Consider the following 57,671-nt stretch of genomic DNA (forward strand, 5'->3'; position numbering starts at 1 on the left):
TGCTTATCATCATCGCTATCCTTCAGCTTATTCCGCCGAAAGTGGTCGGGATCATTGTGGATGGCGTGACGACTCAACGCTTCACCACCGAGCGACTGCTGATGTGGGTGGGAACAATTGCCCTGATTGCAGTGGTGGTTTATTTGCTGCGCTATGTCTGGCGCGTGCTGCTGTTTGGCGCATCCTACCAACTAGCGGTTGAGCTGCGGGAAGATTATTACCGTCAGTTGAGTCGCCAGCATCCAGAATTTTATCTGCGTCACCGCACGGGCGATCTGATGGCGCGTGCGACCAACGATGTCGATCGCGTCGTATTTGCCGCCGGAGAAGGCGTGCTGACGCTGGTAGATTCGCTGGTAATGGGATGTGCGGTGCTGATCGTGATGTCAACGCAGATAAGCTGGCAGTTGACGTTAATTGCGCTGCTGCCGATGCCGGTGATGGCGTTGATGATCAAACGTTACGGCGATCGACTGCATAACCGCTTTAAGCTGGCGCAGGCGGCGTTTTCCAGTCTCAACGACCGTACTCAGGAAAGCCTGACCAGTATTCGCATGATCAAGGCCTTCGGTCTGGAGGATCGGCAATCGGCATTATTTGCCGCCGATGCCGAAGATACCGGTAAGAAAAACCTGCGCGTGGCGCGCATTGACGCCCGCTTTGAGCCCACGATTTATATCGCCATTGGCATGGCTAACCTACTGGCGATTGCTGGGGGAAGCTGGATGGTGGTGCACGGCTCGCTGACGCTCGGCCAGCTCACCAGCTTTATGATGTATCTCGGTTTGATGATTTGGCCGATGCTGGCGCTGGCATGGATGTTTAACATCGTCGAACGTGGCAGCGCGGCGTACAGCCGTATTCGCGCCATGCTGTCTGAAGCGCCGGTGGTGGATGACGGCACTGAACCGGTACCGGAAGGGCGTGGAGAGCTGGCGGTGGCGATTCGTGAATTTTGCTACCCGCAAACGGCACATCCGGCGCTGGAAAATGTGAACTTCCAGCTTAAACCTGGGCAGATGTTGGGTATTTGTGGGCCTACCGGCGCGGGGAAAAGTACGGTGCTGTCGCTGATTCAGCGTCATTTTGATATCACCCACGGCGATGTGCGCTTTCATGATATCCCCTTAACGCGATTACAACTGGATAGCTGGCGCAGCCGGCTGGCAGTTGTCAGCCAGACGCCATTCCTGTTTTCGGATACCGTTGGCAATAACATCGCGTTAGGACGCCCTCAGGCCACGCAGGAAGAGATCGAGTATGTGGCACGCCTTGCCAGCGTTCATGAGGATATTTTACGTCTTCCGCAGGGCTACGACACCGAAGTGGGCGAACGTGGGGTGATGCTGTCTGGTGGGCAAAAACAGCGTATTTCTATCGCTCGAGCGCTACTCCTGAACGCTGAAATCCTGATTCTGGATGATGCGCTGTCGGCGGTGGATGGTCGTACCGAGCATCAGATCCTGCATAACCTGCGCCAGTGGGGCGAAGGCAGAACCGTCATTATTAGCGCCCACCGTTTATCGGCCCTGACGGAAGCCAGCGAGATTATCGTGATGCAGCATGGGCATATTGCCCAGCGCGGCGAGCATGATGCGTTAGTGCAGCAGCCTGGCTGGTATCGCGATATGTACCGCTATCAGCAACTGGAAGCGGCGCTGACTGATGCACCAGAGATAAACGAGGAGGCGGCTAATGCGTAGTTTTGGGCAATTATGGCCGACCCTGAAAAGATTGCTGGCGTATGGCTCTCCATGGCGAAAACAGCTGGCTATTGCGGTAGTCATGCTGTGGGTGGCGGCTGCGGCGGAAGTCAGCGGTCCGCTGCTGATTAGCTATTTTATCGATAACATGGTGGCGAAGAATAATCTGCCGCTGGCGATGGTCGCCGGGCTGGTTGCGGCATATATCGGTCTACAACTGCTGGCGGCTGGCCTGCATTACGCGCAGTCATTGCTGTTTAACCAGGCGGCAGTTGGCGTAGTACAACAGTTGCGCACCGACGTAATGGACGCTGCGCTGCGCCAGCCGCTCAGCGCCTTTGATACTCAACCTGTCGGGCAGCTAATCTCCCGCGTGACCAACGACACTGAAGTTATTCGCGACCTGTACGTGACGGTGGTAGCAACGGTCCTGCGCAGCGCGGCATTAATTGGCGCCATGCTGGTAGCGATGTTCAGCCTTGAGTGGCGCATGGCGTTAGTGGCGATGGCCATTTTCCCGGCCGTGCTGGTGGTGATGGTGATTTATCAACGCTACAGCACCCCGATTGTGCGCCGGGTTCGCGCTTATCTGGCGGATATTAACGATGGCTTTAACGAAGTCATCAACGGCATGAGTGTTATCCAGCAGTTCCGCCAGCAGGCGCGATTTGGCGAGAGAATGGGCGAAGCAAGCCGCTCGCACTATATGGCGCGTATGCAGACCCTGCGACTGGATGGTTTTTTGTTGCGCCCGCTGCTTAGCCTTTTCTCTGCGCTGATCCTCTGCGGATTGCTGATGCTGTTCAGTTTTACCTCTGGCAGCGCGATCGAGGTTGGCGTGCTGTACGCGTTTATCAGCTACCTCGGCCGTTTGAACGAACCGCTGATCGAGTTGACTACTCAGCAATCAATGTTGCAGCAGGCGGTTGTCGCCGGTGAACGAGTGTTCGAACTGATGGATGGGCCACGTCAGCGCTATGGTGAAGATGAGCGACCGCTGAAGAGCGGGGACATTGAGGTGGATAACGTTTCATTTGCCTATCGCGACGACAATCTGGTGCTGCAAAATATCAGTTTGTCCGTGCCTTCGCGCAGCTTTGTGGCTTTGGTCGGACACACCGGCAGTGGTAAAAGCACGCTCGCCAGCCTGCTGATGGGTTACTACCCGCTGACGCAGGGGGAAATCTGCCTTGATGGACGGCCGCTATCTTCACTAAGCCACGGTGCGTTACGTCAGGGCATCGCCATGGTGCAGCAGGATCCGGTGGTGATGGCAGATACCTTCCTGGCGAACGTCACGCTGGGCCGCGATATCTCAGAAGAGCGGGTATGGCAGGCGCTGGAGACCGTGCAACTGGCAGAACTGGCGCGAGGTCTGAGCGAGGGGATTCATACCCGGCTGGGCGAGCAGGGCAATAATCTCTCCGTTGGTCAAAAACAGCTGCTGGCGTTGGCGCGGGTGTTGGTTGAAACGCCACAGGTGTTGATCCTCGACGAAGCCACGGCCAGTATTGACTCCGGTACTGAACAGGCCATTCAGCAAGCTCTGGCGGCGGTACGTGAACACACCACGCTGGTGGTGATTGCACATCGGTTATCGACGATTGTCGATGCTGACACCATTCTGGTGCTGCATCGCGGTCAGGCGGTTGAGCGTGGTACGCACCAGCAATTACTGGCGGCGCAAGGCCGTTACTGGCAGATGTATCAGCTGCAGCTGGCGGGTGAAGAGTTAGCCGCCAGCACGCAAGACGATTCTGTTATCGCCTGATGGCGCGGCGCTTATCCGGTCTGGGGCCAGCACGGTCTCGTAGGCCGGATAAGGCGTTTACGCTGCCATCCGGCAATCAACAATCTGGTGCAAAAATGTAACGCACTATGCACCGTTATAGTGCGTTTTTTCTTTTTCTCTCCCGGAAGTACCCTGAGAACCTGAATCATCCCGCCTTTTTCATTTCTGGCACATCCCTTGCAATATTCCTCTCGTGTATCTGCAGCCACTACTGAATTCTGACTGGAGGGGATCTATGAAGCTGGTTACCGTGGTAATCAAACCGTTCAAACTGGAAGACGTCCGTGAAGCATTGTCGTCTATTGGTATTCAGGGGCTGACCGTCACCGAAGTGAAGGGGTTTGGCCGACAGAAAGGTCATGCTGAGCTGTACCGTGGGGCTGAATATAGCGTCAATTTTCTGCCGAAGGTGAAGATTGATGTGGCGATTGCCGACGACCAACTGGATGGCGTGATTGATGTCATCAGTAAGGCGGCATACACCGGAAAAATTGGCGACGGCAAAATCTTCGTCGCCGAGCTGCAACGTGTGATTCGTATTCGTACCGGCGAAGCCGACGAAGCCGCACTGTAACGTCTGGCACACAGTGATAGGAAACCAAAAAATGAAGATAGCAACGATGAAAACAGGTATTGCTTCACTGGCGCTGCTGCCGGGACTGGCGATGGCGGCACCGGCGGTTGCGGATAAAGCGGATAACGCTTTTATGATGATCTGTACCGCGCTGGTGCTGTTTATGACCATCCCTGGCATTGCGCTGTTCTACGGCGGTTTGATTCGCGGTAAGAACGTGCTGTCGATGCTGACTCAGGTTACGGTGACATTTGCTCTGGTTTGTATTTTATGGGTGGTTTATGGCTACTCACTGGCCTTTGGCGAAGGAAATAATTTCTTCGGCAACTTCAACTGGGTATTGCTGAAGAATATTGCGCTGACGGCAGTAACGGGGAGCTTCTACCAGTACATTCACGTTGCTTTTCAGGGCTCGTTCGCCTGCATCACCGTTGGGCTAATCGTCGGTGCGCTGGCTGAACGTATTCGCTTCTCCGCGGTGCTGATTTTTGTGGTGGTATGGTTAACGCTGTCGTACATCCCCATTGCCCATATGGTCTGGGGCGGCGGCTTGCTGGCTTCCCACGGCGCGCTGGATTTTGCCGGCGGAACGGTTGTGCACATCAACGCGGCGATTGCCGGTCTGGTAGGCGCGTATCTGATTGGCAAACGTGTCGGTTTTGGCAAAGAAGCTTTTAAACCGCATAACCTGCCGATGGTCTTCACCGGTACCGCTATTCTCTACATTGGTTGGTTTGGCTTTAACGCTGGTTCAGCGGGTACGGCAAATGAAATCGCCGCACTGGCCTTCGTCAATACCGTGGTCGCCACCGCTGCAGCCATCCTCGGATGGATCTTCGGTGAATGGGCGCTGCGTGGTAAACCGTCTCTGCTGGGCGCCTGCTCTGGTGCCATTGCGGGTCTGGTGGGCGTAACACCTGCATGTGGCTACATCGGTGTCGGCGGCGCGCTGATAATCGGTGTCGTTGCGGGTTTGGCAGGCCTGTGGGGCGTGACCATGCTGAAGCGTTTTCTGCGTGTGGACGATCCGTGTGACGTGTTTGGCGTTCACGGCGTGTGCGGCATTGTCGGCTGTATCCTGACCGGAGTTTTCGCTGCCAGCTCTTTGGGAGGCGTGGGCTTTGCCGAGGGCGTGACCATGGGGCATCAGCTGCTGGTGCAACTGGAAAGCGTGGCGATCACCATCGTCTGGTCTGGCGTGGTGGCTTTCATTGGCTATAAGCTGGCGGATATGACGGTTGGTTTGCGCGTACCGGAAGAGCAGGAGCGCGAAGGTCTGGATGTAAACAGTCACGGCGAGAACGCTTACAACGCCTGATTCTCAATTTGCCGGATGGCAACGCTTTTGCGCCACCATCCGGTAATTCTCAATTGCGATTACGCATTACCCCTTCCTGTACGGTAGAAGCGACCAGCACACCATCCTGGGTATAAAACTCTCCGCGTACAAAGCCCCGGGCACCGGATGCCGAAGTACTCTCGACGTTATACAGCAGCCATTCATTGATATTAAACGGACGGTGGAACCACATGGAATGGTCAATGGTGGCGATCTGAATCCCTTTTTCCAGGAAGCCAATCCCGTACGGTTGCAGCGCAACAGGCAGGAAGTTCAGGTCTGAGGCATAACCCAGCAGATACTGATGGACGCGCAGATCGTCCTGCAGCACGCCGTTAGCTCGGATCCATACCTGGCGCGTCGGAGGTGCGACGTGACCTTTAAGGGGGTTATGAAACTCGACAGGGCGTACTTCCAACGGACGATCGTTGATAAATTTTTCTTTCAACAGCGGCGGCAGCAAATGCGCCACCGAGCGGGCAATTTCCGTTTCTGATTTCAGCTCATCGGGACCCGGCGCATCCGGCATGGTTTTCTGATGTTCAAATCCGTCTTCCGGTGCCTGAAAAGAGGCAGTCATGTAAAAAATGGGTTTACCATTCTGGATCGCGGCAACGCGGCGCGCGCTGAAGCTGTTACCATCACGCAGGACTTCCACATCATAGATGATGGGCTTTTGGCTATCGCCGGGGCGTAAAAAGTAGCTGTGAAAAGAGTGTACCAGACGCTCTTCCGGTACGGTTTCTTTTGCGGCATATAGCGCCTGACCGACAACCTGTCCCCCAAAAACCTGACGTAACCCTAAGTCTTCACTTTGGCCCCGAAAGAGTCCTTCTTCAATTTTTTCTAGATTTAACAATGTCAGCAAATTTTTCAGTGCCAGACTCATACGTGCTCTCCAGGTGATATCGATGTCGCAGCGAGGTAGGCAGAGTATAACGCAATTTTAAAAGTGGTCCGATGGGTGCAATTGTCTGAATTACTGGCCTATTACAGGCAAAAATAGCTGTCTTGTGCCACACTTAGTCACGTTATGTTTTTGTTAACCACTCTTCTGGCGAGGAAAGTTCTCGCTGGTGCATAGATGATAAGGAGAATTTAATGAAACTCGTGCACATGGTAAGTGGTTTAGCGGTTGCAGTCGCTCTGGCGGCCTGTGCCGATAAAAGCGCTGATATTCAGACACCTGCGCCAAGCCCTAATACGTCAATTTCTGACACACAGTCTAAAATTCAGCAGCCAAATGTCTCCGGTACAGTATGGATCCGTCAGAAAGTGGCCTTGCCACCCGATGCGGTGCTAACCGTTACGCTGTCAGATGCTTCACTGGCCGATGCGCCGTCAAAAGTGCTGTCGCAAAAAGCGGTTCGTACTGAAGGTAAACAAGCGCCATTCAGCTTTGTATTACCGTTTAACCCGGCAGATATTCAACCTAACGCCCGTATTCTGCTGAGTGCGGCTATTACGGTAAATGATAAACTGGTCTTTATTACTGATACCGTTCAGACGGTCATCAATCAGGGTGGGACTAAAGCCGACCTGACGTTGGTCCCGGTACAGCAAACAGCAGTACCGGTTCAGGCGAGCGGTGGGGCTACTTCCACGGTTCCGTCTACTTCACCAACCCAGGTGAATCCGTCATCTGCGGTTCCGGCTCCCACGCAGTACTAAGGTCGTTGTAACCCTCTCCGCCTGGAGAGGGTTAGTACACCCAGCGATAGCGCTGTAAATCGATCTGTCCGCTTCCTGAAACCACTATTCCTTCTGCCAGCAACGCCTGACGTTGTCGTTGCAGGTCGGGACCCGTCAGCGAAATGGCTCCGTGGCGATTGACCACCCGATGCCAGGGCAGGGTACTGCCTTCGGGGAGACGCTTAAGCACGCCGCCTACCTGACGCGCAGCGCGCGGCGATCCCGCAAGCCGGGCAACATCGCCATACGTGGTAACGAAACCTTCGGGGATTGAAGCGACGATTTGCCAGACGCGTTGGGGGAAAGAGTCTTGTATATCCATCATTTATTCCTGCGCTAATCCTCCAGCATAATGCCGAATGGCGAAGGAGTGAAGCCGCATTGCACAAGAAAACAGCATCCGATGCTGGATGGGTTGCAATTACAGGGTGCAGCAGTGATAATGCGCCTGCGCGTTGGTTAACAACGCTCTCAATGGGGGCTCTGTTGGTTCTCCCGCAACACTACTCTGTTTACCAGGTCAGGTCCGGAAGGAAGCAGCCAAGGCAGATGACGTGTGTGCCGGGATGTAGCTGGCAGGGCCCCCACCCAATTCTGCCGTTCGGCAATTTCTCTTCTGTTTATCTTCTTTTCTTTGTCATCGGATCGTCATTTTATTGTCATCAAATACTGTCACTGTGTTTCGGGGATGTTATTTGAGCTTTTGCCGCCGCCATTGGGGTGTAATGACATGGTCTTACATCCGGTGTGTTGTGGCTGACCACAAGGATTTTCTACGATGTCGACCGCTGTATTGAATGTCAAAGTTGATGAGGCGCTAAAAGAAAAGCTTCGCCATTATGCTGAAGTGCATAATGAAAATTTGAGTATCGCCACGGAAAAACTGCTACTAATCGCGTTTTCCGCCATTGAAGAGGTGGGAGTCTCCGCTGAGGATATCGATAGCCAGCATACGGAAGAATCCGTAGTTGACGCACTGACTCCTAAAGAAATCAAAGCATTGCGAAGATTACTGAAGAAGAAAAAATGAAACAACAATCGCTCTCAACCGCCTGTAATTATGGCGAAGCCTGTGAAATGCTGCGCTCCGGTTATGTGAAACATGTTCGTCTGAGCTGGAATGTCGGCAGCGATGAGTTCTTCCGTATTGCCTCCGACTGGTGTGATGCCGGGGCAAAAATTAAGAAAGACGGTGAGAATTTCGTGATTTCCCTGAAGGGTTTTCCGGTTCCTCCTCAGCGGTAGTATTGCCAGGACCTCCTCGTCCATCACGGCATTCAAGAGCGAGTCCTTTAACTCGTCGTTTAGATTATTTTACGCATTTTCCCGCTGCTGGCCTGCAAACACAGGCTATCCCAAATGGGTTGCAACACTCTGAAGGCGGCACACGCTGTGTCATCCGGCAACGTGAAGGGCATACGCAAAAATCGGTCGAATGCGCCATCAAGGCCGAACCGCGTACCGGTTCCCAACTGAATGCCTGCACTTTCGGCGCGCGTGGCAAAGAGCGTCGCCAGCGTATCAGGCAGTTCAACCCAGAAAGAGAGTCCTCCTTGTGGCTGGGTAAACTGCCATTCCGGGAAATGTGAGTTCATCAGGCGCGAGCACAGGTCTCGCTGTGATGTGAGTCGGCGTCTTCTGTCAGGAAGAAAGTCCTCGGCGTTATCCAGCAGCCAGCTGGTGGCGAGTTGTTCAAGCACCGGGGAGCCCAAATCGAAGGTGTCGCGGGTTTGGACCAGCGCGGCAATGGTACGCGCCGACGCCCGAATCCAGCCCAGACGTAATCCGCCCCAAAAGCTTTTCCCTGCTGAACCGAGCAGGATGATCGGGGCATCGCGATTGAATGCGGCAAGCGGCGGTGGCGGTGGGGCGTCATACCACAGGTTCACCATGGTCTCATCGACCACCAACGTCGTGCGGGTTCTTTCAGCAATATCCGCCACGACCTGGCGAGTAGCGGTGTCCATACAGCGCCCGGTCGGGTTGTGAAAATCCGGCATCAGATAGGCCATTCTCGGTGCAGTTTGCGCGATGGTGGCGACCAGACCCGCCGTATCCCAACCGTGCTCGGGCAGCGACACGCCGACGGGGCGACATGACGCCCCTTGTATTGCTGCAATGGCCAGCGGATAAGTGGGGTGATCTACCACTACGCGATCGCCGGGGCCGGTGAGTAAACGCAGGATCAACGCCAGACCGCTAACCGCGCCGTTCACGACCATTATTTCGTCGGGCTGCGTCGGGAGACCGCGTTCGCAATAATGCCGGGCGATGGATTCACGCAAAACCGACAGTCCCTGCGGTAGATACCCGGAGCTCAGCAGATGCTGCGGCATTGCGAACAGTGCCTGCTGGTAAGCCTGATGAATTTCAGGACCGGCACTCAGCGCTGCCGTGGACAAATCAAGCGCTGTGCCAGTGCTGGTCCGCGTAGGCACATGGCGAATGTGTTCCGGCAGGATCACCCGTGAACCGCTACCATGTCGGCTTTCCAGATATCCCTCCTCACGCAGTTGCGCCATGGCGCTGGCGACGGTGGTTCGGCTGACTTGCAGAACGGCAGCGAGTTCGCGTTCACCGGGCAAGCGGCTATCCAGCGCCAGTCGCCCATCGAGGATCAGCAAACGTAACGCTTCTGCCAACTGTCGCCAGATGGGCGTTCGCGAGGGACTTTCTTGCCAGTGTCCGAGCAGGCGTTGCAAAGACTGGCTTCCGTAACGGCGAGATGACATAGCAGTCCACTTTTTGAAAACTGGACATTAATCATAGTGCCAATAGCGGTGAAGATGAAAGTTATCTGAGAGTAAGAGGGGAAGAACATGCTGCGTCGTTTACTTCAGCTGTTTATTGGGCTGACGCTGTACGGTGTGTCGACGGCGATGTTTGTCCGTGCCGATTTAGGGGCCGATCCGTGGAACGTGTTTCACCTGGGGGTGGCAAATTTACTGTCGATGAATATCGGCGTGGTGATTATTGCCGTGGGTGTGTTGGTGCTTCTGGCGTGGATACCGCTACGCCAGCGCCCAGGGTTTGGCACGTTGAGCAACGTGATTATGATTGGACTGGCGGCAGATGTCGCGCTGCTGGTGATTCCGGGATTTGAATCCCTGCTGGCGCGCAGCGGGCTGCTGGTGTCAGCGGTGATACTGAATGCGTTAGCAACCGCTCTGTACATTGGTGCCGGTTTTGGCGCGGGCCCGCGTGACGGTCTGATGACTGGAATTCACGCGCGTACCGGCTGGCCAGTACGACGAATTCGAACCGCAATCGAAGTGTCCGTGTTGCTTATTGGTTGGCTGCTGGGGGGAACCGTTGGGTTTGGAACGGTGCTGTATGCACTGGCTATTGGGCCGCTGATTCAAATTTGCCTGCCATGGTTTTGCCATCAGCCGCAGGCGCGTATTCGTATCAGGAATGCGCCTGGGGCACGATCGCCTGCTGGCGACTAAACTTAACCTCGACTGACGCGGCCGGAATCGGCTTGCCGCGCAGTACACTTCGGAGGTTTTTCTCATGAAGTATGTTGATGGCTTTGTGGTTGCCGTACCCGCTGAAAACAAGGAGGCGTACATTGCGATGGCGGCAAAAGCAGCTCCGCTTTTCAAGGAGTTCGGTGCATTGCGCGTGGTGGAGTGCTGGGCAGATGATGTCCCCGACGGCAAACTGACCGATTTTCGCATGGCTGTGAAAGCGCAGGATCATGAAGAAGTGGTATTCAGCTGGATTGAATACCCTTCCAAAGAGGTCCGCGATGCGGCGAATCAGAAGATGATGTCCGATCCCCGTATGAAGGAATTCGGTGAATCTATGCCATTTGATGGCAAGAGAATGATCTACGGTGGATTTGCGCCCATTATGGAAGAGTGATGTGACTGGCTGTGCGGCGTGCCGCCAGCCATCTCACCATCAACAGCCATGCTAAAGCCGTTTTTCTGCCCACAGAATAAATTCCGCTTTCGGCAGCGCTTTACTGTAGAGCCAGCCCTGACCGTACTGCACGCCGTGCTGGCGTAGCCAGGCTTCCTGATTCTCGGTTTCAATACCTTCTGCCACCATCTCCAGCTTCAGCGTTTTCGCGATCTCGATGATATGCGGCGTGACGTTGTTGTACTCCAGCGCATCGACGAACGATTTGTCGATCTTCAAGATATCCACATCCAGATCCTGCAAATAGCTAAGACTTGAATAGCCGGTACCAAAGTCATCAATATAGATCGAATGGCCTGCCTGTCGGTATTTAGCAATAAACGGCGCGCTGTTTTTTGGGTCGACAAATTCGCGTTCGGTCAGTTCCAGCGCGATTTGTGCAGGCTTAAGTTGCCAGTGGTTCACCTTCTGGCTTAACAGAGCAGGAAGTGTTTCGGAGGTCAGATCGGCTGACTCAAGGTTAATGGATATATGCTGGTGGGGATATTGACGCAGCCATTTTCCTAAATCGTCAAATACGCTTTCAATAATCAAACGGGTGAGCGGCTCTGAAAGCCCGGTCTCTTGCGCCAGTGCGACGAAAATCTCAGGCGACAGATAGCTCCCGTCGGCCTGTGGCCAGCGAGCCAGCGCCTCTGCCCCGACCACTTTCCCCGTTTTGAGCGAGATAATCGGTTGGTAGTAGACCTTGATATCCCGATGCTGGATAGCGTCCTGCAACTGGTGATGAGGGGACTGCAAACGGCGCAAAATACGCAGAATAAAGGCTGCGGTGAGTAAGCCGAGAAGGATCCCTGCCGGCAGCCAGATTAGCGCTTGTCGGTGCCAGCTCTTTTGCAAAGGTACAGTGGATGCCCAGGTTACAACCGTAATGCCCAGTTCGGGGAAGGGGCGGGCGTTATAAATACTGCCGTCTTTCTGCAGATGGGTAATCGAATGCTCTAGTTGCACATGTTGTAAAACATCCGGTGGCAGATCGGTGCTACTGGCTACCACCGTGTTACGCGCGGTACCAATGATAGCGACTTCAATCGGCCATGAGCCAAACGGGATGACATCAATAAAAGAACCGGGATCGATCATCACGACGTAATGCTTGCTACCTAATGCCGCCATAAAACGCTTGATGCCCAAATCGTTTTGCATGGTCAACCATGCGTGGTAGCCATCGGGCGTGATTTTCATTGCTGGAGGAAACGCGGCTGCCCGGCTTCTTTTTTCCAGGGATGAGCATTGTGGAACGTTATCTTTGAGGTACAGCACTTCCTGAATATAGCGATAGCTATATGACAAACGACGCATTTCAAGCAGATGCTCTTCACTACAAGGTTCACCCTGAAAAGCTTCAATATGGCGCAACGCTTTTTTGGCCTGTTCACCTACGCGTTCCGTACGTAATGCGACTCGGGTTGAGAACATATCGAGCTCATCGATAAATTTCGTTTCGACCTGACGATGCGCCAGCCACAGGCTTAAACCTACGGGCGCGAGGATGGAAAGAAACAGCACCCCAGTCACCAGGCTTATCAGATGTCGTGTTATCACAGTGATATCCTTATTAACACAGCGTAGGGAAAGTATATCCGAAAGCCGAAAAAGCTATTCGATTGGCATCATATATTTACGGCCACTTATCATCCCGTTTAACTCTTAATCGCGTAAACCAGGTTGTGATTTATACAAGAGTGGTGTATTTTTGTGGTTATGTTATAACGTAACAAATTGAGGTTGCCATGAAGCCGGATATTCATCCTTTTTACCGTACTGTGGTGTTTCACGATACCAGCGCCAATGAATTTTTGAAGGTCGGCTCGACCATTAAAACGGAACGTGAGATTGAGTTTGAGGGGAAAATGTATCCGTACGTGACCCTGGATATCTCTTCCAAATCGCATCCGTACTATACCGGGAAACAAAAAACCTTTGATAACGAAGGCAGTGCAGCACGTTTCCAGAAACGTTTTGGTCATTTTATTGGCACTAAGCGAGGTTAAGATGCAGGTACTCAATTCACTTCGTAGTGCAAAACAGCGTCATCCTGACTGCCAGATAGTGAAACGCAAAGGACGTTTGTACGTAATCTGCAAAACGAATCCGCGCTTTAAAGCTGTTCAGGGTCGTAAAAAAAGACGTTAGTTTCTTTACCAACATTTCAGGGATTAAAGTGCGTTTCCTTCATCGGGACGCACTTTTTTTATCTGCGTTGAGATGTGGTTACTGGCTGGTCTGGGGACGGGTTAGCGTAAAGACATCGTAAAACGAGAGTTCACCCTTACGCGATATCATCTTTTGCAGCTGCGCTTTATGTTCGCTATCGACGGAAGGTGAGTGCAGGATGGTATCGATGAGTGAAGGGGGGACAAAGCGCGTGTTATACCATTCCCCGTTATAGCAAACTCTGAAATCCAGTACGTCGATATCTTCAAAGCGGTATCGCGGCGCAACGTCGAAAAAGAAAAACGCGTTGAGTATGACGAACAGAACCACCAGCAGCCATACTGAATCGACTAACGTTTCTGACTGCAGCATCACCGCCAGCGTGGCAAACCACGCAACATACATGCCGATGAACAGGCCGGGATGTTTGCGAATAAAGCTGATGCTAAAGCGCGGTTTGTTGTCGCGCTTTTCGCGAATATTTAAGTCGTCGATGGTTTCGGTAAGCAGGCGCTGTATTTCTGTCATCTCTTGCCTTTGTAGTGTCTGCGATATTCAGATGCGATCGCCCTATTTTAAAAGGGGATACCTTGTGAAGAAAGTAACAGATTAACCACAATTTAGCATAACAGTTACATTTAAGATCACAGCGTTTTGATAATCCTGGCGGGATTGCCCCCAACCACGCAGTTTGCCTGAACGCTTTTCGTGACCACCGCGCCTGAGGCCACAACCACGTTATCACCCAACGTTACGCCAGGGTTTATCACTGCGCGTCCACCTATCCAGACGTTGTTGCCAATAGTCACGGGTTTGCCGAGCTCCATGCCACTGTTTCGCTCGGTGGCATCCAGCGGGTGGGTGGCTGTATAAATATGGACTCCTGGGGCTAACATGCAGTTGTCGCCAATATGGATCGGGCAGACGTCGAGCATAACGCAGTCGAAGTTGGCGTAAAATTCTTTACCGAGATAAATGTTATAGCCGTAATCACAACGAAAAGAGGGTTCAATGTAAGCCCCTTCGCTCTGGCCCAACAGCTCATGCAGGATAGCTTGTCGCGCATTTTTTTCATCGGGAGCGGTGAGATTGTAGCGATGGGTCAACTGACGAGCGCGTAATCGGTCGTGGCGCAATGTTTCATCCGCCGGGCGATAAAGTTCACCGGCGATCATTTTTTGCTTTTCATTACTCATTACGAATTTCCTGTGTACTGGAGGTCATTTCAACACAGTAAAACGCAATGCAAACAAGGGGAACGTTCCCACTTCTTCGCTGTGATCGTAGTCACGTGATTTGATTTAAATAACCATTGTAAATACAAAAATGGTCAGCCAGACAAATGTACCGCTATACCTGACTTAACCCGTGAGCAATTAGCGAATGAATTTCCAAACAGAAGTTGGAATCTTGTCGTAGAGCTTATTCATGGTCAATTCCGCAAGGCGGTGATCTGCTGCTGAGTAAAATACAGCCAGTTCGTTGTCGGACAATTCATATTTATTTTTTTCAATAACGCGCTCAAGTGTGTCAATTGTCTGACAACGTCGCAGGCGCATCAAATAATCAGTTTTAGTTAATGGTTTATCGGACATAAATCTTACCTATGATTGTAATAATTTTTAACAAGACAAACTAACAGGATTAGCCCTGGTGGCATTGACAAAACAGCGAAACAGTCGATTACCTGACTTCCGCCATTTCTGCAGATCCTGCGTATTAATACCATAACTGCTGAACAACATAAAAGTGTCATCCAGGTATTCATCTATCTGCGCGATCAGCTTATTGTCCTCATTGTACTTAATTTTATAATTAAGTGCGAAGGTTGCAATATGCTCTATCAGTTCATTGAGCTGCAAGCTGGTGGCAGAGGTAGGGTCATTAACCCAGCCATGGTTACTTTGTTCAAGGTTTGCAAGACAGTCATGATACAGGGTTTCGCAGAGAAATTTAAGCTGCGCGATATCATGTCTTTTGGGTGAGTATTCATCCATAACGCATCCCCTTCTTCGTGGCTTAAACTAACCGAACACCTTCGGGATGGATACAACAGACTACCTGGAACTTGCCCGCGACTCCTGATGATTTAACTATAATCTAGTCTAAAAAAGATTTCATCGTCATATCACGAAAAATTACAATTATGCAAACTTATGATGTCAGGTCATTTTTACATTTTAACAGATAAATGCGGTTATTCGGAATCGGACAATTTCTTTATTCTTCGGGCAATCATCGAGTTATCTTGATTAGGTTTAGCAACGAAAGGTAACAATCGACAATGTGAACCGCTTACCAGGAATAATCTTAATATTTATTAAAGTAAATAAGAACTCTCAATGATTTTTAAGAATAGCCTTTAAGGCTACAGGGATTATATCGCTTATTTACCCTGGAGAAAATAAACGAAATAGCAATAAGTGATTTTTATGATTTTTCCAGAAAAAAGGCCGCTTGCGCGGCCTTATCTTTAGAGATCTATCAATGATGGTCTACTGAGTGGCTATGCTCAAGATCTTCACTTTTGCGGCTAAAGCGGCGGCGTACCACCACAAAGAACACCGGAACAAAGAAGATAGCCAACACGGTTGCCGTCACCATCCCGCCCATTACGCCAGTACCAACGGCGTTCTGCGCGCCGGAGCCTGCGCCGGAGCTGATAACCAGCGGCATTACGCCCAGAATAAAGGCCAGCGATGTCATCAGGATCGGACGTAAACGCATGCGGACCGCATCCAGCGTCGCCTCTATCAGACCTTTACCCTCTTTATCCATCAAGTCTTTGGCGAATTCGACGATAAGTATCGCGTTCTTCGCCGACAACCCAATGGTTGTGAGCAGGCCTACCTGGAAGTAAACGTCGTTGGTCAGGCCGCGGAACGTTGCCGCCAGCAATGCACCGATAACACCTAACGGTACCACCAGCATGACGGAGAACGGAATTGACCAGCTCTCGTACAATGCCGCCAGACACAGGAATACGACAATCAGTGAAATGGCATACAGAGCAGGGGCCTGGTTGCCGGACAGTCGTTCCTGGTAGGACATACCGGTCCAGTCATAGCCGATACCGGATGGCAGTTTGCTGGCCAGTTCCTCCATCATTGCCATGGCTTCACCGGTACTTTTACCCGGTGCGGCCTGGCCTAAGATTTCCATGGAAGGCAGACCGTTATAGCGTTCCAGACGCGGTGAACCATATTCCCAACGTGAGGTAGAGAAGGCGGAGAACGGTACCATCTGTCCATCGCTACCGCGGACATACCAGTTTCCAATATCTTCCGGCAACATACGGTATTTCGCTTCAGACATGATGTAAACTTTCTTCACACGACCACGGTCGATGAAGTCATTTACGTAGCTTCCGCCCCATGCTGCACCCAGCGTTGTATTAATATCACTAATGGATACACCCAGAGCCTGCGCTTTTTCCTGATCGATATCGATCTTGAACTGCGGCGTGTCTTCCAGACCGTTAGGACGTACGCCGACTAACAGATCAGGATGTTTCGCAACTTCACCAAACAGCTGGTTACGCGCCTGGGTTAGCTTCTCATGACCTAAACCTGCCTGGTCAATCAGCTGGAAGTCGAAACCGGTCGCGGTCCCTAACTCCACAATCGCTGGCAGGTTAAAAGCAAAGACCATCGCGTCTTTAATCTGCGAGAATGCGCCCATCGCACGTTGAGTAATTGCCTCAACCTTGTTCTCCTCGCCTGGACGTTCACTCCAGTCTTTCAGAGAGACGAACGCGATACCGGTGTTCTGACCACGTCCTGCAAAACCGAAGCCGTTAACGGCAAACACCGATTCAACGTTCGCTTTTTCTTTGGTCAGATAGTAATCCGTCATTTCGTCCAGCACCTTCTGGGTACGCTCTTGCGTTGCACCCGCTGGCAGCTGAGCCATTGAGAGGAATACCCCCTGGTCTTCATCCGGCAGGAACGAACTTGGCAGACGAACAAACAGATAGGCCATACCCACGACGATGATCAGATACAGCGCCAGATAACGACCGGTGCTGCGCAGAATTCCGCCCACGCTGTCGGTGTAATGGTGCGTGCTCTTATCGAACATGCGGTTAAACCAGCCGAAGAAACCTTTTTTGCCTTCTCCGTGATCGCCTTTAGCAACCGGTTTGAGCATGGTCGCACACAGGGCAGGGGTCAGAATCAATGCCACCAGGACTGATAACGCCATCGCCGAAACAATGGTGATGGAGAACTGACGGTAAATTGCACCGGTAGATCCCCCGAAGAAGGCCATCGGAATAAATACCGCTGACAGCACCATAGCGATACCAACCAGTGCGCCCTGAATCTGGCCCATCGATTTACGCGTTGCTTCCTTCGGCGGTAGCCCTTCCTCAGCCATTACACGTTCAACGTTCTCGACCACAACGATGGCGTCATCCACCAACAGGCCGATGGCGAGCACCATCCCGAACATCGTCAGCGTGTTTATTGAGAAGCCGAAAATCGCAAGGACGGCAAACGTACCCAATAGCACCACCGGCACGGCGATAGTCGGAATCAGCGTCGCGCGGAAGTTCTGCAGGAACAGATACATTACCAGGAACACGAGGATGATGGCTTCCGCCAGCGTTTTCACTACTTCGTGAATAGAGATTTTCACGAACGGCGTGGTGTCATACGGGTAAACGATCTTCAGACCTGACGGGAAGAACGGTTCCATCTTCTTCAGTTCATCGCGGATAGCGTTTGCAGTGTCCAGGGCGTTAGCGCCTGTCGCCAGCTTGATACCCAGACCGGATGCCGGTTTACCGTTGAACTTCGCAATGATGTCGTAGTTCTCGCCACCCAGTTCGACTTTCGCTACGTCACGCAGACGCACCTGGGAACCGTCCTGATTCACTTTCAGCAGAATTTTGCTGAACTCATCGGCGGAGGTCAGACGGGTTTGCGCGATAATCGAAGCGTTAAGCTGCTGGCCTTTCACCGGCGGCGTACCGCCTAACTGACCGGCTGCAACCTGGGCGTTCTGCGCTTTGATGGCGCTAATCACATCAACCGGCGTCAGCTGGAAGTTATTCAGTTTGTTCGGATCCATCCAGATGCGCATCGCGTACTGGGAACCGAACAGCTGAACATCACCCACACCTGAAGTACGGCTGATGGCGTCCTTCATGTTGGCGCCCACGTAGTCGGAAATATCCTCCTGCGTCATGGTGCCGTTGGTGTTGATTACGCCGACAACCATCAGGAAGCTACTGGATGATTTCTCAACGCTCACACCCTGTTGTTGTACTTCCTGCGGCAGAAGCGGCATTGCCAGCTGCAGTTTGTTCTGCACCTGTACCTGCGCGATATCCGCATCAGTACCAGACTGAAAGGTAAGCGTGATCTGCACGGTACCCGTGGAGTCACTATTTGAGGACATGTACATCAGGTTATCGATACCGTTCATATTCTGTTCGATAACCTGCGTAACAGTATCCTGTACTGTTTTGGCATCAGCGCCAGGGTAGGTCGCGGAGATCGTCACTGCTGGCGGTGCAATAGTCGGATATTGCGCTACCGGCAATTTGAGGATCGCGAGCCCCCCTGCCAACATGATGATAATGGCGATCACCCACGCAAATATTGGGCGATCGATAAAGAAATTAGGCATGTCTTAACGGCTCCTGTTTAAGTTAAGACTTGGACTGTTCAGGCTGGCTACCGCTTGCAGCTTGCTGGTTGTTTTCAGCGGTGATTTCCTGCGCTTTTACCTGCGCGCCAGGACGTACTTTTTGCAGCCCAGTGACAATCACGCGGTCGCCCGGTTTAAGTCCATCAGTGACTAACCATTTGTCGCCAATCGCTTGTGCGGCGACAATTTGACGGGTTTCAACTTTGTTGTCTGCACCGATAACCAATGCACTGGCATCGCCACGCGGCGTGCGGGTAACGCCTTGCTGTGGAACCAGTAATGCAGTTGGGTTAGTCCCTTCTTCCAGACGAGCACGGACGAACATACCCGGCAGTAAGGTGTGATCCGGGTTAGGGAAGATTGCGCGTAACGTAATCGACCCGGTGGTTTGATCTACCGTGACATCAGAAAATTCCAGTGTACCGGACTGCGGGAATTTAATGCCGTCATTGGTCACCAGTTCGACTTTCGCTTTACCGTTTTCTTGCTTCAGCGTGCCGTTGGCCAACTCTTGTTTCAGGCGCAGGAAATCGTTGCTTGACTGCGTCACGTCCACATAGATGGGATCCAACTGCTGAACGGTTGCCAGTGCGGTTGCCTGACCGTTTTGCACCAGAGCGCCTTCAGTAACGGATGATTTACCAATGCGGCCGCTGATCGGCGACGTCACTTTGGTATAAGCCAGATTGATGCGTGCAGTTTCTACCGCGGCTTTCGCGGCGACAACGGAGGCGTTCGCCTGTTGTGCGTCTGCCAGTGCACTATCGTAATCCTGTTGACTGATGTACTTAGTACCCAACAGTTTCTGATAACGTTTGACCGTCAGTTGAGCGATATTTGCTGCGGCTTGTGCTTTTGCTAGATCGCCTTTTGCGCTTTCATAAGCGGCCTGGTAAGTAGCAGGATCAATCTGATAGAGAGATACACCCGCTTCGATGTCACCACCTTCCGTGAAATTACGCTTCAGGATAATACCGCTAACCTGAGGACGAACTTCTGCAATGCGATACGCACTGGTGCGACCCGGGAGTTCGGTTGTTATCTGTAGAGGTTCAGTTTTGAGCGTAACAACTCCAACCTCTGGCATCTGCTGGCCCCCTTGTTGGGCCTGTTTGTCGTCACATCCTGTTAGCGCTAAGCTGCCTGAGAGCATCAGAACGACTGCCAGAGGCGTTAACCCTCTGTTTTTGTTCATATGTAAACCTCGAGTGTCCGATTTCAAATTGATCAATGGCTGAAAGCCCATAAACCCATTGCTGCGTTTATATTATCGTCGTGCTATGGTACATACATTCACAAATGTATGTAAATCTAACGCCTGTAAATTCACTGACCTATGGCACGAAAAACCAAACAACAAGCACAGGAAACTCGACAGCACATTCTCGATGTCGCTCTGCGTTTGTTTTCGCAACAAGGGGTATCATCCACCTCGCTTGCGGAGATCGCAGCAGCCGCTGGTGTCACGCGCGGCGCGATCTATTGGCATTTCAAAAACAAATCGGATTTATTCAGTGAAATCTGGGAGCTAGCAAAACCTAACATTGATGAGTTAGAGACTGAGTATCAGGCAAAATTCCCCGACGATCCACTATCAGTATTAAGAGAAATTTTAATTTACGTTCTTGAAGCTACCGTGACAGAAGAACGCCGACGTTTATTGTTGGAAATTATATTCCACAAATGCGAATTTGTCGGGGAAATGGCCTCAGTTCAGCTAGCTCAGCGCAGTCTGTGTATTGAAAATTACGACCGTATCGAACAAACATTGCGGCACTGCATGAACGCCAACATGCTGCCGGAAAATCTGAACACGCGTCGCGTGGCGGTGCTGCTGCGTAGTTATGTTACCGGAATTATCGAGAACTGGTTATTTGCCCCTGAATCTTTTGATCTGAAAAAAGAGGCACGGGAATACGTCGCCGTGCTGCTTGAGATGTGTCTTCTCTGCCCAACCTTGCGGGTTAACGTAGCGGAAACCTGTTAAATCTCTGGGTCTGTACCAGGAATTCTCCTGGTCATTTTGCCTCCTGCTATTCTGCCGGTCACAGCCGTGATATTCTTGCCGCTTGACTATTTTCGGTCACTTTTCCGGTTCAGAAACCTTCATTCTCATGACTATGTTGCAGCTCTATAAACGTTCACAGCATCTTATTGCTATTACCATTCTTTTCTTCATTCTATTGCTATCCTGCCAGTCATCTGCATTTGCGCGGGCGCAACAGAGTGGTGAACTGCCGACGAAAGCGGATATTCAGAGCCAGTTAGACACGCTGAATAAACAAAAAGATCTCTCCGCACAGGATAAGCTGGTTCAACAGGATCTCATCGATACCATTGCCACGCTGGATAAAATCGATCGTGTGAAGGATGAAACCGTACAGCTTCGGCAAAAAGTTGCCCAGGCGCCGGAGAAAATGCGTCAGGCGACGGATGCGCTAAATTCGCTTAGCGATGTCGATAATGACGATGAAACGCGAAAAACGCTGAGTACGCTCTCCTTACGACAGCTTGAGTCGCGCGTGTCGCAGGTCCTGGATGACCTGCAAAGCTCGCAAAACGATCTGGCTGCTTACAACAGCCAACTGGTATCGCTGCAGACACAGCCAGAGCGTGTACAAAATGCGATGTACACCGCGTCGCAACAGATGCAGCAAATCCGCAATCGACTCGATGGCACCACTGTGGGAGAGGCGGCTTTACGCCCCAGCCAGCAGGTGCTGCTGCAGGCGCAGCAAGCGTTGCTGAACGCGCAGATCGACCAGCAGCGTAAGAGCCTCGAAGGGAATACCGTTTTGCAGGATACCCTGCAAAAACAACGCGATTATGTGACGGCGCACAGTAACCGCCTTGAACACCAGCTCCAGCTCCTGCAAGAGGCGGTGAACAGCAAACGACTGACGTTAACCGAAAAGACGGCACAGGAAGCGGTAACGCCGGACGAAGCCGAGCGTATTCAGTCCAATCCGTTAGTGAAGCAGGAACTTGATGTTAACCATCAGCTCAGCCAGCGCCTGATTGCCGCGACTGAAAACGGCAACAGCCTGATGCAGCAAAATATCAAGGTCAAAAACTGGCTTGACCGCGCGCTGCAATCCGAACGCAACATTAAAGAGCAGATCGCCGTTCTGAAAGGCAGTCTGCTGCTGTCGCGCATTTTATATCAGCAACAACAAACGCTGCCGTCGGCGGATGAGCTTGCCGATATGACCAACCGGATCGCCGATTTGCGTCTGGAGCAGTTCGAAGTCAACCAGCAGCGCGATACGTTGTTCCAGAATGATGCGTTTGTCGCCAAACTGGAAGAAGGGCACAGCAACGACGTTAACCCTGAAGTCCATGATGCCCTGCTGCAGGTTGTGGATATGCGTCGTGAACTGTTGGATCAGCTAAATAAGCAGCTGGGCAACCAGTTGATGATGGCGATTAATCTGCAAATCAACCAGCAGCAGTTAATGAGCGTGTCGAAAAACCTGAAAGAGATCCTCACGCAGCAAATCTTCTGGGTTAACAGTAACCGTCCGATGGACTGGGACTGGATCAAAGCCTTCCCGCAAACCCTAAAAGACCAGTTTAAGTCGATGAAAATCACGGTGAACTGGGAAAAAGCCTGGCCCGCCGTATTTATTGCGTTCCTGGCGGGGCTGCCGCTGCTGCTTATCGCCGGGTTAATCCGCTGGCGTTTGAAGTGGCTGAAGGATTATCAGGCAAAATTAGCCGCCGCGGTGGGGAACCTGCGCAATGACAGTCAGCTTAATACGCCAAAAGCGATTCTGATCGATCTCATCAGAGCCTTGCCGGCGTGTCTGATTATCCTCGCGGTGGGTCTGATTCTGCTGACTATGCAACTGAATATTAGCGACCTGCTGTGGGCGTTCAGTAAGAAGATGACCATCTTCTGGCTGGTGTTTGGTCTGTGCTGGAAGGTGCTGGAAAAAGATGGCGTGGCGATACGTCATTTTGGCATGCCAGCGAAGCAGACCAGCCACTGGCGTCGCCAGATTGTGCGTATTAGCCTTGCGCTGTTGCCGCTTAACTTCTGGTCGGTCATTGCTGAGCTGTCGCCGCTTAATTTGATGGACGATGTGCTTGGCCAGGTGGTCATTTTCCTCAACCTGCTGCTGATCGCCTTCCTGGTATGGCCAATGTGCCGCGAAAGCTGGCGTGACAAAGAGTCGCATGGTCTGCGTCTGGTCACTATTACCGTGCTGTCTATTATTCCGATTGCATTAATGGTGCTGACGGCGACAGGGTATTTCTACACCACGCTGCGCCTGGCGGGCCGCTGGATTGAAACGGTCTATCTGGTTATCCTCTGGAATCTGCTGTACCAGACGGTGCTGCGAGGGTTGAGCGTAGCGGCACGCCGTATCGCCTGGCGTCGTGCGTTAGCGCGTCGTCAGAACCTGGTGAAAGAAGGGGCCGAAGGCGCAGAGCCGCAGGAAGAACCGACTATTGCGCTGGAACAGGTTAACCAGCAAACGCTGCGTATAACCATGCTGGTGATGGTTGCCCTGTTTGGTGTTCTGTTCTGGGCCATTTGGTCTGATTTGATCACCGTGTTCAGCTATCTCGACAGCATAACGCTCTGGCATTACAACGGCACCGAAGCGGGTGCGGCAGTGGTGAAAGATGTCACCATGGGCAGCCTGTTGTTTGCGATTATTGCGTCAATGGTCGCGTGGGCGCTGATCCGCAACTTACCCGGCCTGCTGGAAGTGCTGGTGCTCTCGCGACTGAAGATGCGCCAGGGGGCTTCTTATGCGATCACCACGATCCTGAATTACGCCATCATCGCCATTGGTGCGATGACGGTCTTCGGATCGCTCGGCGTTTCGTGGGATAAGCTACAGTGGCTGGCCGCTGCTCTCTCGGTTGGTCTTGGTTTCGGCTTGCAGGAAATTTTCGGTAACTTTGTTTCCGGTCTGATTATTCTGTTTGAACGCCCGGTACGCATCGGCGATACCGTGACCATCGGTACGTTCTCCGGAACGGTCAGCAAGATCCGTATCCGTGCCACCACCATTACTGACTTCGATCGCAAAGAGGTGATCATCCCGAACAAAGCATTCGTGACGGAGCGGTTGATCAACTGGTCGCTCTCCGATACCACCACGCGTCTGGTGATCCGCATTGGCGTGGCCTATGGTTCGGATCTGGACAAAGTGAAGAAGGTGCTGTTGCAGGCGGCGACAGAACACCCGAAAGTGATGCACGATCCGGAACCTGCAGTGTTCTTTACCGCCTTCGGTGCCAGCACGCTGGATCATGAGCTGCGTTTATACGTGCGTGAATTGCGCGATCGTAGCCACACGGTTGATGAACTTAACCGGGCGGTCGATCGTTTGTGCCGTGAAAATGACATTGATATCGCCTTTAACCAGCTCGAAGTTCACCTGCATAACGCGAAAGGTGACACCGTGACCGAGGTTAAACGTGACATCATTAAAGGTGACGATCCGACGCCTTCGGTAGGTTAACAGAAATAATCATCAGGCCTGCGAGCTTCGATTCATTCGTAGGCCTGATAAGTGCAAAGCCATCAGGTTTTCAGTTACAGCTCTTTTTTAGATAAAGAGAGTAGTTTCTTCTCGTAATCCTGCTTCACAATCTCCAGTGCTTTCAGAACTGTTTCAGGCTCCATCTGATTCTCTTCAAGCAGGACAATCAAATCGACGGCCAGTTTGACTTCATCTGGGGCGTTCTCTAATGACATAAATTCTCCGGGGATTAGCGGGTTAAACGCGCCAGCATGTTATCTATTCTTGCCAGTGCATGACGACAGCGTGCCAGTCGTGCTTCGAATGCCTCTACTTCGCGATGCAGTTTTTGCTGTTCTTCAAAGCCTGTAACCTGTGCCAGGCGTTCTTTACGTTCACGCGTCATTTCAACCAGGCGGCGCTCAAACTCCTGGTGTTGAACTCGCTTACGCTGCCAGCGCGCCAGACCAGGAGAGGCGCAGTCCCACTCCCGGAGCGACCAACTGGCGGTTTCACGTGAAATCGCCTCTAACTGTGAGGCAAGGTGTTCCGTAAGCCAGGTAATTTGTGGTAGTTGTTGCTGTTCAACTGCGCGACGTAGAGCAGTGAGATTATCATCAGCTTCATCCAGACAGGCCTGTAGCAACGTGCTGCGGGTGTGAAACAGATGCCTGTCAAAGCGGGCGCTAAGCGTGGCATGGTGTGCCAGTGGGGCACAACGCTGCCGCAAGCGGTTAAGCTGGTTTTCGAGCGTCTGAAGCAGCATGACGGTTTTCACGACAACACTCCGATGAAAATGAGAACTGTTATGATAAAGTAGCGATTCTCTGTGTTAAGTATTCATATTATGCAACGCATTATTCTAATCATCATAGGCTGGATAGCGGTAGTGTTAGGAACGCTGGGCGTTGTATTGCCTCTGTTGCCGACAACGCCGTTTATCTTGCTGGCCGCCTGGTGTTTTGCTCGCTCATCGCCGCGTTTTCACGACTGGTTGCTGTACCGTTCGTGGTTCGGCGGGTATCTGCGCCACTGGCAAAAACACCGCGCGATGCCGCCGGGAGCAAAGCCGCGCGCTATTTTGTTGATCCTGGTAACGTTTAGTTTTTCACTGTGGCTGGTCAATATGATGTGGGTACGCGGCCTGCTGCTGGTTATTCTCGCCTGTTTACTGATTTTTATGTGGCGGATCCCGGTGATTGATGAAAAACAACAAAAGCAGTAAAGCGCAATAAACGCTGTTGCAATTGTCTCTCACAGCCAGTAAATTCGACCGTTTTCGAGCACAGGCGCAGGTGGTCAAAGGTTAAGCAAATATAACCTTGGCTCTTATACAGACACAAAATCATTCAAGATACGTCGAGGATGAAGTGTATTGTGCGCCGTGAAGTAATACTGTATTAATCAGGCACAAACTTATGACCGCGACTGCACAGCAGCTTGAGTTTCTCAAAAATAGCATCAAAAGCATCCACGATTACCCAAAACCGGGCATTCTTTTTCGTGATGTCACCAGTTTACTAGAAGACCCGAAAGCCTACGCCCTCAGTATTGAATTGCTGGTTGAACGCTACAAAAATGCGGGTATCACTAAAGTGGTTGGTACCGAAGCGCGTGGCTTCCTGTTTGGCGCGCCGGTAGCGTTGGGTCTGGGCGTTGGTTTTGTTCCGGTACGTAAACCCCGTAAGCTTCCGCGTGAAGTTATTGCTGAGAGCTATGAGCTGGAATACGGCACCGATCAACTGGAAATCCACGTAGATGCCATCAAACCTGGTGATAAAGTCCTGGTTGTGGACGACCTGCTGGCAACTGGCGGCACGATTGAAGCGACCGTGAAACTGATCCGCCGTCTGGGTGGCGAAGTGACCGATGCTGCATTTATCATTAACCTGTTTGATCTGGGTGGCGAGCAGCGTCTGGAAAAGCAGGGACTGACCTGTTATAGCCTGGTTCCATTCCCGGGCCACTAATTTCGGGCTATCTTATCTCGGCAGATTAATACCGAGACACACAACCTCGCCGTCGCTGCGAGGTTGTGTTAGCATTATCCCCCTGTGAATCCACCCTCCAGCCTTTCAGAGCCTGCCAATGAGTTATCAGGTCTTAGCCCGAAAATGGCGCCCACAAACCTTTGCTGACGTCGTCGGCCAGGAACATGTGCTGACGGCACTGGCGAACGGCTTGTCGTTAGGGCGTATTCATCATGCTTATTTGTTTTCCGGCACCCGTGGCGTCGGGAAAACGTCAATCGCCCGTTTGCTGGCGAAGGGATTAAACTGTGAAACCGGCATCACCGCTACGCCGTGCGGCGTGTGTGATAACTGCCGTGAAATCGAGCAGGGGCGCTTTGTCGATTTGATTGAAATCGACGCCGCCTCACGCACCAAAGTCGAAGACACCCGTGACCTGCTGGATAACGTCCAGTACGCGCCAGCGCGCGGTCGCTTTAAGGTCTATTTGATTGACGAAGTGCACATGCTGTCGCGCCACAGTTTTAACGCCTTGCTGAAAACGCTCGAAGAGCCGCCCGCACACGTTAAGTTCCTGCTGGCGACCACCGATCCGCAGAAGCTGCCGGTGACTATCCTGTCGCGCTGTCTGCAATTCCATCTTAAAGCGTTGGATGTCGAACAGATTCGCCATCAGCTTGAGCATATCCTCAAAGAAGAGCATATCGCCCATGAGCCACGTGCGTTGCAACTGCTGGCTCGCGCCGCGGACGGCAGCCTGCGCGATGCGCTGAGCCTGACCGATCAAGCGATCGCCAGCGGCGATGGTCAGGTCTCGACCGACGCGGTCAGCACCATGCTTGGTACGCTGGACGACGACCAGGCGCTTTCGCTGGTTGAAGCGGTTGTGGCTGCGGACGGCGAACGCGTTATGACGCTGGTGAACGATGCCGCCGCGCGCGGTATTGAATGGGAAGCGCTACTGGTTGAGATGTCGGCTCTGCTGCATCGTATTGCCATGGTTCAGCTTTCACCTGCCGCGCTCGGCAGCGATATGGCCGCCATTGAACAGCGTATGCGCGAACTGGCGCGAATCGTCCCGCCAACCGATGTGCAGCTTTACTACCAGACCCTGTTAATCGGGCGCAAAGAACTGCCGTATGCGCCGGACAGGCGAATGGGCGTTGAAATGACGCTGCTACGTGCGCTGGCTTTTCATCCGCGCATGCCGCTCCCGGAACCTGAAGCCCCGCGACAGTCTTTTGCCCCGGTCGCCCCCACTGCGGTGATGAACCCTACGCAGGTGCCGCAGCAGCCTGCGGCAGCGCAACAGCAACAGAATGTACCGCTCTCCGATGCTACCAGCCAGGTGCTGGCGGCACGCAGCCAACTGCAACGCGCTCAGGGAGCAACCAAACCAAAAAAGAGTGAACCGGCAGCCGCTTCCCGCGCGCGGCCGGTGAATAATGCTGCGCTGGAAAGACTGGCTTCGGTGTCGGAACGTGTTCAGGCGCGTCCAGCGGTCTCTGCGCTGGAAAAAGCGCCAGCGAAGAAAGAAGCGTATCGCTGGAAAGCGACCAATCCTGTTGCAGAAGTCAAAGAGGTCGTCGCTACGCCGAAAGCGCTGAAAAAAGCGCTTGAGCATGAAAAAACGCCAGAACTGGCGGCAAAGCTGGCGGCTGAGGCCATCGAACGCGACCCGTGGGCTGCACAGGTAAGCCAGCTCTCGCTGCCTAAACTGGTGGAGCAGGTGGCGCTTAATGCCTGGAAAGAAGAGAATGGCAACGTGGTTTGCCTGCACCTGCGTTCCACGCAGCGACACCTTAACTCCAGCGGCGCGCAGCAAAAACTGGCCGAAGCATTGAGTTCCTTAACGGGGTCAACGGTTGAATTGACCATCGTTGAAGATGATAATCCAGCGGTGCGCACGCCGCTGGAGTGGCGTCAGGCCATTTATGAAGAGAAACTCGCGCAGGCGCGTGAGTCGATTATTGCGGATAATAACATTCAGACGCTGCGTCGTTTTTTCGATGCGGACCTGGACGAAGAGAGTATTCGCCCCATTTGATCGTCAGCCATTACGGTTTGACGGTCGTCATCCCTTAACGTGATTGAGAGAGAAGCCTATGTTTGGTAAAGGCGGTCTGGGTAACCTGATGAAACAGGCCCAGCAGATGCAAGAAAAAATGCAGCAGATGCAGGAAGAAGTCGCCAAGCTGGAAGTGACCGGCGAATCTGGCGCGGGTCTGGTAAAAGTAACCATCAACGGCGCGCATAACTGCCGTCGTGTGGAGATCGATCCAAGCCTGCTGGAAGACGACAAAGAGATGCTGGAAGACTTGGTTGCTGCGGCATTCAACGACGCCGCGCGCCGTATTGAAGAGACGCAGAAAGAGAAGATGGCCTCTGTTTCCTCCGGAATGCAGCTGCCTCCTGGCTTTAAGATGCCGTTCTGATGCAAACCAGCCCGCTGTTAACTCAGCTTATGGAAGCTCTGCGCTGTCTTCCGGGCGTTGGCCCGAAGTCTGCGCAGCGCATGGCGTTCACGCTGCTTCAGCGCGATCGCAGCGGCGGGATGCGTCTGGCGCAGGCGTTAACGAAGGCGATGTCGGAAATCGGCCACTGTGCCGATTGCCGCACATTCACAGAACAAGACGTCTGCAACATCTGCTCGAACCCGCGTCGCCAGGAAAATGGTCAGATTTGCGTGGTGGAGAGTCCGGCGGACATCTACGCCATTGAGCAAACCGGGCAATTTTCCGGACGTTACTTCGTGCTGATGGGACACCTGTCGCCGCTGGACGGTATTGGTCCTGATGATATCGGGCTGGATCGTCTTGAGCAGCGGCTGGCATCTGAGCAAATCAGCGAACTGATCCTGGCGACCAATCCCACGGTCGAAGGAGAGGCGACCGCCAACTATATTGCTGAGCTTTGCATGCAATATGACGTTGAAGCCAGCCGTATCGCCCATGGCGTTCCGGTTGGTGGCGAGCTGGAAATGGTCGATGGCACCACGCTGTCGCACTCTCTGGCAGGACGACACAAGATTAAATTCTGAACAAACGGAGGTCGCGACGGCGGCTTCCGCTTGAAATCCTTCCCGCTTGTCCCCATTTCACCCTCAACCTGTTTTTACCATTGAAAATGGCATTGTTGAGGTAGACCTACATGAAAGGACAAGAAACTCGTGGTTTTCAGTCAGAAGTAAAACAGCTTCTGCACCTGATGATCCATTCTCTGTATTCCAATAAAGAAATCTTCCTGCGTGAGCTTATCTCTAACGCCTCGGATGCGGCAGACAAGCTGCGTTTTCGCGCACTGTCTAACCCGGACCTGTATGAAGGTGACGGTGAGCTGCGTGTGCGTGTTTCCTTCGATAAAGATAAGCGTACGTTGACCATTGCCGATAACGGCGTGGGGATGAACCGTGATGACGTTATCGATCATCTGGGGACCATTGCGAAATCCGGTACTAAATCTTTCCTTGAATCCATGGGATCCGATCAGGCAAAAGACAGCCAGTTGATCGGCCAGTTCGGGGTTGGCTTCTACTCTGCGTTCATCGTGGCGGATAAAGTCACCGTGCGTACCCGCGCAGCGGGCGATAAACCGGAAAATGGTGTGTTCTGGGAATCTGCGGGTGAAGGTGAGTACACCGTTGCCGACATCACCAAAGACGATCGCGGCACCGAAATCACGCTGCATCTGCGCGAAGGCGAAGACGAGTTCCTTGATGACTGGCGCGTACGTTCCATCATCAGCAAATATTCCGACCATATCGCGCTGCCAGTAGAGATCGAAAAATCCGAAGAGAAAGACGGCGAGACCGTAGTTTCCTGGGAAAAGATCAACAAGGCGCAGGCGCTGTGGACCCGTAACAAGTCGGAAATCAAAGACGACGAGTACAACGAATTCTACAAACATATCGCGCACGACTTCACTGATCCGCTGACCTGGAGTCATAACCGTGTGGAAGGTAAGCAGGAGTACACCAGCCTGCTGTACATCCCGTCTCAGGCTCCGTGGGATATGTGGAACCGCGATCACAAGCATGGTCTGAAACTGTACGTTCAGCGCGTGTTCATTATGGACGACGCCGAGCAGTTTATGCCGAATTACCTGCGCTTTGTGCGTGGCCTGATAGATTCTAACGATCTGCCGCTGAACGTTTCTCGTGAGATCCTGCAGGACAGCACCGTCACCCGTAACCTGCGTAGCGCGCTGACCAAACGCGTACTGCAGATGCTGGAAAAACTGGCGAAAGACGACGCAGAAAAATACCAGACCTTCTGGAAACAGTTCGGCCTGGTGCTGAAAGAAGGCCCGGCGGAAGACAACGCTAACCAGGAAACGATCGCTAAGCTGATGCGCTTCGCGTCCACGCACACTGACTCCTCCGCACAAACCGTGTCGCTGGAAGACTACGTGTCGCGTATGAAAGAAGGGCAGGAGAAAATCTACTACATCACCGCAGACAGCTATGCGGCGGCGAAGAGCAGCCCGCACCTGGAACTGTTGCGTAAGAAAGGCATCGAAGTGCTGCTGCTTTCTGACCGTATCGATGAGTGGATGATGAACTACCTGACCGAGTTCGACGGTAAGGCATTCCAGTCCGTAGCCAAAGCTGACGAGTCCATCGACAAGCTGGCGGATGACGTTGACGAATCGGCAAAAGAAGCGGAAAAAGCGCTGACGCCGTTCGTTGAGCGCGTGAAAACCCTGCTGGGCGATCGCGTAAAAGAAGTGCGTCTGACTCACCGTCTGACCGACACGCCGGCCATCGTTACCACCGATGCGGACGAAATGAGCACCCAGATGGCGAAACTGTTCGCTGCTGCTGGCCAGGCCGTACCGGAAGTGAAATATATCTTTGAACTCAACCCGGATCACGTGCTGGTCAAACGCACGGCGGATACCCAGGACGAAGCACAGTTCAAAGAGTGGGTTGAACTGCTGCTGGATCAGGCGCTGTTTGCTGAACGCGGCACGCTGGAAGATCCGAACCAGTTCATTCGTCGTATGAACCAGTTGCTGGTGTCCTGATAGCCGTAAGGTAATGCCGGATGATGGTAACGCGTGTCCGGCTTACACCATCTCGTCGATCCCTGGCCGGATACGGTGTTTACACCGCGATCCGGCATTTTCTCTCCTCATTTTTAATTTTCCCACCGTTAACCGTTTCAGCGTCGGGCGTCTTCCTTGAGCCAATTGCGTGATGGTGGTATCGTTTAGCGCTTTTTAAAAAATATCGACAACCTTTAAGGGGATTTTCGTAATGCGTATCATTCTGCTTGGCGCTCCGGGCGCGGGTAAAGGAACTCAGGCTCAGTTCATCATGGAGAAGTATGGTATTCCGCAAATCTCCACCGGTGATATGCTGCGTGCTGCCGTGAAATCTGGCTCCGAGCTGGGCAAACAAGCGAAAGACATCATGGACGCCGGTAAGCTGGTGACTGATGAGCTGGTGATCGCGCTGGTAAAAGAGCGTATTGCTCAGGAAGACTGCCGTAATGGTTTCCTGCTTGATGGCTTCCCGCGTACTATTCCGCAGGCTGATGCCATGAAAGAAGCAGGCATCAACGTGGACTACGTTCTTGAATTCGACGTTCCGGATGAGCTGATCGTTGACCGTATCGTGGGTCGTCGCGTACACGCTGCTTCTGGCCGCGTTTACCACATCAAATTCAACCCGCCTAAGGTTGAAGGAAAAGACGACGTGACCGGCGAAGAGCTGACCACCCGTAAAGACGATCAGGAAGAGACCGTACGTAAGCGCCTGGTGGAATACCATCAGATGACCGCTCCGCTGATCGGCTACTACTCTAAAGAAGCGCAGGCGGGTAACACCAAATACGCGAAAGTTGACGGCACCCAGGCTGTGGCTGACGTTCGCGCAGCGCTGGAAAAAATCCTCGGTTAAGTTTTAGCGCAGTCAATGCCGGGTGGCGGTGTCAACACCTTATCCGGCCTACGATTTTATGTAGGCCTGATAAGCGCAGCGCCATCAGGCAAATTCTCGTCTTACCTTTCACAGCAATTAGTTCTTCTTTATCGCTTTTCCGCTACAATTATCAACAATTTGAATCGATAAGAGGCGGTAATGCGTCAGACGAAAACCGGTATCCTGCTGGCAAACCTCGGCACTCCCGATGCCCCAACCCCCGAAGCCGTTAAGCGCTACCTGCGCCAGTTTTTAAGCGATCAACGCGTAGTCGATACGTCACCTGCGCTGTGGTGGCCGCTGCTGCGTGGTGTGATTTTGCCGCTGCGTGCGCCACGTGTGGCAAAGCTGTACCAGTCAATCTGGATGGAAGACGGTTCCCCGCTGATGGTCTACAGCAAGGCGCAACAGCAGGCGCTGGCACAACGTCTGCCAAATACGCCTGTCGCGCTGGGGATGAGCTACGGTTCACCGTCGCTTGAAAGCGCGGTCGATGAACTGCTGGCAAGCGGAGTTGAACACATGGTGGTGTTACCGCTGTACCCGCAATATTCCTGTTCTACCGTGGCGGCAGTCTGGGATGAACTGGCGCGAATCTTAGCGCGTAAACGCAGTATTCCTGGCATCTCATTTATTCGTGATTACGCCGATGACAGCAGCTACATTGATGCGCTGGCCAAGAGCGCCCGTGATTCATTTGCTCAACATGGTGAACCCGATTTGCTGCTGCTTTCCTATCACGGCATTCCGCAGCGCTACGCCGATGAAGGCGATGACTACCCGCAGCGCTGTCGTGATACGACTCGTGAGCTGGTTTCTGCGCTTGGCTTGCCGCCGGAAAAAGTGATGATGACCTTCCAGTCTCGTTTTGGCCGTGAACCGTGGTTGACGCCATATACCGATGAAACGTTAAAAATGCTGGCGGAGAAAGGGACCCGACATATCCAGGTCATGTGTCCGGGCTTCGCGGCTGATTGTCTCGAAACGCTGGAAGAGATAGCGGTGCAAAACCGGGAGATTTTCCTCGAGGCAGGCGGTAAGCAATATGAGTATATTCCGGCGCTGAATGCCACACCGGAACATATCGAAATGATGGTTAAACTGACCGCAGCCTACCGTTAAAGCTGCGCTCTGAAGTAACGCGCGCCCTCCCGCAACGCATCGTCGGCGGTTTTCATCATCCGCGAATAGTGCAGGAAGGCGTGCAACGTGCCGGGGTACATTTTGTACTGGCAGGGCTGCTGATGCGCCTGTAGCGTCTGGAACAATAAGCGGCTGTCGTCAATCAGCGGATCAAACTCCGCACCGGCGATAAAACACGGCGGCACGTCGCGCGTCAGGTCGTTATTAAACAGGCAATAGTACGGTGATTCACGATCGTCGGCGCTACGCAGGTACGCGTTTTCGTACATCTGCAGATCCTCGCGAGTTAAACCATCCCAGGCTCCGCCCATTAGCCGTCGGCTCAGTGAATCCTGCAGGCCGTAAAGCCCATACCACAACAGCACGCCAGCCACCTTGCCGCAGGCAATGTGTTTATCCCGCAACCACAACGCGCTGGCAAGCGCCAGCATGGCCCCGGCGGAATCGCCCGCAAAACCAATATGATTCACATTAAGGGAATAATCGCCAGCGTGCTGATAAAAGTACTGACAGACGGCGACAATCTCTTCGATGGCTTGCGGGTAGCGGGCCTCTGGCGAAAGCGAATAGTCGATGCCAATTATCGTGCACTGCGTATAGCGCGCCAGTAAACGCATAATGCGATCGTGGGTATCCAGATTACCGAGAATAAAACCGCCGCCGTGCAGGTAATATAGCGTCGCCTGGCTATGGGGCAGCGGAGCGTAAATTCGTGTGGCAACGGGGCCGCATGCGGTGGAAATAACGCATTCTCGGGTATTCATCTGTGGGGCATCAGCATTCCACAACTGCCGTTCATGAATGTAGTGTTTACGCTGGGCCACGAAGTCATCGGCAGCGGGCCACGGCGGCAAATCTTCGCGATGAAAATTCACTACACTTTTCATTTCATCCGAAATGTTGTCGAGTACGGGGATCTTGTTTTCCGGCTTCATAAAGCGCTCCTTGTGAAGGTGAGTTATTGTAGAAATTCATCCCGGATAAACTGCGATCTCACCGTCCGATATTGAAACTCAGCGCCGCATCGCATGCGCAGCGGGGAATGTGCTACCATGCATCGCTCAGCTAACCACCCGTAAAATCGACCATGAAATTTCCCGGTAAACGTAAATCCAAACACTATTTCCCCGTCAGCGCGCGCGATCCGTTGCTGCAACAAATTCAGCCAGAAAATGAAACCAGCGCAGCCTGGGTGGTGGGTATTGACCAGACGCTGGTGGATATTGAAGCCAAAGTTGATGATAACTTTGTAAAACGTTATGGATTAAGCGCCGGGTACTCTCTGGTGATTGCAGATGATGTCGCTGAAGCGCTCTACCAGGAACTGGTACGTGAAAATTTGATCACCCATCAGTTTGCGGGCGGTACTATCGGTAATACGATGCACAACTACTCCGTGCTGGCGGATGACCGCTCGGTGCTGCTGGGTGTGATGTGCAGCAATATCGAGATTGGCAGCTATGCGTACCGCTATTTATGCAATACCTCCAGTCGTACAGATCTGAACTACCTGCAGGGCGTAGATGGACCGATTGGTCGCTGCTTTACGCTGATTGGCGAGTCCGGTGAGCGTACCTTTGCAATCAGCCCAGGGCATATGAACAAGCTACGGGCGGATAGCATCCCTGAATCGGTGATTGCCGGAGCGTCCGCGCTGGTGCTAACGTCCTATCTGGTGCGCTGCGAGCCGGGCGAGCCAATGCCGGAAGCGACCATGAAGGCGATCGAATTTGCTAAAAAACACAATGTACCGGTGGTACTGACGCTGGGCACCAAATTTGTCATTGCCGATAATCCGCAGTGGTGGCAGGCATTCCTGAAAGAGCATGTCTCAATTCTGGCGATGAATGAAGAAGAGGCCGAAGCGCTGACCGGCGAAAACGATCCGCTGCTGGCGTCCGACAAGGCGCTGGATTGGGTGGATCTGGTGCTGTGCACAGCGGGACCGGCGGGTCTTTATATGGCGGGCTTTACGGAAGAAGAAGTCAAACGTAAAACCCAGCATCCGCTGCTGCCTGGGGCCATTGCCGAATTCAACCAGTACGAGTTTAGCCGCGCCATGCGCCATAAAGATTGTACCAATCCGCTGCGTGTGTATTCGCACATCGCACCGTATATGGGCGGTCCAGAGAAGATCATGAATACCAACGGCGCTGGCGACGGCGCGCTGGCGGCATTGCTGCATGATATTACCGCTAACAGCTATCACCGCAGCAACGTGCCTAACTCCAGCAAGCACAAGTTCACCTGGCTGACCTATTCGTCGTTAGCCCAGGTGTGTAAATATGCGAATCGCGTGAGTTATCAGGTGCTGAACCAGCATTCCCCGCGCCTGACGCGCGGTTTGCCGGAACGCGAAGATAGCCTCGAAGAGTCGTACTGGGATCGTTAAATCATGCACATGCCGGATAAGCGATAGCGTCATCCGGCAACGACATCAGCCTGTAACGACCACCTCACCAGCAGGCGGCGTTTCAATCAGTTCCAGCATGGTACGGGCGATTTCACGCTCACCCATGACGACCTGATTGGCACCGCGTTCGGTAATGTATTCCACCTCGTCGTCATAATGCGCGCGCGCGATAATTTCAATTGACGGGCACTTCTCGCGTGCTGAAGCGACAATTTCACCCGCTTCATAGCCATTGGGAATGGTCAGCAGCAGCCAGCGTGCGCAATCCAGATGCGCCAGATTCATAATTTCTTCGTTGGCGGCATTTCCCAGCACCGCGCGGATCCCGCGCTCGCGCAGTTCATCCACTCGGGTGCGTGAGGTTTCGATAACTACCAGCGGGATCCCCGCAGCCATCAATTTCTCGCCCAGCAGGCTACCGACGCGCCCAAAGCCAACCAGCAGGGCGTGATTGCAGATATCCACCGGAATTTGCTTCTCTTCTTCAATAGCCTCTTCCAGCGTCTGTTCTTCCAGCGTTTCTGTTTTGGCGAGATATTTTTCTAACACCGCGAACAGCACCGGGTTAAGCATGATGGACAGGATCGCCCCCGCCAGCACCAGATTCTGTCCGGCCTGCGGCAGCAGGTTTAACGCCATGCCCAGACCCGCCAGGATAAAGGCAAATTCACCAATCTGCGCCAGGCTGGTGGCAATGGTGAGCGCTGTGCGTTGGGAGTGACCAAACAGGCGCACCAGGAAATAGGCGGCAAGGGATTTACCAAAGATGATAATCGCCAGCGTGCCCAGCACCGCCAGCGGCTGCTGAATCAGAATCATGGGATCAAAGAGCATCCCGACGGAAACAAAGAACAGTACGGCGAACGCATCGCGCAGCGGCAGGGTGTCATGCGCCGCACGGTGACTCAGTTCAGATTCGTTCAGCACCATGCCGGCGAAGAATGCCCCCAGTGCAAAGGAGACATCGAACAGCTCCACTGCGCCAAATGCGATACCTAATGCGAGGGCGAGGACTGACAGGGTAAACAGTTCGCGTGAGCCGGTTGCGGCGCTACGGGCCATAATCCACGGCACCAGGCGACGACCAACCAGCATCATAATTGCGATAAACGCCACCACCTTACCGATGGTAATGCCCATATCTACGGCCAGCGAGGCAAAGCCGACATCTTCTTTTTCCAGCATTCCAGCGACGGCTGGCAGGAGAACCAGCGTCAGTACCATCATCAGGTCTTCGACAATCAGCCAGCCAATGGCGATTTGCCCGCGCTGACTGTCAATGAGCTGCCTTTCTTCAAGCGCACGCAATAGCACCACGGTACTGGCGGTTGAAAGACACAGACCAAACACGATCCCTACCATCAGCGACCAGCCCATCACCGCTGAAAGCGCCATGCCCAGCAGCGTTGCCACCGCTATCTGGGCAATCGCGCCGGGAATGGCGATAGACTTTACCGCCATCAAATCCTTCAGCGAAAAGTGCAGCCCCACGCCGAACATCAGCAGGATTACGCCAAGCTCGGCCAGTTCAGGCGCTAGCTTGGTATCAGCAACAAAACCAGGTGTAAATGGACCGGCCAGAACGCCCGCTAACAGATATCCCACCAGAGGAGAAATACGTAGTTTATTGGCAATCATGCCTAATATAAAAGCGAGCACAAGGCCGCCGACAATGGTGGTGATAAGCGGGGTGGCGTGATGCATTCCGTCTCCTTTGGTTGCTGTGATAATCCTGAAAACTCAAACGACGAGTAATAGTTTATGACAATTTTGATGTTTTTGTTTGTGAATAATTATTGAATTTTGATGAAAACAGGATTTTAGACGTAAAAAAGCACGGATCGGAAAAGTACAGCGGTATGTGAGAGGCAAAGGCTGATGGCTACTGTAAGTCTGACGGCCAAAATTTACTTTTGGCCGTCAGGAAATCACGCTTTATGTCGGTTATCAGGTAAGAATATGGTCAGTATCCCCAGTAGTGGCAGGAAAGCACATATTTTGTAGACCAAATCGATGCTGGTATGGTCGGCAATCAGCCCTAACACCGCGGCTCCCAAGCCGCCCATGCCGAAGGCAAAACCGAAAAATAGCCCAGAAACCATGCCGATACGGCCAGGAAGCAGCTCCTGTGCGTAGACCAGAATGGCAGAAAACGCCGATGCGAGGATAAAACCAATGATCACGGTTAAAATCCCGGTCCATTCCAGCGTTGCGTAGGGTAAAAAGAGGGTAAAGGGTGCTACACCGAGGATAGAGCCCCAAATAACATATTTTCTGCCAATTTTATCGCCCAATGGTCCACCAATCACCGTCCCAGCTGCGACGGCAAACAGGAAGGCAAACAGGTGAAACTGGGCATTTTGTACCGATAATCCGAATTTTTGCATCAGATAAAAGGTGTAATAGCTGCTGATGCTCGCCATATAGAAGTATTTGGAGAAAATCAGCACCAACAGGATGCTTACCGCCAACACCACTTTATTCCGTGGTAACGGATTCACGATGGCGACTTTCGGTTTTCCTTTACTCATCCGGTGCTGCGCGGCATACCAACGGCTGATTTGCGCCAGAACGACAATCGCTAATAACGCAGCCAGCACAAACCAGGCCACATTACCCTTACCATATGGCGCGATGATGACAGCCGCCAGTAATGGTCCCAGAGAGCTACCGAAGTTGCCGCCAACCTGGAAAATTGACTGGGCAAGACCGTGACGACCGCCGGAGGCCATTCGCGCCACGCGGGATGATTCCGGGTGAAATACCGAAGAGCCGGTACCAACCAGCGCTGCGGCGAGCAGGACCATATGGAAACTGCCGGCCATGGCCAGCAAAACAAGCCCACTCAGCGTGAAGCACATCCCAATGGGCAGCGACCACGGCATTGGGTATTTATCCGTCCAGTAACCTACAACCGGTTGCAGCAGTGAGGAAGCAAGCTGGAAGGTCAGGGTAATCATCCCTATCTGCATAAACGTCAGCGAGAACTCTGACTGCAATAGCGGATAAATCGCCAGGATCAGCGACTGGATCATATCGTTTAGCAGATGGGAGAGGCTGATTGCCCCTAAAATGCCAAATGAGGTGCGTGCTTTAGCAACCGACGCTGACGCGCCAGCCACTGGCTGGGTTGGTTCACTTATTGCCATAGAAAGTCACTTCTGTTTGGGTTGCGATTATGAGGGTAATCTAATTTGTTATTATTACCTGACTAACATACCTGCGGAAGGTGTTTGAAGGAAGTCTCATTTCTGAAAACATTTTCGGCTATTATTTTCAGTAGCTGTAATTTTATGCCCGAACTAATTCGACTTACAGGTAGGCGGCAAACGCGAGAGTCCCAGGAGCTTACTGCATAAGCGACAGGGGGAAGTGAGCGCAGCCAACGCACATGTAATTTGAAGGATAACGGGTATGTCGGTTGATATTGAGTCAGGGAGTGAAATATGAAGTTTTTAAAACGGGGCGTGGCGCTGGCGTTATTAGCCGCATTTGCGCTGGCAGGTCAACCTGCACAGGCGTACGAAAAAGATAAAACCTACAAAATTACCATTCTGCATACCAACGATCATCACGGTCACTTCTGGCGCAGCGAATACGGTGAATACGGGCTGGCGGCACAAAAAACGCTGGTGGACGGTATTCGTAAAGAGGTGGCTGAGGAAGGGGGCAGTGTACTGCTACTTTCCGGTGGCGACATTAATACCGGCGTACCGGAGTCTGATCTGCAGGATGCGGAACCTGATTTTCGCGGAATGAACCTGATTGGCTATGATGCGATGGCGGTCGGAAACCACGAGTTTGATAATCCGCTTAGCGTATTGCGCCAGCAGGAAAAATGGTCCAAATTCCCGTTTCTCTCGGCCAATATCTATCAGAAAAGCACCGGCGAGCGTTTGTTTAAGCCGTGGGCCATCTTTAAGCGCCAGGATTTAAAAATTGCCGTACTCGGTTTAACCACTGACGATACGGCGAAAATTGGCAACCCAGAGTTCTTTACCGATATTGAGTTCCGTAAACCTGCTGATGAAGCCAAACTGGTTATCCAGGAACTGAACATGGGGGAAAAGCCGGACATCATTATTGCGACCACCCATATGGGACATTATGACAATGGCAATCACGGCTCGAACGCGCCTGGCGACGTAGAAATGGCGCGCAGCCTGCCGGCGGGATCGCTGGCAATGATTGTGGGTGGTCACTCGCAGGATCCGGTATGTATGGCCGCGGAAAACAAGAAGCAGGTTGATTACGTACCGGGTACGCCGTGTGCGCCAGACAAGCAAAACGGGATCTGGATTGTGCAGGCGCATGAGTGGGGGAAATACGTGGGGCGGGCGGACTTTGAGTTCCGCAATGGCGAAATGAAAATGGTTAACTACCAGCTCATCCCCGTCAACCTTAAGAAAAAAGTGACCTGGGACAACGGTAAAAGTGAGCGCGTACTCTACACCCCGGAAATTGCAGAAAATCAGCAAATGCTTTCTCTGCTGACGCCGTTCCAGAATAAAGGTAAAGCGCAGCTCGACGTGAAAATTGGTAGCGTCAATGCGCGCCTCGAAGGCGACCGTAGCAAAGTCCGTTTCGTGCAGACCAACATGGGGCATTTACTGCTGGCTGCGCAAATGGCGCGAACCAGCGCTGATTTTGGCGTGATGAGCGGCGGCGGTATCCGTGACTCCATCGAAGGCGGTGATATCACCTATAAGAGCGTGCTGAAAGTGCAGCCGTTCGGTAACATCGTGGTGTACGCCGACATGAGCGGGAAAGAGGTGATTGACTATCTGACCGCCGTGGCGCAAATGAAGCCGGATTCCGGGGCCTATCCGCAGTTTGCCAATGTCAGCTTCGTGGCGAAAGACGGCAAGCTTAACGATTTGAAAATTAAAGGCGAACCCGTTGATCCAGCCAAAACCTATCGCATGGCAACGCTGAGCTTCAATGCCACCGGCGGCGATGGCTATCCGCGAATTGATAACAAGCCTGGCTATGTGAATACCGGGTTTATTGATGCGGAGGTGCTGAAAGAGTACGTGCAGAAGAACTCACCGCTCGATGCCGGTGCGTATGAGCCGAAGGGCGAGGTAAGCTGGCAGTAACAGGGCAATTTGGGGCATCATTTTATCCGCTCCTCCGGGCCGCCCTTCATGGCGGCCCAATAATCCTACTTATTACCTCTATGCTCCGGTTCCTGCGCACTGGCCGAGTCCAAACTGTCTTCACCAATCACACCCTGTAATCGCAGTAGGCTCAATCGCCGTATCACCGGGCAAAAGACAATTAATCACGGCGTGCGATATCGGCGAATTTCGCATCCAGAATTTTCGCCAAATCGCCCGCTGCCAGTTCAATATCCAGCCCGCGTTTGCCGCCGGACACATAAATGGTGTCAAACGTCTGGGCGGGAGCGTCGATGAGCGTTGGCAATCTTTTTTTCTGCCCCAGCGGGCTGATGCCGCCTACCAGATACCCGGTGGTTCGCTGCGCGATCATCGGATCGGCCATATCGACCTTTTTGGCTCCCAACGCCCTGGCGACTTTTTTGAGATCCAGTTGACCGGCTACCGGCGTAACGGCAACCGCCAGGTGCTTCATATCGCCATTCACGGCAACCAGTAGCGTTTTGTAGACCTGGTCCGCATTCAGACCTAACTTGCGTACCACTTCGTCACCAAAGTTCGTCTCGGACGGATCGTGATCGTAGGTGTGGATCTGGAAAGAAATTTTGTTTTTTTCGAGTAATTTAACGGCGGGTGTCATAGCAATTTTCCTGGCCCAGACAAAATACGACACAAGCATACGCCTGATGTCTGTCTAAAAAATAGTACCATCTTGCGCAATAGTGTTGGCAGGATGATGACTTTGAGCGACAATCGAACTACACCGATGCTTTAAGCGTCGGGATCATAATAATGATGAAATTCCTCTTTGACGGGCCAATAGCAATATTGGCCATTTTTTTACCGTAACATCTCCGGCAAATTTCCTTCTCCATACAAATGCAGCGCGCCAACGGCCACGACATAGTGCCCGGCAGGCATCGCCCTGAGTCGATCGCGCCAGGCCACATTACGCTGATGCATCAAAACGTCATACAGCGACTGGCTAAAAGTATTGGGTAGAGTGAGTTCGCTATTGCGTGGCGGCGTTTTAAGCCACCAGCCCATCATCTGTTGTAGCAGTCTGGCATTGGTATGCCAGTGCGTCAGGGTATCGTCCAGTAGAGCCAGTCCGTTATCGGGTAACTGACACAACAGCTCGATTTGGCTGGATGCGCCTTCCAGCTCGATTATGGGTTTATGCACCTGTTTTGCCGCATTCAGAAGTTGGTAATCAATGCCGTATTCTGCCCGCAACCCCAACTGCTGCGCCTGCGTTGCCTGCAAGACCATGGCGATTTGCCACAGCGGCTGGGTAGACAGCAGGGAAGGGGAAATACCCAGCTCGTCGGTGACTTTGTGCAGATTATCTAGCAGCTCTGGGCTGATGCGCTCTTCCAGTGCGGCAAAGGTCGGAAGGTTGGCAAACGGCGCGTCGTCGCCGGAAACATCGGCTTCGACAATGAGCGCATCGGCACGCTGGAGCTTTTTGAGTAATTTGGCAGGCAGAGGCGCCATATCGCGGCTGCCCATGTGAATACTGCCAATCAGATGAAAATGGCGGTTTCCGGGCAAGGAGATGTCGATGGCAGGCCAGGTATAGTGGTTGCCGCGTAGCGCGGTGAAAAATGATTTTACCCGGTACAACAGATCCATACGGCCTCCCTAAGTAGACTTCCATGCTAGCGCGTGGTCCTGGAAGGTGCAAATACACTTCATCATTCCCTCCGCCTCTTTATTGGCAGCGAGCAAAAACCCCAGTCACATAGTTGGCTATGCTCCTGGGGTTTTTATACTTGCAGCTTTGAGGCAACGCGAATGATTTGGGGCTCCGTTCAGAGCGACATCCGGTAAAGGCTTACTCTTTAGGTTTGAAGCGCAGCAGTCGGTTAGCGTTGCTCACCACGGTAATGGAGGAGAGCGCCATCGCCGCCCCGGCAACGACCGGGTTGAGCAGTGTTCCGGTGAACGGCCACAAAATCCCGGCGGCAACGGGGATACCGATGCTGTTATAGATAAACGCGCCGAGCAGGTTCTGCTTCATATTGCGCAGCGTTGCCCGGGAGATAGACAGCGCATCTGCAACGCCCATCAGGCTATGGCGCATCAGCGTAATCGCGGCGGTTTCAATCGCCACATCGCTGCCGCCACCCATGGCAATCCCTACGTCAGCCTGAGCCAGCGCAGGCGCATCGTTGATACCGTCACCGACCATGGCAACCTGACGTCCCTGGCTCTGCAGACGTTTAATTGCCTCGGCTTTACCGTCAGGCAGAACGCCAGCAATCACCTCATCAATACCCGCCTCTTTGGCAATGGCGTTGGCGGTCGTTGGGTTGTCGCCGGTGAGCATCACCAGACGATACCCGGCGCGGTGCAGACGCTGGAGTGCCGCCACGCTGTCGCTACGCAGAGGATCACGTACCGCTAACAGCGCTGCTGCTTTACCGTCAATCGCTAACAGTACCGGGGTTGAGCCTTGGGAAGCCTGAGCGGTGATTTCAGCCTCCATTTCAGTGGTATCTACCTGCTGTTCATTGAGCAGCGCCTGGTTTCCCAGCAGCAGCGTGTGACCTTCCGTTTCGCCACTGACGCCTAAACCGCGCAGCGTACGGAAACCGTTGACCTGCGGCAGCGTGACATCACCTGCTTTGTCCAGAATCGCCCTGGCTAACGGGTGGCTGGAACCCTGTTCAAGGGCCGCTGCCAGACGAATTGCCAGCGCTTCGTCGGTATTGCCAAACGTTTTGATGGCAACAACCTGTGGTTTGCCTTCAGTTAGTGTCCCGGTTTTATCAAACACGATGGTATCGAGCGTGCTGGCGCGCTGCAGCGCATCGGCATCACGTACCAGCACCCCAAATTCAGCGGCACGCCCGACGCCGGAAATAATCGACATCGGCGTTGCCAGACCCAGCGCACAAGGGCAGGCAATAATCAGGACGGTGGTGGCGATTACCAGCGTATAGACAATCTGCGGCGCTGGTCCAAAGAAATACCAGATAGCCGCACTGACCAGCGCAATGGCGACCACGACCGGAACGAACACCGACGAGATGCGGTCGGCCAGTTTGCCAATTTCCGGTTTGCTGCTTTGCGCCTGGCGCACCATACGAATAATGCGCGACAGCGTGGTGTGACTGCCAACAGCGCTGGCGCGGAACAGCACGCTACCGTCCTGTACGACCGTACCGGCGTGGACGCTATCGCCTGCGCCTTTTTGCTGTGGAATCGGCTCCCCGGTCAGCATTGCCTCATCCAGCCAGGCTTCACCCTGAGTGATTTCGCCATCAACCGGAACGCGGTCGCCGGTGGTCAGGCGCAGTAACATTCCAGCCTGCACCTCTGCCAGCGGCACGTTCTTTTCACCTTCGTCAGTGACGACCCGCGCGGTCGGCGGTGTCAGATCGAGCAGTTTTTCCAGTGCTTTAGACGAGCGTTGGCGAGCCCGCGCTTCCAGCATGTGTCCGAGGTTAATCAGACCGATAATCATGGCACTGGCTTCATAATAGAGGTGTCGCGCTTCCATCGGGAACCATTGCGGCCAGAGGTTGACGCTCATGGAATAGAGCCATGCCACCCCCGTACCCAGCGCCACCAGCGTATCCATGGTCGCGGTGCCGTTCATCAGGCTTTTCCACGCATTGCGGTAAAAGTGACCGCCCGCGAAAACCATCACGGCAAGCGTTGCCAGACCAATCATCAGCCACAGGCTGCGGTTGTCGTCGCTCACCATCATGTTGTCGCCAATCATGCCCCATACCATGACCGGGATACCCAGGAGCAGCGCGACGGCTGCCTGCCAGCGAAAACGTTTCATGGTTGCCACGGCGGTTTCTTGCTGACGCTCGCGACGCTTAGCATCATCTTCAATCGCTTCTGCGCCGTAGCCCGCTTTTTCAACCGCCTGTACTAAATCTGCGGCGGAGGCACTGCCCATTACCAGCGCAGTGCGTTCCGCCAGGTTTACCCGTGCCTGCGTGACGCCCGGTACACTTTGCAATGCATTTTGTACGCGGGTCACACAACTGGCGCAGCTCATGCCGTTTAACAGCAACTGTTGGCTGTCATCATCAGCCGTAGCTGCCGGAAGCTCGGAAGGGACCGCTGCCAGTGCTTCCGACGGGATTGATGACTCCGTCAGCGGTTTAGCCTTTGGGTGGCTTAACTCCGCGCCGTAACCGGCTTGTTTAATGGTTTCAATCAGCGCTTCTGCGCTGGCGCTCCCGGTAACATGCGCTTCTGTCACGGTGACATCCGCTTGCTCAACGTCCGGACGTTGTTCCAGACTTTCTTTAACGCGTTTTACGCAGTGACCACAGGACAGACCGTCCAGGGTTAGATCGATTGTTTGAGACATAACCAACTCCTTTTTTGCAGGATTAACTGACTGTGATAAAGGTTAAACCTTCCAGCAAGGGGAAGGTCAAGGGCGTTTTTAGAAAAGGTGAAAAAAGGGTGTAAAGGGAGAAAAACGGGAACGCCACGTCAGGGGTTCCCGGTCTGTTATTGATTGAGGACGATAATCGGCGTTCGATGCTCCGGTTCATTTATGACCGTGAGATCGGCACCGTACAGCGCGTTCAGCGACCGTTGCTTCAGGACATCCTGCGGATATCCGTTATCAACTATCCTGCCGCGCTCCATCAATACCACGCGGTCAGCATAGCGCGCCGCGAGGTTGAGATCGTGCAGGACGCAGCAGACGTTAAACTGCCGTTCACGCACCAGACGACGTAGCAGACGAAAAAGGTGCTGCTGGTGGTGAATATCCAGCGCGGAGGTGGGTTCATCAAGAAACAACCATTTCGGCCCAGGCTCGGGCTCCCAAAGCTGAACCAGCAGGCGCGCCAGTTGTACCCGCTGTTGTTCTCCTCCCGACAGATGCCGGTAATCGCGTGCGGCCAGCGTCTGGCAATCACACAATGCCATGATGTACTCCGTTTCATCGCCCGTGTTGCGCGTACGATACGGATGTCTGCCCATGCGAATGACCTCCTGAACACTAAACGGGAAGGCCATATGACTATTCTGGCGCATCACGGCACGGGTTTTTGCCAGTTCGGTGATTGACCACTTGTCCAGCGGCTTGCCAAACATGCTACAACGCCCACTGTGGGGCTGCAGATATCCCGTAAGCTGGCGTAGCAGCGTCGATTTCCCGGCTCCGTTCGGGCCAAGAATCGCGATGATCTCTCCATCAGGTAGCGTCAGGGAAACGTCGTCGGTCAGTCGTCTTCCCTGAATGTGGTAGACCAGATTTTCAGCGACGATCATGACACCCTCCGGCTACGCAGTATTAACCACAGGAAATACGGTCCACCGATCAGGCTGGTTAACAGGCCAACGGGCATTTCGGCTGGCTGAACAAGTGTGCGGGCCAACGTGTCGGCAATCAGGAGTAAACAGGCACCGGCCAGCGTAGAGCAGGGAATCAACCAGCGATGATCGGCGCCGGTCGTCATTCTGATCAGATGTGGGATCACCAGGCCAATAAAACCAATTACGCCGCTGACGGAAACCGCAGCGCCAACCAGGAGCGAACTGAGCAACAGTAACTGCTGACGCTTACGTTTGACGTTTACGCCGAGGTAATGCGCCTCTTCATCACCCAACTGCAGTAAATTAAGCGTTCCCGCCATGCAGATGGTTACAACAATGGCTGGAAGAACAAACGTGCTGGCAACCAACAGCGTTGGCCACTGGGCCTGGCCGAGATTACCCATCATCCACAATGTAAGTTGACGTAGCTGCTGCTCGTCGCCCACATAGCTCAGTACGCCAATAGCCGAACCGCACAGGGCATTGATAGCGATACCGGCTAACAGCAGTTGCATCATTCCACCGTGGTTATGACGCTGGCTTATCAGGAAAATAATCGTGCAGACCACCATGCTGCCTGCGACGGCAAAAATCATCTGCTCATACAGCACCAGCACTACGGGGAACGAAAATGGGATAACTATCGCGATGCCGACCATCAGCGCGGAGCCGCTGCTGACGCCAAGCAGGCCAGGATCGGCCATCGGATTGCGAAAAAGTCCCTGCATGATGACCCCTGCCGTCGCCAGCGCAGCACCGACCAGAACGGCCAGCAGCACGCGAGGCAGGCGGATGTTTAACCAGATATCACGATATTCGTCGTTGAACAGAGCGCTGAAGCTAATGTTCAGCGCCCCCTGGCTGGCACCGAAGAGCATCAGAGCAACCAGCAAAAGAGAAAGACCCGTCAGGATGCTGACGGAAGAAAGCGAGTCCTTAAGCACGTAACGCTCCATAACGTCTTTGCGGCGCGGAGTTCCCGCGCCGTGAGGGGTTTACGCGGGTTTCAGTCCCGGCTCAACCAAACTGTAAATCTGGTTATTGAGTGCCGGCGCAGTGGCCAGTTCGTGAATATGCTTCGCAACATCTGCACGCATTACAAAGCCGTGACACTCCTGAGCCTGTATTCGTTGCGCCTGGCCGGTGGCTGCACCGTTCAGCAAACCGCCGGGGCGGAGAATGGCGTAGTCCAGTCGACTGGTTTGTAGCCAGCTTTCAGCCAACGATTTTTCGCGTACAGCCTGACCAAATGCGGCCTTTGCGCGTGAAGAAAGAAAAGGCCAACTGTCACCGCAGCCGAGTGAGGTCACCAGAATCATGCGCTTGATCTCCGCTTTTTCTGCTTCATCAATGACGGTTCTGTGCGCCAGATAATCCTGGGCGCCGCCCATTGAGGAGATCACCGTGGCATGTTGACCCGCTGCGCGACAGGCACAGGCGGTGACCTGACTATCGCAGGCGTCGCCGATGAAGACCTGCACACCTTTTTCCTGCAACCCTGCAGCGACCTGTGCGTTGCGAACGACAACAATCACCGGACGTTGTTCCGCCAGTGCGAGTTCAAGCGTTTTCGCACCGACGCCGTTACCACCCGCACCAAAAATGAGCCATGGAGCCATCAGGCATGTTCCTTTAAAGATGAAGACAACGCGTGAAAGGCGCTGACCTGTTCGGCCAGTAACTGTCGATGTTCATCCCGACCGAGGAAAATTTTGAACATCGCGCTACCCGCCTGGTTAAAGAAGAGAATGGACGCGGTGTCCATTCCCATAAATTTGCGTTCAATCAGGGCAATATGCGTACAGTTTTCTGCCTTGATATGACCGGTCATGCCTTTTTTGCCGCGCAGGTTGAAGTAGCCATGACGGTGGAATCCGGAAGGTAATTCCCCGGTGAATTCCAGAATGACATCAGCAGTATGGACCAGGGTGGTGACTTTGCCCCATTCGCTGACGGTTTCCCAGACAGTATCAAATTGATCGCCGGAAACCAGCGTCGGGGAGGGGAGGTTTTTCACCACCTCCAGCAGCGTGGTGTTGTACTGGGCAGCGATAGCTTCCAGCGTACCGTCCGGTTCAGTTTTCAAAAAATCCTGTAAAGAGACATGGCTCATAATTCACTCCTGGTATGGTTGTTCTACCGCAATGCGCGGCGCGTTAAGTGCCTGAATAAGTTCATCAAGAGACTGCAAAATATTGCTCGCCCAAAAACGCCCTTCATTGGTCAGGCGCACGCAGGTGCTGGCATCTCGCGTCAGTCCTGCGTGATGCCATTGGGTCAGTAGCGGGGTTAGTTTTTGTGCATGAGGCGTCAGTTCATCCAGCGGGACGCGGGCCGTTTCAATGCCCGCCTGGAGAGAGTGTCGCCACTGGAAACCACGCTCGGCGGTACGCATCATCATCATTAGCGGTTTTTTCCCGGCTGCGATAGATTCATGCCATGTCGTCAGATTGCGCTCGACCATCCAGGAATAGCCATTGACTGATCCCCCGGCGCCTGAGCCGAATGCCAGACAGTCCGCTCCCTGTTTAATCAGCAGGTTGTACAGATTGCGTTCACGCGTGGTACGCGCCCAGTGGCTGTTGCTGATGCAGCGCCAGCCCGCGCTGTCCATGAAATCGCAACCCTGAAGATAGAGATCGCGACGTTCGGCGGGAGAGGGAACGGTTGTGCGCCCGGTTTCAACTGCTTTGCCAAGCGGTGTATTGGGGATCAGGTTCAGCGCATAAAGATCTACGCCGTCGAGGCCGATGTCACGGGCAATCGCCAGATCGTCGCCCCACAGTTTTGCATCTTGTCCTGGCAGACCAAACAACAGATCGCATACCACGGCGGCACGATCCCGTTTTACCAGCCCCTGCATAAAGGCAATTGCGGTCGGGCCGTCTGAGGTGCGCGCCATTTTCTTGCGGATCCGGCTGTTAAAAGATTGAATACCGATCGAAAACCGATTGGCGCCAGCGTCAAGGCAGGCATCAATTCGCGCATCGTCAAAATTGAGCACTCGTCCCTCAATGGTAATTTCGCAGTCCGGTGCCAGCGGTAACTTTTCACGCAGCGCGGTGATGATTCTGCCCAGATCCCGTGCTGACAGCGCTGAAGGCGTACCGCCGCCAAAATAGACGGCGTGAATTGGGGCTGACTGATGTAATGCGCTATCGGCTTCCATCTCGATTTCGCGCAACAGCGCGTTGGTGTAGCGGGCGCAGTGATCTTCTTCGAACCGGTTTTGATAAAAACCGCAGAAAGTACAATGCGTTGCACAAAAAGGGATATGCAAGTACACCAGCCGTTTACGCGGCGGGGTAGGCTGGCTGATAACATCCTGCCAGGTTTGTGACAATAGCTCTTTGGCAATCGGGATCGCCCCGCGCCATGGCATTGTGGCGCGGCGATCCTTAAAGGGCTGACTTCCCTCAAGCGCAAAATGCGCGGTGAGATCCAGCGAGTGTTCAGTTTTCATTCTTTTTTATAAATCCAGTTAGTGAGGCCAGAATTGCTGGTGCAGGGCTTCAACCGCATCGGCGACGCGAGGCCCCATTCCCAGAATCAGCGCCTGGTCTACCGCCACAATGCGCTGATTTTTCCAGGCCGCAGTGTGGGTAATACCGGCAATCGCGCTCAGACGAGCCAGATCGCCATCCACCATTTGCGACGTCACCACGATCACCTCCGGGTTGGCGGCGATCAGCGACTCCGCGCTGTAACTTTTATACTGCGCGTGGGTGGCGACATTTTGTGCGCCTGCAAGGGTCATAATGGCATCGGCAACGCTGCCCTTGCCGGCGACCTGCGGCGCGCTGCCGCCAGCGGAGAGAATGAACATGGCTTTGACCGGCGCATTTTTCGCCGCCACGCTGTGCTGAACACGATCCAGACGTTGATGCAGGCGATTGACCAGCGCTTCACCTTGTTCAGGAATGCGCAGCGTTTGAGCCAGCTCCCGAATGTTGGCGTACATCTGCTCGACGGTGGCCGGTACGCGCGGCAATGTAACGACGTTAACTTTCTGCGCCCGGAGCTGATCCAAAACGATTTGAGGGCCTGCATCCTGCCAGGTGATAAAGCTGTCTGGGTGCAGCGATAAAATGCCCTCGCTGCTTAACTGCTTCCAGTAGCCGATATGCGGGAGTGCGGCAGTTTCAGGTGGGTACGAGGTGGTTTCATCGACGCCAACCACCCGGCTGCCGACGCCCATGGCGTAAATCAGTTCGCTAAGCGAACCGCCCGCCACCACCAGGCGGTCAGCGGACTGGGCGCTGAAAACACAGGCGAGGCTCAGTAAGCCAATCATGAGTTTTTTCATCGTCAGAAATTCCACGCAAAACCAACAGCGGCATTGAAACCAGCGTCTGGGATAGATTCATGCGCGGTTCTGTAACGCTTGTCGGTCAGGTTGTTGAGCGCGAGGTTGACCTGATACTGGTCCTGCGGACCAAACTCGGTGTTGAATGCGAGGTTAAGCGTGGCCCAGCCTGGGTAGTTTATTTCCGTGGTGCCGGTATTATCTTTGGCGCGGGACGCCGCGCGAATAAAGACATCGGACGTCACGTTAGCGACATTCATCAACCAGGTATGTTTCAGGCCAACGCGCCCGGTCAGCGTGGGTTCGCCGGTATCCCAGGTTTTTATGGTGTTGCCTTCGTATTGACGGCGAATGAGATTACCGCTCAGGTAGGGCGAAACCGCCCAGCCGTTGTATTCTGCGGTTAATTCCATGCCCCAGGTTTTGGCACGATCGATGTTGTCGTAGTAGTAATAGCCGCCGCGGGAAGAGGTGGTGTTGCCGTTGCAAACGGGTTGGCCTGAACAGGCCAGACTGGCGATATAGTCTTTGGCTTCGGAGTAATAAATAGCGCCGTCAATCAGCCACATATTCCCTTTATACCGCGCGCCCAACTCATAGTTATTTGAGTGTTCCGCCTTCAGGTTTGGGTTGCCGTAGGTAACGCTGCCGCCGGCGGATGTCTGCATGAACAACTGAGTAAGCGTGGGGAAGACATAGCCCTGGGCGTATGCAGCCCGAAGTTCAAGATCTTCAAAGCCGGAATAGCGCAGGCTGGTCGAGGTCACCAGTTCATCATCGTGAACGGAATTTCCCCCGGTTGATTGCCAGGTGGTGCCGCTGCTTTGGATAGTTTGCGTATCGTTGCGATTGAGTTTCGAAGACAGCCAGTACTGGCGTGCGCCCACGGTCCACGTCCAGTCATCGGCAAAGCGCCAGTCGTTTTGCGCGAACAGTGAGGTGTTGCTTTGTTCTGCTTCGTTATATGACAGGGTACGGGTTTGCGTATCGAAGAAGCCGGTAGCCGCGGTCTGGCGTGTAATGCCGTCCGTGTCCTGTTTTATTTTGTCATGCTGATACTGAGTGCCAATCACCAGCGTGTTGTTAGCCGGAAGGGAGATATTGCCCTGCAGCGTTACACCCTGGGTATATTGTTTGTCGTTGGTATTGGTTTGATTGCTTACCGTCAGCGCTTTAATCATCGGGCTGGGGATAATCTGGGTCGTTTTGACCCGGTTTTCAAATTTGCGTTCTATTGTCTGGGTGTATGCGTCAAAATGGATGTTCTTCAGGTAATCCCCGTCGGCCGCGTAGTCGTAGAAAAGACCGATTTTCTCGCGTTCCAGCTTAGGAATTTTGACGCTAAAGTCGTCGAACTGACCTTCGGGATCGTCAAACCAGGTTTGAGTGGATAGCTTATAACGGTCGAGTGAGAGCCCAATTTTGTGGCGATCGAGGTTGTAGCCAAGCCACACTCCCTGACCGTTATTACGGAAGTTGGTGTCGGGCAATCTTCCGTCAGGTGTATCGCGATCCCCCTGGTCGGAATAGCTGCCATTGATGCGGTAGTCAAAGTTACCGATGCTTCCCCAGGCTGCCGCTGACTCTTCCCATCCTGCCGTTGCGGAGTTATAAACAGCCTTAACGCTACCACCCAAAGGCTTATCGCCGCCTTTTTTGGTTATAAAGTTCACGACGCCGCCAATTGCCTGCGAACCATAGAGGACAGAATAAGGGCCTTTGACCACTTCAATACGTTCCAGCGCGGATTCGTCAATCAGTAAACCGGCTCCGTAGTTTTGTCCGGCACGTTGGTAGCTGACGACCTGGCCGTCTATCAAAATCAGCACCCGCGAAGAAGCTTCGCCACGGATACGAATTTGTTTCCGACCTGCGAGAGCGTTATCGGTAACTTCGACGCCGGGGATATCTTGTAAATCATCAGCAAGAGAAACGCTGGTGGAGTTTTGTAGCGTCTGGCGATCGATAACCTGAATGGTTGCCGGGCTATCCCAGAGACTACTTTCTGTGCGGTTAGCCGTAACGATCACCGTATCTTCGTCGGACGTTGAACCGTGTGTTGGAGAGGTCGCTGCAAAAGTAGCGCCGGACATGCATAATGTCAGGGCTGAAAGAATAAATGGCCTTTGGTTAATCCGTGGCAACATAAGAGAACCTTTATTGAATGTAAATGATCATCATTATCATTCGCGTTTGTATATAAAATTGTTTCCCTTTGTTCAAGATGAAAGGTGCAGAACCGATACATCTTTTGATTTGAGTCAATTTTGCGTGGTCAATAAATGCTGAAATGTGATCTGAATCGGATATAACAATGTGAATTAAAAGGATTTGTGCATCGCTGTGATGGTGGGAAATGCGCGGGGTTCTTGGGTAAAGGATTACGGCAATGTGGGCTATAATGTGGCTCAGTACCAACAAGATCAGCGGGGGAAATGTGAATATTAGCGATGTTGCGAAAAAAACCGGTTTAACCAGCAAAGCGATACGCTTTTACGAAGAAAAGGGGTTAGTGACGCCGCCGCTGCGTAGCGAAAATGGCTATCGCACATACAACCAACAGCATCTGAATGAGCTTACGCTGTTACGACAGGCACGACAGGTTGGTTTTAACCTGGAAGAGTGCGGCGAGTTGGTGAACCTGTTTAACGATCCGGCGCGTCACAGCGCAGATGTGAAAAAGCGTACGTTAGAAAAGGTGGCGGACATTGAGCGCCATATCAGCGAGCTGCAGGCTATGCGCTTGCATTTGTTGGCGCTGGCGGAGAGTTGCCCTGGCGATGACAGCGCCGAATGCCCGATTATTGATAATCTTTCCGGCTACTGCCACCATAAAGCGAAGGCTTAACGGAGTGGCGGATTAAGCATAAACACCACCGTGCCGCGGTACCACGGTGATTTCTCAAGCTGTGCTTCAGCCTGCAGGTCCCGGCTACCGTTTTGTACCAGCCCCAGCTTAAATGGAATGTGCAGACGACTGAGGGCGGGCAGATACGCCTGATAATTTGGTACCGTGTGACGTCCCTGATAGCTCTGGACCACCAGTTCATCGACCGCCAGCGCGTTCAGCGTGGCGACGTCGCCCGTTTTTGCCCAATCCAGTAGTCCGGTTACGCCAAGTGCAAACTCGGTCGGTAGCCGTTGGCGTAACTGCTGCAGAAAGTAGGCGTAATCGGCAAGCTGATGGGTCGCCGCGTCAAAATCAACCTGCAGGCCGATGACGTGATTCCCGGCCGCCTGCCAGCGTTGCATCAAGCGTATGATGCGCGCCGGAATCTCCTCCGGTACGTCGAGAGTGGTAAAGCGCACGGTCAACCAGATAGAGGGGAAAGTCAGGCGATTGACCGGCAGCCCGAGACGCTGGAACACCACGTGACCTGAACGAACCAGGACTTCGCCCTGATGCAGATAGACTGTTTGTGCGTTTTTCAGCTCGTCACTGGCCTTCACTCCGGACCATAGCCAGAAGGCCGGATGTTCACGGGCGGCGACGATTTCCGCCGCCTGTGCCTGGCCGAGTAGCAGCGCAGTTACCAGTAGTATTTGAGTTTTTGCGCCCACGGACTTCCCGGATACTGCGTTTTCAGTTGGGTGAACCAGCCTTTACGCTGTAGTTTATCCACTTCCTCACCGCCGCACTCGTTAGAGCCTGACGGCGCATAGCACATGATGGCGCGATACAGCGCAAAGCTCTTATCTTCAACCTCTGCTTTTGGCGATGTGATCACCTGCTGGTAGTAGCTTTGCCTGTCGAACTGGCCGAACGGTTTCTTGCGCGAGATTGCTGATTCAAGCACATCGTTGCCGGAACTGTTTTTCCATAAATCAACGTGGGTTTGCGTAGTGCGGAAAAATTCGCCTAAGCAGTTCAGGGCGTGGGCATCATGCGCTTGTTTGCTCAGAACTGTTACCGTTTCATTGAGGCTGCGACAGGTATAACCGCTCTCGGCAGAGTCGCCGTTCCAGTCGAAAATACTCAGATTAACGTCATCAAACGCTTCGCCAATGACCGGCGGCGTAATGGCGTTGGCCAGTTTTCTGTCATTCAGCCAGTCGTCAAAGCGATGCTCAGTAAGATCCCGCACCAGCAGCGTATGCAGGGCGATGGTACGCTCTTCGTTATTAGGACCGTGGACGGCTTGCTGGCGCAGTAGTTCAGGCGTGGCCTGGGTTTTCAGCACCTGCGAGCGAAAGCGCAGGTTAGTTACTGCGCTTTCTGGGGCGAAAATTGCCGCCACGTCGCCGCTATAAACCAGCGTCGCGGCTAGCTTAGCCTGCACATACTGCTGCTGTTCATTGTCCTGGCTGAGCTTCAGCAATGTCTGCCAGAAATCACGTGCCGTGGTCCATTTCTGCTGGCCCATCAGCGCTTCGCCGTACAGCACCTGTTCGCTGAAGGCCAGCGTATCGTGGGCCGGAAGTTTCTGCGCTGGGGTAACTGCCGAAATAATCGCCGCGTAGTTGCCCATTGCCAGCCACAGATTCAGCTGCAGATCGCGCCATAGCGGCAGTTTTTGGCTCTGCTCAAACACCGGTTTGCTGGCGTCAAGCTGGGCCTGCGTCAGCGTTGGTTTGTTGTTGTTATTCAGGCGTAACGCGCGCAGCAGTTCGATATAGCTGACAAGCGGCGCATCGGGGAAAGCCTCCACCACGGACTGTTCGTAGAACGCCATGCCGTAGACATTATCGTATTCGATGACGATCTCACGCAGTTGCTGTGCGTCAGCCGATTGCTGAAGCGTCTGCTCATACAACCCCGCCAATTGCGGCCACGCCTGTAAATACCAGTTGATACGACGCAGCATACCGTGCGAGGAAGCGGCGTACAGGCCTTGCGGGTAGTGTTGCAGATAGGCTTGCGCCAGCGTCTGAGCCTGAGAAGCGTCCTCGCGGTTAATTTTTGTGATATCAAAATCGCCGTACTCGCCCACGCTGTTCTGGCTGCTTTTGTTCAACGCCGCACGTATCAGCATGTATTGCGCGGTCTCAGCCAGCCACGGACGATCGCTTTTGGCTAGCTGAGCGAAATCCTGTTCGGCGCTGGCATAATCACCGGCATAAAAACTGGCGGCCGCTGCCAGATAGCTTTTGTAGGACTGAGCTGGAGAATCTGCCGGGAGAGTGGCAAGCGATGACTCAATCTGCTCGCGGGTTGCCCCGGATAACAGTCCTGTACGCGCCTGGGCCAGGGCCTGACGCTGATTTGCCGTTAACGTTGAGTCGGCCAGCAGTGCGGCAAAAAACGCGCTGACGCTCGCGGTATTATTCGAAACATGACGGTTCTCAAGCTCAGCGTCGTTGACGTTTATTTCGTCTGCGCTAATGTTCAGTTCGGCTATCTGTCGGGACAGGGTGCTGTCTTCGGCAGATACCTGCGCTGCGGCTGGCTGTGGGGCAATGTCATCCCACTGCGGATGATACGCAAAATAGAAATCGCGGGAGCGGGTGATGTCCGCCGGCATCGACTGCACCGGCAGAGCAAATGATTTCTCCTGGCTCAGCAGCCGCAGCAGGTTATCGCGGCTGTCGTTTTCCGGGTTGAAGGTGGGCGTGCCTTTCAGCAGGCAGCTGTCGTCGCTCCATTTGCAGTCTTCCATATCGAAAGAGGCGAATACCTGCGGGGCGGCGACCAATAATGAGCAAAGGGCAAAGGTAAGGGATGTCTTCCTGACCATAGTCTTATTTCCTGTCTTTTTAGTGTGATACCGCTGTAATAATCAGGGTAATTCCCTCAACGGCAATGACTTCAACCTGCGTTCCGGCGCTCAAATCGTCGCGGGCGCTGACGGGCCATGAGCTGTCGCCGACGCGCATATGTCCGCGGCCATTGACCAGGGCAGTTTCCAGAATAAATCGACGGCCAACCAACTGCTGCCCGCGCTGGTTAAGATGGCTGTCGGCGGGTTTCTGATCTTGTACGCGTCTTGCCAGCCACTTCCACCACAGCCAGGCCGCCAGCAGGGTGAGTACGGCGAACATCGCCCCCTGCCACGCCCAGTCAAGCGGGATAAGCCACACTACCAGGCCGGTAATCACCGCCGCCACGCCGCTCCACAGCAGATAGCCGTTACCGCCCAGCATCTCGGCGGCGAGTAGCAGACCGCCGAGGCTGAGCCAGAAGATGTGCGGGTGCACCAGAATCATCGCTATCATGATTTTTTCCGTTCGCTGGCGCTGTCTTTCACCAGTTCGGCTATCCCGGCAATGGACCCCATCAGGCTGCTGGCATCCAGCGGCATCATCACCACTTTGCTGTTATTCGACGAACCGATGTGCTGCAGCGCTTCGGTGTATTTCTGCGCCACGAAGTAGTTCACGGCCTGAATATCCCCAGCTGCAATGGCCTCCGAAACCATCTGCGTCGCGCGAGCCTCGGCTTCTGCGGAACGTTCACGCGCTTCAGCCTGTAAAAATGCCGACTGGCGTTCACCTTCCGCTTTGAGGATTTTCGACTGCTTCTCACCTTCGGCCTTGACGATTTCTGCCTGACGGATCCCTTCCGCTTCAAGAATATAGGCGCGCTTGGTACGTTCGGCTTTCATCTGCGCGTTCATGGCGTCGATAAGTTCCGCCGGCGGACGCACATCGCGGATTTCAATACGGGTGATTTTGATGCCCCAGGGATTCGTGGCCTCGTCAACGATATGCAGCAGGCGCGTGTTAATGTTGTCGCGCTGGGAGAGCATTTCATCGAGTTCCATCGAGCCGAGAACGGTACGAATATTGGTCATGGTCAGGTTGATGATCGCCAGTTCCAGGTTGCTGACCTCATAAGCCGCTTTTGGCGCGTCGATCACCTGAATAAAGCAGACGGCATCGATCGCGACGTTGGCGTTGTCTTTGGAGATGACTTCCTGAGAGGGGATATCAAGCACCTGTTCCATCATGTTGATCTTACGACCGATGCGGTCCATGAACGGTACAACAAGGTTTAAACCCGGTTGCAGGGTTTTGGTGTAACGGCCAAAACGCTCGACCGTCCACTGATATCCCTGCGGGACGATTTTGACGCCAGCACCGACGATGACCAGCGCGACAAAAATGAGAATAGGAATAAAAATGAGCATTGATGAAACCTCCTGTTGTGTTGTCCTTTACTGCCTCATTAGTCAAATTATACCCGATTTATCAAGGTGGGCTCCCCTATAATAAATTACAGGGATAGACTGTCTGCAC

At 53.4% G+C, this 57,671-nt stretch carries 52 protein-coding genes, 1 other RNA gene, 1 pseudogene and 1 other annotated feature (1 of these 55 only partly in view); of the genes and pseudogenes, 25 read left to right on the forward strand and 29 right to left on the reverse strand.

Annotated elements, in window-relative coordinates:
- From GPJ68_RS05980 to amtB, 4 genes are all read left to right on the forward strand, one after another.
- Positions 1 to 1,703, forward strand: partial view of a SmdA family multidrug ABC transporter permease/ATP-binding protein gene (locus tag GPJ68_RS05980; RefSeq protein WP_180837174.1) — the 3' portion only. It extends 70 nt beyond the left edge of the window; only the last 1,703 of its 1,773 coding nucleotides appear in the window; its start codon lies beyond the left edge, outside the window; the stop codon is at positions 1,701 to 1,703.
- Entirely contained in the window at positions 1,696 to 3,474 is a 1,779-nt protein-coding gene (locus tag GPJ68_RS05985) for a SmdB family multidrug efflux ABC transporter permease/ATP-binding protein (RefSeq protein WP_104651306.1), read from the forward strand. Before GPJ68_RS05980 ends, GPJ68_RS05985 begins: the two co-directional genes overlap by 8 nt.
- Positions 3,475 to 3,730: 256 nt before the next feature.
- Positions 3,731 to 4,069: a P-II family nitrogen regulator gene (gene glnK, locus GPJ68_RS05990; protein WP_003021657.1), complete on the forward strand. Its 339-nt coding sequence runs from the start codon at positions 3,731 to 3,733 to the stop codon at positions 4,067 to 4,069.
- Between the two features lie 31 nt (positions 4,070 to 4,100).
- Entirely contained in the window at positions 4,101 to 5,387 is a 1,287-nt protein-coding gene (amtB, locus tag GPJ68_RS05995; protein WP_008783954.1) for an ammonium transporter AmtB, read from the forward strand.
- A gap of 49 nt (positions 5,388 to 5,436) precedes the next feature.
- Here the strand turns inward: amtB and tesB are convergent, their stop codons facing one another.
- Complete coding sequence (gene tesB / locus GPJ68_RS06000) at positions 5,437 to 6,297, reverse strand: acyl-CoA thioesterase II (protein ID WP_016152062.1); 861 nt, start codon at positions 6,295 to 6,297, stop codon at positions 5,437 to 5,439.
- 212 nt (positions 6,298 to 6,509) lie between these two features.
- Here tesB and GPJ68_RS06005 point away from each other — a divergent pair, with 212 nt between their 5' ends.
- Positions 6,510 to 7,079 carry a YbaY family lipoprotein gene (locus GPJ68_RS06005; RefSeq protein ID WP_104651308.1) on the forward strand — a complete coding sequence of 190 codons (570 nt, stop codon included), beginning with the start codon at positions 6,510 to 6,512 and terminating at the stop codon, positions 7,077 to 7,079.
- A gap of 31 nt (positions 7,080 to 7,110) precedes the next feature.
- On the opposite strand, the pseudogene GPJ68_RS06010 reads toward GPJ68_RS06005, so the two are convergent.
- A pseudogene (locus GPJ68_RS06010) lies at positions 7,111 to 7,500 on the reverse strand (MGMT family protein).
- An 84-nt stretch (positions 7,501 to 7,584) separates the two neighbouring features.
- Between GPJ68_RS06010 and ffs the strand changes: the two are divergent.
- From ffs to GPJ68_RS06025, 3 genes are all read left to right on the forward strand, one after another.
- Positions 7,585 to 7,681, forward strand: an RNA gene (ffs, locus tag GPJ68_RS06015) — signal recognition particle sRNA small type.
- A 197-nt stretch (positions 7,682 to 7,878) separates the two neighbouring features.
- Positions 7,879 to 8,130: a hypothetical protein gene (locus GPJ68_RS06020; RefSeq protein WP_016152065.1), complete on the forward strand. Its 252-nt coding sequence runs from the start codon at positions 7,879 to 7,881 to the stop codon at positions 8,128 to 8,130.
- On the forward strand, positions 8,127 to 8,345 hold the full coding sequence (locus GPJ68_RS06025) for a hypothetical protein (protein WP_016152066.1): 219 nt from the start codon (positions 8,127 to 8,129) through the stop codon (positions 8,343 to 8,345). Before GPJ68_RS06020 ends, GPJ68_RS06025 begins: the two co-directional genes overlap by 4 nt.
- A 59-nt stretch (positions 8,346 to 8,404) precedes the next feature.
- On the opposite strand, the gene GPJ68_RS06030 is transcribed toward GPJ68_RS06025, so the two are convergent.
- Positions 8,405 to 9,832, reverse strand: a complete 1,428-nt coding sequence (locus GPJ68_RS06030) for a PLP-dependent aminotransferase family protein (protein WP_104651309.1) — start codon at positions 9,830 to 9,832, stop codon at positions 8,405 to 8,407.
- Positions 9,833 to 9,919: 87 nt separating this feature from the next.
- Here GPJ68_RS06030 and GPJ68_RS06035 point away from each other — a divergent pair, with 87 nt between their 5' ends.
- On the forward strand, positions 9,920 to 10,549 hold the full coding sequence (locus GPJ68_RS06035) for a YitT family protein (RefSeq protein ID WP_016155872.1): 630 nt from the start codon (positions 9,920 to 9,922) through the stop codon (positions 10,547 to 10,549).
- Positions 10,550 to 10,613: 64 nt separating this feature from the next.
- The gene (locus GPJ68_RS06040) at positions 10,614 to 10,967 is read left to right on the forward strand and encodes a DUF1428 domain-containing protein (protein WP_003831033.1); all 354 of its coding nucleotides are present in this window, start codon (positions 10,614 to 10,616) and stop codon (positions 10,965 to 10,967) included.
- A 51-nt stretch (positions 10,968 to 11,018) separates the two neighbouring features.
- On the opposite strand, the gene GPJ68_RS06045 is transcribed toward GPJ68_RS06040, so the two are convergent.
- On the reverse strand, positions 11,019 to 12,572 hold the full coding sequence (locus tag GPJ68_RS06045) for an EAL domain-containing protein (protein WP_180837176.1): 1,554 nt from the start codon (positions 12,570 to 12,572) through the stop codon (positions 11,019 to 11,021).
- Between the two features lie 188 nt (positions 12,573 to 12,760).
- Here GPJ68_RS06045 and GPJ68_RS06050 point away from each other — a divergent pair, with 188 nt between their 5' ends.
- Together GPJ68_RS06050 and ykgO are read left to right on the forward strand one after the other, a co-directional pair.
- The gene (locus GPJ68_RS06050) at positions 12,761 to 13,021 is read left to right on the forward strand and encodes a type B 50S ribosomal protein L31 (protein ID WP_104651311.1); all 261 of its coding nucleotides are present in this window, start codon (positions 12,761 to 12,763) and stop codon (positions 13,019 to 13,021) included.
- Position 13,022: 1 nt separating this feature from the next.
- The gene (gene ykgO, locus GPJ68_RS06055) at positions 13,023 to 13,163 is read left to right on the forward strand and encodes a type B 50S ribosomal protein L36 (protein ID WP_005125190.1); all 141 of its coding nucleotides are present in this window, start codon (positions 13,023 to 13,025) and stop codon (positions 13,161 to 13,163) included.
- Between the two features lie 78 nt (positions 13,164 to 13,241).
- Here ykgO and GPJ68_RS06060 read toward each other — a convergent pair whose 3' ends face one another.
- The 6 genes from GPJ68_RS06060 to acrA form a co-directional block, all read right to left on the reverse strand.
- Positions 13,242 to 13,712, reverse strand: coding sequence for a YlaC family protein (locus GPJ68_RS06060; RefSeq protein WP_016152071.1), 471 nt, complete (start codon positions 13,710 to 13,712; stop codon positions 13,242 to 13,244).
- 116 nt (positions 13,713 to 13,828) lie between these two features.
- A complete protein-coding gene (maa, locus tag GPJ68_RS06065; RefSeq protein ID WP_103283555.1) occupies positions 13,829 to 14,380 on the reverse strand; it encodes a maltose O-acetyltransferase in 552 nt (183 codons plus the stop codon).
- Positions 14,381 to 14,560: 180 nt separating this feature from the next.
- Entirely contained in the window at positions 14,561 to 14,779 is a 219-nt protein-coding gene (locus tag GPJ68_RS06070; RefSeq protein ID WP_002892050.1) for an HHA domain-containing protein, read from the reverse strand.
- Positions 14,780 to 14,806: 27 nt separating this feature from the next.
- Positions 14,807 to 15,181, reverse strand: a complete 375-nt coding sequence (tomB, locus tag GPJ68_RS06075) for an Hha toxicity modulator TomB (RefSeq protein ID WP_003021733.1) — start codon at positions 15,179 to 15,181, stop codon at positions 14,807 to 14,809.
- 487 nt (positions 15,182 to 15,668) lie between these two features.
- Entirely contained in the window at positions 15,669 to 18,818 is a 3,150-nt protein-coding gene (acrB, locus tag GPJ68_RS06080) for an efflux RND transporter permease AcrB (RefSeq protein ID WP_016152073.1), read from the reverse strand.
- A gap of 22 nt (positions 18,819 to 18,840) precedes the next feature.
- Positions 18,841 to 20,034, reverse strand: a complete 1,194-nt coding sequence (gene acrA, locus GPJ68_RS06085; RefSeq protein ID WP_047416860.1) for a multidrug efflux RND transporter periplasmic adaptor subunit AcrA — start codon at positions 20,032 to 20,034, stop codon at positions 18,841 to 18,843.
- A gap of 141 nt (positions 20,035 to 20,175) precedes the next feature.
- On the opposite strand from acrA, the gene acrR reads away from it, so the two are divergent.
- Positions 20,176 to 20,826 (forward strand): multidrug efflux transporter transcriptional repressor AcrR, encoded by a 651-nt coding sequence (gene acrR, locus GPJ68_RS06090; protein ID WP_016152075.1) that lies wholly within the window; start codon positions 20,176 to 20,178, stop codon positions 20,824 to 20,826.
- Between the two features lie 127 nt (positions 20,827 to 20,953).
- The gene (mscK, locus tag GPJ68_RS06095) at positions 20,954 to 24,319 is read left to right on the forward strand and encodes a mechanosensitive channel MscK (RefSeq protein ID WP_016152076.1); all 3,366 of its coding nucleotides are present in this window, start codon (positions 20,954 to 20,956) and stop codon (positions 24,317 to 24,319) included.
- Between the two features lie 74 nt (positions 24,320 to 24,393).
- Here mscK and rsmS read toward each other — a convergent pair whose 3' ends face one another.
- Positions 24,394 to 24,555 (reverse strand): pleiotropic regulatory protein RsmS, encoded by a 162-nt coding sequence (gene rsmS / locus GPJ68_RS06100; RefSeq protein ID WP_016155875.1) that lies wholly within the window; start codon positions 24,553 to 24,555, stop codon positions 24,394 to 24,396.
- Positions 24,556 to 24,569: 14 nt separating this feature from the next.
- Positions 24,570 to 25,097 carry a primosomal replication protein N'' gene (gene priC, locus GPJ68_RS06105; protein WP_103283557.1) on the reverse strand — a complete coding sequence of 176 codons (528 nt, stop codon included), beginning with the start codon at positions 25,095 to 25,097 and terminating at the stop codon, positions 24,570 to 24,572.
- 69 nt (positions 25,098 to 25,166) lie between these two features.
- On the opposite strand from priC, the gene GPJ68_RS06110 reads away from it, so the two are divergent.
- The 8 genes from GPJ68_RS06110 (at position 25,167) to hemH (ending at position 33,334) form a co-directional block, all read left to right on the forward strand.
- Entirely contained in the window at positions 25,167 to 25,544 is a 378-nt protein-coding gene (locus GPJ68_RS06110; protein ID WP_104651312.1) for a DUF454 family protein, read from the forward strand.
- A 193-nt stretch (positions 25,545 to 25,737) separates the two neighbouring features.
- Entirely contained in the window at positions 25,738 to 26,289 is a 552-nt protein-coding gene (apt, locus tag GPJ68_RS06115) for an adenine phosphoribosyltransferase (RefSeq protein ID WP_006685676.1), read from the forward strand.
- Positions 26,290 to 26,407: 118 nt separating this feature from the next.
- Positions 26,408 to 28,336: a DNA polymerase III subunit gamma/tau gene (dnaX, locus tag GPJ68_RS06120; protein ID WP_019076181.1), complete on the forward strand. Its 1,929-nt coding sequence runs from the start codon at positions 26,408 to 26,410 to the stop codon at positions 28,334 to 28,336.
- Positions 27,669 to 27,733, forward strand: a sequence feature (DnaX frameshifting element). Its footprint overlaps the gene before it by 65 nt.
- Before the next feature lie 58 nt (positions 28,337 to 28,394).
- Positions 28,395 to 28,724 carry a YbaB/EbfC family nucleoid-associated protein gene (locus tag GPJ68_RS06125; protein ID WP_003021764.1) on the forward strand — a complete coding sequence of 110 codons (330 nt, stop codon included), beginning with the start codon at positions 28,395 to 28,397 and terminating at the stop codon, positions 28,722 to 28,724.
- Complete coding sequence (gene recR / locus GPJ68_RS06130) at positions 28,724 to 29,329, forward strand: recombination mediator RecR (RefSeq protein ID WP_016152082.1); 606 nt, start codon at positions 28,724 to 28,726, stop codon at positions 29,327 to 29,329. Before GPJ68_RS06125 ends, recR begins: the two co-directional genes overlap by 1 nt.
- A gap of 110 nt (positions 29,330 to 29,439) precedes the next feature.
- Entirely contained in the window at positions 29,440 to 31,314 is a 1,875-nt protein-coding gene (gene htpG, locus GPJ68_RS06135) for a molecular chaperone HtpG (protein ID WP_016152083.1), read from the forward strand.
- A 232-nt stretch (positions 31,315 to 31,546) separates the two neighbouring features.
- Positions 31,547 to 32,191, forward strand: a complete 645-nt coding sequence (adk, locus tag GPJ68_RS06140) for an adenylate kinase (RefSeq protein ID WP_003021773.1) — start codon at positions 31,547 to 31,549, stop codon at positions 32,189 to 32,191.
- 180 nt (positions 32,192 to 32,371) lie between these two features.
- Positions 32,372 to 33,334, forward strand: a complete 963-nt coding sequence (gene hemH / locus GPJ68_RS06145; RefSeq protein ID WP_016152084.1) for a ferrochelatase — start codon at positions 32,372 to 32,374, stop codon at positions 33,332 to 33,334.
- Here hemH and aes read toward each other — a convergent pair.
- Positions 33,331 to 34,290 carry an acetyl esterase gene (aes, locus tag GPJ68_RS06150; RefSeq protein WP_016155878.1) on the reverse strand — a complete coding sequence of 320 codons (960 nt, stop codon included), beginning with the start codon at positions 34,288 to 34,290 and terminating at the stop codon, positions 33,331 to 33,333. The two genes, hemH and aes, sit on opposite strands and share 4 nt — an antisense overlap.
- Positions 34,291 to 34,442: 152 nt before the next feature.
- Here aes and gsk point away from each other — a divergent pair, with 152 nt between their 5' ends.
- Positions 34,443 to 35,747 (forward strand): inosine/guanosine kinase, encoded by a 1,305-nt coding sequence (gene gsk / locus GPJ68_RS06155; protein ID WP_180837178.1) that lies wholly within the window; start codon positions 34,443 to 34,445, stop codon positions 35,745 to 35,747.
- A gap of 45 nt (positions 35,748 to 35,792) precedes the next feature.
- Here the strand turns inward: gsk and ybaL are convergent, their stop codons facing one another.
- Together ybaL and fsr are read right to left on the reverse strand one after the other, a co-directional pair.
- A complete protein-coding gene (gene ybaL / locus GPJ68_RS06160; protein WP_016152087.1) occupies positions 35,793 to 37,472 on the reverse strand; it encodes a YbaL family putative K(+) efflux transporter in 1,680 nt (559 codons plus the stop codon).
- Positions 37,473 to 37,696: 224 nt separating this feature from the next.
- Complete coding sequence (fsr, locus tag GPJ68_RS06165) at positions 37,697 to 38,917, reverse strand: fosmidomycin MFS transporter (RefSeq protein ID WP_016155879.1); 1,221 nt, start codon at positions 38,915 to 38,917, stop codon at positions 37,697 to 37,699.
- Between the two features lie 297 nt (positions 38,918 to 39,214).
- Here fsr and ushA point away from each other — a divergent pair, with 297 nt between their 5' ends.
- Positions 39,215 to 40,867 (forward strand): bifunctional UDP-sugar hydrolase/5'-nucleotidase UshA, encoded by a 1,653-nt coding sequence (gene ushA / locus GPJ68_RS06170; RefSeq protein ID WP_016155880.1) that lies wholly within the window; start codon positions 39,215 to 39,217, stop codon positions 40,865 to 40,867.
- Between the two features lie 181 nt (positions 40,868 to 41,048).
- On the opposite strand, the gene ybaK is transcribed toward ushA, so the two are convergent.
- The 10 genes from ybaK to GPJ68_RS06220 all read right to left on the reverse strand — a co-directional run bounded on the left by ybaK (position 41,049) and on the right by GPJ68_RS06220 (position 52,642).
- Positions 41,049 to 41,528 carry a Cys-tRNA(Pro)/Cys-tRNA(Cys) deacylase YbaK gene (gene ybaK, locus GPJ68_RS06175; RefSeq protein ID WP_016152092.1) on the reverse strand — a complete coding sequence of 160 codons (480 nt, stop codon included), beginning with the start codon at positions 41,526 to 41,528 and terminating at the stop codon, positions 41,049 to 41,051.
- A gap of 200 nt (positions 41,529 to 41,728) precedes the next feature.
- Positions 41,729 to 42,523 (reverse strand): TraB/GumN family protein, encoded by a 795-nt coding sequence (locus tag GPJ68_RS06180; RefSeq protein WP_104651314.1) that lies wholly within the window; start codon positions 42,521 to 42,523, stop codon positions 41,729 to 41,731.
- 202 nt (positions 42,524 to 42,725) lie between these two features.
- Positions 42,726 to 45,227, reverse strand: coding sequence for a copper-exporting P-type ATPase CopA (copA, locus tag GPJ68_RS06185; RefSeq protein ID WP_104651315.1), 2,502 nt, complete (start codon positions 45,225 to 45,227; stop codon positions 42,726 to 42,728).
- A gap of 146 nt (positions 45,228 to 45,373) precedes the next feature.
- Positions 45,374 to 46,144, reverse strand: coding sequence for a heme ABC transporter ATP-binding protein (locus tag GPJ68_RS06190; RefSeq protein WP_016152095.1), 771 nt, complete (start codon positions 46,142 to 46,144; stop codon positions 45,374 to 45,376).
- Positions 46,141 to 47,133 carry an iron ABC transporter permease gene (locus GPJ68_RS06195; RefSeq protein ID WP_016152096.1) on the reverse strand — a complete coding sequence of 331 codons (993 nt, stop codon included), beginning with the start codon at positions 47,131 to 47,133 and terminating at the stop codon, positions 46,141 to 46,143. The genes GPJ68_RS06190 and GPJ68_RS06195 overlap by 4 nt, the downstream gene beginning before the upstream one ends.
- Before the next feature lie 51 nt (positions 47,134 to 47,184).
- Positions 47,185 to 47,808 (reverse strand): anaerobilin reductase, encoded by a 624-nt coding sequence (chuY, locus tag GPJ68_RS06200; protein WP_103283560.1) that lies wholly within the window; start codon positions 47,806 to 47,808, stop codon positions 47,185 to 47,187.
- The gene (gene hutX, locus GPJ68_RS06205; protein ID WP_016155886.1) at positions 47,808 to 48,302 is read right to left on the reverse strand and encodes a heme utilization cystosolic carrier protein HutX; all 495 of its coding nucleotides are present in this window, start codon (positions 48,300 to 48,302) and stop codon (positions 47,808 to 47,810) included. Before hutX ends, chuY begins: the two co-directional genes overlap by 1 nt.
- A 3-nt stretch (positions 48,303 to 48,305) precedes the next feature.
- The gene (hutW, locus tag GPJ68_RS06210) at positions 48,306 to 49,652 is read right to left on the reverse strand and encodes a heme anaerobic degradation radical SAM methyltransferase ChuW/HutW (RefSeq protein WP_016155887.1); all 1,347 of its coding nucleotides are present in this window, start codon (positions 49,650 to 49,652) and stop codon (positions 48,306 to 48,308) included.
- Between the two features lie 18 nt (positions 49,653 to 49,670).
- Positions 49,671 to 50,495: a hemin ABC transporter substrate-binding protein gene (locus GPJ68_RS06215; protein WP_104651316.1), complete on the reverse strand. Its 825-nt coding sequence runs from the start codon at positions 50,493 to 50,495 to the stop codon at positions 49,671 to 49,673.
- A 2-nt stretch (positions 50,496 to 50,497) separates the two neighbouring features.
- On the reverse strand, positions 50,498 to 52,642 hold the full coding sequence (locus tag GPJ68_RS06220) for a TonB-dependent siderophore receptor (RefSeq protein WP_104651317.1): 2,145 nt from the start codon (positions 52,640 to 52,642) through the stop codon (positions 50,498 to 50,500).
- 290 nt (positions 52,643 to 52,932) lie between these two features.
- Between GPJ68_RS06220 and cueR the strand changes: the two genes are divergently transcribed.
- Positions 52,933 to 53,343, forward strand: coding sequence for a Cu(I)-responsive transcriptional regulator (gene cueR, locus GPJ68_RS06225; RefSeq protein ID WP_104651333.1), 411 nt, complete (start codon positions 52,933 to 52,935; stop codon positions 53,341 to 53,343).
- Here cueR and GPJ68_RS06230 read toward each other — a convergent pair.
- The 4 genes from GPJ68_RS06230 to GPJ68_RS06245 are packed head-to-tail and all read right to left on the reverse strand — an operon-like array spanning position 53,340 to position 57,562.
- A complete protein-coding gene (locus tag GPJ68_RS06230) occupies positions 53,340 to 54,056 on the reverse strand; it encodes a DUF3142 domain-containing protein (protein ID WP_104651318.1) in 717 nt (238 codons plus the stop codon). The two genes, cueR and GPJ68_RS06230, sit on opposite strands and share 4 nt — an antisense overlap.
- Positions 54,026 to 56,170 (reverse strand): hypothetical protein, encoded by a 2,145-nt coding sequence (locus GPJ68_RS06235; RefSeq protein ID WP_104651319.1) that lies wholly within the window; start codon positions 56,168 to 56,170, stop codon positions 54,026 to 54,028. The genes GPJ68_RS06230 and GPJ68_RS06235 overlap by 31 nt, the downstream gene beginning before the upstream one ends.
- Positions 56,171 to 56,189: 19 nt before the next feature.
- Entirely contained in the window at positions 56,190 to 56,648 is a 459-nt protein-coding gene (locus tag GPJ68_RS06240) for an NfeD family protein (RefSeq protein ID WP_016152105.1), read from the reverse strand.
- Positions 56,645 to 57,562 (reverse strand): SPFH domain-containing protein, encoded by a 918-nt coding sequence (locus tag GPJ68_RS06245; RefSeq protein WP_016152106.1) that lies wholly within the window; start codon positions 57,560 to 57,562, stop codon positions 56,645 to 56,647. The genes GPJ68_RS06240 and GPJ68_RS06245 overlap by 4 nt, the downstream gene beginning before the upstream one ends.
- Positions 57,563 to 57,671: the final 109 nt, after the last annotated feature.

It is taken from the genome of Citrobacter sp. 172116965, assembly GCF_013458095.1.
Classification (GTDB): Bacteria; Pseudomonadota; Gammaproteobacteria; order Enterobacterales; family Enterobacteriaceae; genus Citrobacter; species Citrobacter braakii.

Bases quoted from the DNA above. Each gene is read 5' to 3' on its own strand.
- GPJ68_RS06240 (WP_016152105.1), bottom strand. From the start codon at position 56,648: ATGATAGCGATGATTCTGGTGCACCCGCACATCTTCTGGCTCAGCCTC.
- GPJ68_RS06020 (WP_016152065.1), top strand. From the start codon at position 7,879: ATGTCGACCGCTGTATTGAATGTCAAAGTTGATGAGGCGCTAAAAGAA.
- GPJ68_RS06050 (WP_104651311.1), top strand. From the start codon at position 12,761: ATGAAGCCGGATATTCATCCTTTTTACCGTACTGTGGTGTTTCACGAT.
- dnaX (WP_019076181.1), top strand. From the start codon at position 26,408: ATGAGTTATCAGGTCTTAGCCCGAAAATGGCGCCCACAAACCTTTGCT.
- GPJ68_RS06035 (WP_016155872.1), top strand. From the start codon at position 9,920: ATGCTGCGTCGTTTACTTCAGCTGTTTATTGGGCTGACGCTGTACGGT.
- GPJ68_RS05985 (WP_104651306.1), top strand. From the start codon at position 1,696: ATGCGTAGTTTTGGGCAATTATGGCCGACCCTGAAAAGATTGCTGGCG.
- acrR (WP_016152075.1), top strand. From the start codon at position 20,176: ATGGCACGAAAAACCAAACAACAAGCACAGGAAACTCGACAGCACATT.
- ybaK (WP_016152092.1), bottom strand. From the start codon at position 41,528: ATGACACCCGCCGTTAAATTACTCGAAAAAAACAAAATTTCTTTCCAG.
- GPJ68_RS06110 (WP_104651312.1), top strand. From the start codon at position 25,167: ATGCAACGCATTATTCTAATCATCATAGGCTGGATAGCGGTAGTGTTA.
- GPJ68_RS06125 (WP_003021764.1), top strand. From the start codon at position 28,395: ATGTTTGGTAAAGGCGGTCTGGGTAACCTGATGAAACAGGCCCAGCAG.
- GPJ68_RS06235 (WP_104651319.1), bottom strand. From the start codon at position 56,170: ATGGTCAGGAAGACATCCCTTACCTTTGCCCTTTGCTCATTATTGGTC.
- tesB (WP_016152062.1), bottom strand. From the start codon at position 6,297: ATGAGTCTGGCACTGAAAAATTTGCTGACATTGTTAAATCTAGAAAAA.
- GPJ68_RS06040 (WP_003831033.1), top strand. From the start codon at position 10,614: ATGAAGTATGTTGATGGCTTTGTGGTTGCCGTACCCGCTGAAAACAAG.
- GPJ68_RS06005 (WP_104651308.1), top strand. From the start codon at position 6,510: ATGAAACTCGTGCACATGGTAAGTGGTTTAGCGGTTGCAGTCGCTCTG.
- GPJ68_RS06215 (WP_104651316.1), bottom strand. From the start codon at position 50,495: ATGAAAAAACTCATGATTGGCTTACTGAGCCTCGCCTGTGTTTTCAGC.
- gsk (WP_180837178.1), top strand. From the start codon at position 34,443: ATGAAATTTCCCGGTAAACGTAAATCCAAACACTATTTCCCCGTCAGC.
- recR (WP_016152082.1), top strand. From the start codon at position 28,724: ATGCAAACCAGCCCGCTGTTAACTCAGCTTATGGAAGCTCTGCGCTGT.
- aes (WP_016155878.1), bottom strand. From the start codon at position 34,290: ATGAAGCCGGAAAACAAGATCCCCGTACTCGACAACATTTCGGATGAA.
- rsmS (WP_016155875.1), bottom strand. From the start codon at position 24,555: ATGTCATTAGAGAACGCCCCAGATGAAGTCAAACTGGCCGTCGATTTG.
- apt (WP_006685676.1), top strand. From the start codon at position 25,738: ATGACCGCGACTGCACAGCAGCTTGAGTTTCTCAAAAATAGCATCAAA.
- htpG (WP_016152083.1), top strand. From the start codon at position 29,440: ATGAAAGGACAAGAAACTCGTGGTTTTCAGTCAGAAGTAAAACAGCTT.
- ushA (WP_016155880.1), top strand. From the start codon at position 39,215: ATGAAGTTTTTAAAACGGGGCGTGGCGCTGGCGTTATTAGCCGCATTT.
- glnK (WP_003021657.1), top strand. From the start codon at position 3,731: ATGAAGCTGGTTACCGTGGTAATCAAACCGTTCAAACTGGAAGACGTC.
- hemH (WP_016152084.1), top strand. From the start codon at position 32,372: ATGCGTCAGACGAAAACCGGTATCCTGCTGGCAAACCTCGGCACTCCC.
- adk (WP_003021773.1), top strand. From the start codon at position 31,547: ATGCGTATCATTCTGCTTGGCGCTCCGGGCGCGGGTAAAGGAACTCAG.
- maa (WP_103283555.1), bottom strand. From the start codon at position 14,380: ATGAGTAATGAAAAGCAAAAAATGATCGCCGGTGAACTTTATCGCCCG.
- GPJ68_RS06245 (WP_016152106.1), bottom strand. From the start codon at position 57,562: ATGCTCATTTTTATTCCTATTCTCATTTTTGTCGCGCTGGTCATCGTC.
- GPJ68_RS06180 (WP_104651314.1), bottom strand. From the start codon at position 42,523: ATGGATCTGTTGTACCGGGTAAAATCATTTTTCACCGCGCTACGCGGC.
- amtB (WP_008783954.1), top strand. From the start codon at position 4,101: ATGAAGATAGCAACGATGAAAACAGGTATTGCTTCACTGGCGCTGCTG.
- GPJ68_RS06060 (WP_016152071.1), bottom strand. From the start codon at position 13,712: ATGACAGAAATACAGCGCCTGCTTACCGAAACCATCGACGACTTAAAT.
- chuY (WP_103283560.1), bottom strand. From the start codon at position 47,808: ATGGCTCCATGGCTCATTTTTGGTGCGGGTGGTAACGGCGTCGGTGCG.
- GPJ68_RS06030 (WP_104651309.1), bottom strand. From the start codon at position 9,832: ATGTCATCTCGCCGTTACGGAAGCCAGTCTTTGCAACGCCTGCTCGGA.
- hutX (WP_016155886.1), bottom strand. From the start codon at position 48,302: ATGAGCCATGTCTCTTTACAGGATTTTTTGAAAACTGAACCGGACGGT.
- GPJ68_RS06070 (WP_002892050.1), bottom strand. From the start codon at position 14,779: ATGTCCGATAAACCATTAACTAAAACTGATTATTTGATGCGCCTGCGA.
- GPJ68_RS06025 (WP_016152066.1), top strand. From the start codon at position 8,127: ATGAAACAACAATCGCTCTCAACCGCCTGTAATTATGGCGAAGCCTGT.
- acrA (WP_047416860.1), bottom strand. From the start codon at position 20,034: ATGAACAAAAACAGAGGGTTAACGCCTCTGGCAGTCGTTCTGATGCTC.
- fsr (WP_016155879.1), bottom strand. From the start codon at position 38,917: ATGGCAATAAGTGAACCAACCCAGCCAGTGGCTGGCGCGTCAGCGTCG.
- ykgO (WP_005125190.1), top strand. From the start codon at position 13,023: ATGCAGGTACTCAATTCACTTCGTAGTGCAAAACAGCGTCATCCTGAC.
- copA (WP_104651315.1), bottom strand. From the start codon at position 45,227: ATGTCTCAAACAATCGATCTAACCCTGGACGGTCTGTCCTGTGGTCAC.
- GPJ68_RS06220 (WP_104651317.1), bottom strand. From the start codon at position 52,642: ATGTTGCCACGGATTAACCAAAGGCCATTTATTCTTTCAGCCCTGACA.
- acrB (WP_016152073.1), bottom strand. From the start codon at position 18,818: ATGCCTAATTTCTTTATCGATCGCCCAATATTTGCGTGGGTGATCGCC.
- mscK (WP_016152076.1), top strand. From the start codon at position 20,954: ATGACTATGTTGCAGCTCTATAAACGTTCACAGCATCTTATTGCTATT.
- GPJ68_RS06190 (WP_016152095.1), bottom strand. From the start codon at position 46,144: ATGATCGTCGCTGAAAATCTGGTCTACCACATTCAGGGAAGACGACTG.
- ybaL (WP_016152087.1), bottom strand. From the start codon at position 37,472: ATGCATCACGCCACCCCGCTTATCACCACCATTGTCGGCGGCCTTGTG.
- hutW (WP_016155887.1), bottom strand. From the start codon at position 49,652: ATGAAAACTGAACACTCGCTGGATCTCACCGCGCATTTTGCGCTTGAG.
- tomB (WP_003021733.1), bottom strand. From the start codon at position 15,181: ATGGATGAATACTCACCCAAAAGACATGATATCGCGCAGCTTAAATTT.